At 43.2% G+C, this 57671-nt stretch carries 49 protein-coding genes and 1 pseudogene (2 of these 50 only partly in view); 11 read left to right on the top strand and 39 right to left on the bottom strand.

Annotated features, from left to right (window positions below; genetic code table 11):
• The 16 genes from MHI48_RS05385 to MHI48_RS05310 form a co-directional block, all read right to left on the bottom strand.
• On the bottom strand, nt 1–587 hold the 5' portion of the coding sequence (locus tag MHI48_RS05385; protein WP_405143309.1) for a cysteine protease StiP family protein. The gene continues 565 nt to the left of window position 1, outside the view; only the first 587 of its 1152 coding nucleotides appear in the window; the start codon lies at nt 585–587; its stop codon lies beyond the left edge, outside the window.
• Nucleotides 584–1879 carry a phosphoribosyltransferase family protein gene (locus MHI48_RS05380; protein ID WP_405144588.1) on the bottom strand — a complete coding sequence of 432 codons (1296 nt, stop codon included), beginning with the start codon at nt 1877–1879 and terminating at the stop codon, nt 584–586. Before MHI48_RS05380 ends, MHI48_RS05385 begins: the two co-directional genes overlap by 4 nt.
• A gap of 67 nt (nt 1880–1946) precedes the next feature.
• A complete protein-coding gene (locus MHI48_RS05375) occupies nt 1947–3149 on the bottom strand; it encodes an HpcH/HpaI aldolase/citrate lyase family protein (protein ID WP_051446978.1) in 1203 nt (400 codons plus the stop codon).
• A gap of 209 nt (nt 3150–3358) precedes the next feature.
• On the bottom strand, nt 3359–4615 hold the full coding sequence (locus MHI48_RS05370) for a TerD family protein (protein ID WP_405143307.1): 1257 nt from the start codon (nt 4613–4615) through the stop codon (nt 3359–3361).
• A gap of 30 nt (nt 4616–4645) precedes the next feature.
• Nucleotides 4646–5227: a TerD family protein gene (locus MHI48_RS05365; protein ID WP_036606267.1), complete on the bottom strand. Its 582-nt coding sequence runs from the start codon at nt 5225–5227 to the stop codon at nt 4646–4648.
• Between the two features lie 93 nt (nt 5228–5320).
• Nucleotides 5321–5896, bottom strand: coding sequence for a TerD family protein (locus MHI48_RS05360; protein ID WP_036606264.1), 576 nt, complete (start codon nt 5894–5896; stop codon nt 5321–5323).
• Nucleotides 5897–5986: 90 nt separating this feature from the next.
• On the bottom strand, nt 5987–6580 hold the full coding sequence (locus tag MHI48_RS05355; RefSeq protein ID WP_036672556.1) for a TerD family protein: 594 nt from the start codon (nt 6578–6580) through the stop codon (nt 5987–5989).
• A gap of 35 nt (nt 6581–6615) precedes the next feature.
• Nucleotides 6616–7062 carry a tellurite resistance TerB family protein gene (locus MHI48_RS05350; RefSeq protein ID WP_036606259.1) on the bottom strand — a complete coding sequence of 149 codons (447 nt, stop codon included), beginning with the start codon at nt 7060–7062 and terminating at the stop codon, nt 6616–6618.
• A gap of 343 nt (nt 7063–7405) precedes the next feature.
• Nucleotides 7406–9061 (bottom strand): extracellular solute-binding protein, encoded by a 1656-nt coding sequence (locus MHI48_RS05345; RefSeq protein WP_405143304.1) that lies wholly within the window; start codon nt 9059–9061, stop codon nt 7406–7408.
• A 60-nt stretch (nt 9062–9121) separates the two neighbouring features.
• The gene (locus MHI48_RS05340) at nt 9122–9991 is read right to left on the bottom strand and encodes a carbohydrate ABC transporter permease (protein WP_036606256.1); all 870 of its coding nucleotides are present in this window, start codon (nt 9989–9991) and stop codon (nt 9122–9124) included.
• A gap of 14 nt (nt 9992–10005) precedes the next feature.
• Entirely contained in the window at nt 10006–10923 is a 918-nt protein-coding gene (locus tag MHI48_RS05335; protein ID WP_051446994.1) for a sugar ABC transporter permease, read from the bottom strand.
• A 272-nt stretch (nt 10924–11195) separates the two neighbouring features.
• Nucleotides 11196–12260: a response regulator gene (locus tag MHI48_RS05330; RefSeq protein WP_340389235.1), complete on the bottom strand. Its 1065-nt coding sequence runs from the start codon at nt 12258–12260 to the stop codon at nt 11196–11198.
• A complete protein-coding gene (locus MHI48_RS05325; RefSeq protein WP_405143301.1) occupies nt 12257–14032 on the bottom strand; it encodes a sensor histidine kinase in 1776 nt (591 codons plus the stop codon). Before MHI48_RS05325 ends, MHI48_RS05330 begins: the two co-directional genes overlap by 4 nt.
• 227 nt (nt 14033–14259) lie before the next feature.
• Nucleotides 14260–15150 (bottom strand): hypothetical protein, encoded by an 891-nt coding sequence (locus MHI48_RS05320; protein ID WP_405143299.1) that lies wholly within the window; start codon nt 15148–15150, stop codon nt 14260–14262.
• Nucleotides 15151–15416: 266 nt separating this feature from the next.
• On the bottom strand, nt 15417–16148 hold the full coding sequence (locus MHI48_RS05315) for a nuclease-related domain-containing protein (protein ID WP_076319386.1): 732 nt from the start codon (nt 16146–16148) through the stop codon (nt 15417–15419).
• Nucleotides 16149–16426: 278 nt separating this feature from the next.
• Entirely contained in the window at nt 16427–17320 is an 894-nt protein-coding gene (locus MHI48_RS05310) for an NAD(P)-dependent oxidoreductase (RefSeq protein ID WP_405143297.1), read from the bottom strand.
• Nucleotides 17321–17515: 195 nt separating this feature from the next.
• On the opposite strand from MHI48_RS05310, the gene MHI48_RS05305 reads away from it, so the two are divergent.
• From MHI48_RS05305 to MHI48_RS05295, 3 genes are read left to right on the top strand one after another with little or no spacing between them, the layout of a single operon-like run.
• The gene (locus tag MHI48_RS05305) at nt 17516–18637 is read left to right on the top strand and encodes an endospore germination permease (protein ID WP_405143295.1); all 1122 of its coding nucleotides are present in this window, start codon (nt 17516–17518) and stop codon (nt 18635–18637) included.
• Nucleotides 18609–20111 (top strand): spore germination protein, encoded by a 1503-nt coding sequence (locus tag MHI48_RS05300; RefSeq protein WP_405143293.1) that lies wholly within the window; start codon nt 18609–18611, stop codon nt 20109–20111. Before MHI48_RS05305 ends, MHI48_RS05300 begins: the two co-directional genes overlap by 29 nt.
• Nucleotides 20108–21271, top strand: a complete 1164-nt coding sequence (locus tag MHI48_RS05295; RefSeq protein ID WP_405143291.1) for a Ger(x)C family spore germination protein — start codon at nt 20108–20110, stop codon at nt 21269–21271. The genes MHI48_RS05300 and MHI48_RS05295 overlap by 4 nt, the downstream gene beginning before the upstream one ends.
• An 84-nt stretch (nt 21272–21355) precedes the next feature.
• On the opposite strand, the gene MHI48_RS05290 is transcribed toward MHI48_RS05295, so the two are convergent.
• From MHI48_RS05290 to MHI48_RS05280, 3 genes are all read right to left on the bottom strand, one after another.
• Nucleotides 21356–21859 carry a hypothetical protein gene (locus tag MHI48_RS05290; protein WP_405143289.1) on the bottom strand — a complete coding sequence of 168 codons (504 nt, stop codon included), beginning with the start codon at nt 21857–21859 and terminating at the stop codon, nt 21356–21358.
• Nucleotides 21860–21862: 3 nt separating this feature from the next.
• Nucleotides 21863–22444: a hypothetical protein gene (locus tag MHI48_RS05285; RefSeq protein ID WP_405143287.1), complete on the bottom strand. Its 582-nt coding sequence runs from the start codon at nt 22442–22444 to the stop codon at nt 21863–21865.
• Between the two features lie 263 nt (nt 22445–22707).
• A complete protein-coding gene (locus MHI48_RS05280) occupies nt 22708–23070 on the bottom strand; it encodes a hypothetical protein (RefSeq protein WP_405143285.1) in 363 nt (120 codons plus the stop codon).
• A 139-nt stretch (nt 23071–23209) separates the two neighbouring features.
• On the opposite strand from MHI48_RS05280, the gene MHI48_RS05275 reads away from it, so the two are divergent.
• The gene (locus MHI48_RS05275) at nt 23210–23746 is read left to right on the top strand and encodes a hypothetical protein (RefSeq protein ID WP_405143283.1); all 537 of its coding nucleotides are present in this window, start codon (nt 23210–23212) and stop codon (nt 23744–23746) included.
• A 103-nt stretch (nt 23747–23849) separates the two neighbouring features.
• Here MHI48_RS05275 and MHI48_RS05270 read toward each other — a convergent pair whose 3' ends face one another.
• Nucleotides 23850–24131, bottom strand: coding sequence for a hypothetical protein (locus MHI48_RS05270; RefSeq protein WP_405143281.1), 282 nt, complete (start codon nt 24129–24131; stop codon nt 23850–23852).
• A 167-nt stretch (nt 24132–24298) separates the two neighbouring features.
• Nucleotides 24299–25597: a galactokinase gene (locus MHI48_RS05265; protein ID WP_405143279.1), complete on the bottom strand. Its 1299-nt coding sequence runs from the start codon at nt 25595–25597 to the stop codon at nt 24299–24301.
• Nucleotides 25598–25872: 275 nt separating this feature from the next.
• On the opposite strand from MHI48_RS05265, the gene MHI48_RS05260 reads away from it, so the two are divergent.
• The 3 genes from MHI48_RS05260 to MHI48_RS05250 are packed head-to-tail and all read left to right on the top strand — an operon-like array spanning nt 25873 to nt 28851.
• On the top strand, nt 25873–27129 hold the full coding sequence (locus MHI48_RS05260) for an MFS transporter (RefSeq protein ID WP_405143278.1): 1257 nt from the start codon (nt 25873–25875) through the stop codon (nt 27127–27129).
• A gap of 59 nt (nt 27130–27188) precedes the next feature.
• Complete coding sequence (locus tag MHI48_RS05255) at nt 27189–28115, top strand: DUF2268 domain-containing protein (protein WP_405143276.1); 927 nt, start codon at nt 27189–27191, stop codon at nt 28113–28115.
• The gene (locus MHI48_RS05250) at nt 28090–28851 is read left to right on the top strand and encodes a MerR family transcriptional regulator (RefSeq protein WP_405143274.1); all 762 of its coding nucleotides are present in this window, start codon (nt 28090–28092) and stop codon (nt 28849–28851) included. The genes MHI48_RS05255 and MHI48_RS05250 overlap by 26 nt, the downstream gene beginning before the upstream one ends.
• Nucleotides 28852–29369: 518 nt before the next feature.
• Here the strand turns inward: MHI48_RS05250 and MHI48_RS05245 are convergent.
• From MHI48_RS05245 to MHI48_RS05220, 6 genes are all read right to left on the bottom strand, one after another.
• Entirely contained in the window at nt 29370–30260 is an 891-nt protein-coding gene (locus MHI48_RS05245; RefSeq protein WP_405143272.1) for a phospholipase D-like domain-containing protein, read from the bottom strand.
• Nucleotides 30261–30356: 96 nt separating this feature from the next.
• On the bottom strand, nt 30357–32174 hold the full coding sequence (locus MHI48_RS05240; protein ID WP_405143270.1) for an ATP-binding protein: 1818 nt from the start codon (nt 32172–32174) through the stop codon (nt 30357–30359).
• The gene (locus MHI48_RS05235) at nt 32171–33790 is read right to left on the bottom strand and encodes a DEAD/DEAH box helicase (protein WP_405143268.1); all 1620 of its coding nucleotides are present in this window, start codon (nt 33788–33790) and stop codon (nt 32171–32173) included. Before MHI48_RS05235 ends, MHI48_RS05240 begins: the two co-directional genes overlap by 4 nt.
• A 780-nt stretch (nt 33791–34570) precedes the next feature.
• On the bottom strand, nt 34571–35446 hold the full coding sequence (locus MHI48_RS05230) for a hypothetical protein (protein ID WP_405143266.1): 876 nt from the start codon (nt 35444–35446) through the stop codon (nt 34571–34573).
• A 4-nt stretch (nt 35447–35450) separates the two neighbouring features.
• Complete coding sequence (locus MHI48_RS05225) at nt 35451–38924, bottom strand: hypothetical protein (protein WP_405143264.1); 3474 nt, start codon at nt 38922–38924, stop codon at nt 35451–35453.
• Nucleotides 38925–38926: 2 nt separating this feature from the next.
• The gene (locus MHI48_RS05220) at nt 38927–39814 is read right to left on the bottom strand and encodes a DUF4007 family protein (protein ID WP_405143262.1); all 888 of its coding nucleotides are present in this window, start codon (nt 39812–39814) and stop codon (nt 38927–38929) included.
• A 285-nt stretch (nt 39815–40099) separates the two neighbouring features.
• On the opposite strand from MHI48_RS05220, the gene MHI48_RS05215 reads away from it, so the two are divergent.
• Entirely contained in the window at nt 40100–40357 is a 258-nt protein-coding gene (locus MHI48_RS05215; RefSeq protein WP_405143260.1) for a helix-turn-helix domain-containing protein, read from the top strand.
• 30 nt (nt 40358–40387) lie between these two features.
• Here the strand turns inward: MHI48_RS05215 and MHI48_RS05210 are convergent, their stop codons facing one another.
• From MHI48_RS05210 to MHI48_RS05170, 9 genes and pseudogenes are all read right to left on the bottom strand, one after another.
• The gene (locus MHI48_RS05210; RefSeq protein ID WP_405143258.1) at nt 40388–41635 is read right to left on the bottom strand and encodes a DGQHR domain-containing protein; all 1248 of its coding nucleotides are present in this window, start codon (nt 41633–41635) and stop codon (nt 40388–40390) included.
• A 16-nt stretch (nt 41636–41651) separates the two neighbouring features.
• Nucleotides 41652–42152, bottom strand: a complete 501-nt coding sequence (locus tag MHI48_RS05205) for a hypothetical protein (protein WP_405143256.1) — start codon at nt 42150–42152, stop codon at nt 41652–41654.
• A gap of 161 nt (nt 42153–42313) precedes the next feature.
• A pseudogene (locus tag MHI48_RS05200) lies at nt 42314–45262 on the bottom strand (DUF3427 domain-containing protein); the annotation flags it as partial.
• A gap of 494 nt (nt 45263–45756) precedes the next feature.
• On the bottom strand, nt 45757–46419 hold the full coding sequence (locus tag MHI48_RS05195; RefSeq protein ID WP_340902369.1) for a hypothetical protein: 663 nt from the start codon (nt 46417–46419) through the stop codon (nt 45757–45759).
• Nucleotides 46420–46521: 102 nt separating this feature from the next.
• Nucleotides 46522–46995, bottom strand: coding sequence for a hypothetical protein (locus MHI48_RS05190; protein WP_405143253.1), 474 nt, complete (start codon nt 46993–46995; stop codon nt 46522–46524).
• Nucleotides 46996–46998: 3 nt separating this feature from the next.
• Nucleotides 46999–48150, bottom strand: a complete 1152-nt coding sequence (locus MHI48_RS05185; RefSeq protein ID WP_405143251.1) for a WXG100 family type VII secretion target — start codon at nt 48148–48150, stop codon at nt 46999–47001.
• Nucleotides 48151–48406: 256 nt separating this feature from the next.
• Nucleotides 48407–48691, bottom strand: coding sequence for a DUF4183 domain-containing protein (locus MHI48_RS05180; protein ID WP_036606220.1), 285 nt, complete (start codon nt 48689–48691; stop codon nt 48407–48409).
• A gap of 82 nt (nt 48692–48773) precedes the next feature.
• Entirely contained in the window at nt 48774–49655 is an 882-nt protein-coding gene (locus MHI48_RS05175) for a DUF4183 domain-containing protein (protein WP_405143249.1), read from the bottom strand.
• Nucleotides 49656–50053: 398 nt separating this feature from the next.
• Nucleotides 50054–50434, bottom strand: coding sequence for a hypothetical protein (locus MHI48_RS05170; protein WP_076329394.1), 381 nt, complete (start codon nt 50432–50434; stop codon nt 50054–50056).
• Nucleotides 50435–50523: 89 nt separating this feature from the next.
• On the opposite strand from MHI48_RS05170, the gene MHI48_RS05165 reads away from it, so the two are divergent.
• Complete coding sequence (locus MHI48_RS05165) at nt 50524–50700, top strand: hypothetical protein (protein ID WP_405143247.1); 177 nt, start codon at nt 50524–50526, stop codon at nt 50698–50700.
• 175 nt (nt 50701–50875) lie between these two features.
• Here MHI48_RS05165 and MHI48_RS05160 read toward each other — a convergent pair whose 3' ends face one another.
• Nucleotides 50876–51349 carry a DUF4362 domain-containing protein gene (locus tag MHI48_RS05160; RefSeq protein WP_339197308.1) on the bottom strand — a complete coding sequence of 158 codons (474 nt, stop codon included), beginning with the start codon at nt 51347–51349 and terminating at the stop codon, nt 50876–50878.
• Between the two features lie 172 nt (nt 51350–51521).
• On the opposite strand from MHI48_RS05160, the gene MHI48_RS05155 reads away from it, so the two are divergent.
• A complete protein-coding gene (locus MHI48_RS05155) occupies nt 51522–51971 on the top strand; it encodes a hypothetical protein (RefSeq protein WP_339197305.1) in 450 nt (149 codons plus the stop codon).
• Nucleotides 51972–52079: 108 nt separating this feature from the next.
• On the opposite strand, the gene MHI48_RS05150 is transcribed toward MHI48_RS05155, so the two are convergent.
• Nucleotides 52080–55562 (bottom strand): glycoside hydrolase family 2 TIM barrel-domain containing protein, encoded by a 3483-nt coding sequence (locus MHI48_RS05150; protein WP_405143244.1) that lies wholly within the window; start codon nt 55560–55562, stop codon nt 52080–52082.
• 451 nt (nt 55563–56013) lie between these two features.
• Here MHI48_RS05150 and MHI48_RS05145 point away from each other — a divergent pair, with 451 nt between their 5' ends.
• Complete coding sequence (locus MHI48_RS05145) at nt 56014–56418, top strand: hypothetical protein (protein ID WP_339197299.1); 405 nt, start codon at nt 56014–56016, stop codon at nt 56416–56418.
• Nucleotides 56419–56624: 206 nt separating this feature from the next.
• On the opposite strand, the gene MHI48_RS05140 is transcribed toward MHI48_RS05145, so the two are convergent.
• Nucleotides 56625–57671, bottom strand: the 3' portion of a protein-coding gene (locus MHI48_RS05140) for an IucA/IucC family protein (protein ID WP_405143241.1). It continues 801 nt past the right edge of the window; 1047 of the gene's 1848 nt are visible here — the last part of the coding sequence; its start codon lies beyond the right edge, outside the window — the gene reads right to left on this strand; its stop codon occupies nt 56625–56627.

The following is a 57671-nucleotide window of genomic DNA, read 5'->3' as shown; positions in this document are numbered from 1 at the left end:
TCGAGGCTCATGCCATAAGTCCGTTCCATTTGGTCACAGGACTCTTTCAGCACTTTGCGAATAGCCCCTTTTCCTGTCCAACCATCTACAAACTGAATGGCTGTTTCCAGACCATGCTGCTGTAAAATATATAAAATTGCGTTCTCGTCCATACCCTTGCCACGAATAATTGAAATGCTATAATGCGGAATCGTCACCTTGTATTTCAATTCAATATAACGTTTGATCAGGATGCCCACAGGTGTTCCGGCTCGAGCCAGAGATACCAGCACCAGATTCAGTCCCCTGCGCTCTACAATCTTCTCAGCCACAATGGCGGTATGACGCGCGATTCTTGCAGCGGATTGTTCCAGCGTCTGATGGAACAGCTCAATGTATTCTGCTGTGGGCTGGTATTCCACGGGCAGCATCTCCGAATAATGAACCCCGGATTGGATCGCCTGCTCCCGTTCACCCGTTCCCTTTTCCAGATCAACATGGCTGATATCCTTCAGTAGGAAAACAACGTCCGATGCAACATAACTGCCCATCGGTTCGGGAGACGGAATCTCACGTTGTCTGATTAGCTCCAGTGTAGTTAAGTTCATTGCTCGTTGTCCCCTGTCTTCTCTGGCAAGCCGCAATATACGATATGAATGTGTCCACACCCCAACTGCTCCAGTACCTTCAACATCGGTTCCATTCGTTCTTCGGACATCTGTCTCTCCAGCAGAACAAAAATCTCATCATATTGTCCCGGAGCGATGTTATAGATAAAGTTACGAACAGATGCGTCTTCCGGTGAGGCATATCCGGCACCACTACGAACAGCATATCCTGGAGCCGGATGTGTATGGATTGGACTGCGGGTAGTGGATTGATACAACACGCCTTCTCCCATCTCGGCAGCAATACGCATCGGAATGTACATGAACTCCCCTGTTCCCATCACCAAAGTCCGTTCTCCCGTACGCTGCGTCCGAAGCCGTTCTGCAATCCGGCTAATCTCCTGGCGCAATTCGCCATTATGACGGGATTGCATACCAAACCTGCCCGTATGCTGGACGTAGCTCGCTGTGCTACGTTTACCTTCACCATCCTCCGAAGTAGCGTGCAGCTGATCGAAGGCATCGGCAACGGTAGAGGTTTGAAGCGTTACGGCAGGACGGGATAGCTGCTCATCTTGCTGTGTTGGTTCCAACTGTGGAGTACCCACTACTTCAATACGGCCCTTCAACAGGCTTAACGGTGTAATGGTAATTCCCAATTCAGCTTCCAGTTCGGCAAACCGATTCTCGTCCGCTTCCGTACGCCAGTCCAACAGCGAAGCAATCACATATTGCTTCCTAGGATATCTGGCCTGAATATCCCGAATGATATTCAACGTCGTTTTGCCCGTCGTAATCTCGTCGTCCACCAGAACAATCGGACCCTCTCCTGCAAAGGCTTCATGATCCAACGCATAACAACGATGAGCCATCGCGTGGGAGTGTTCTTCTTCAAATTGAATATCCGGATGCATCGCTGGAACATATTCGCGAGTGGTGTGAATATAGGAAGCTTGATCAGCAAACATCTCGTACATGCTGTGACCCAGCGCTGTAGCGGTCTCGGCAAAACCAACAAAACGAATCGTTTCCGGTAAACTCAAGCTTTCTTGCAACAGCATGTTGTACACTTGCCGGGCTTGTTGGGGATCAATCAGTCCCTCGACCATTTCCCGTTTCCACTCGGTGATCTGAACTTTCGTCTCTTCCGTCTTTTCAGTCAGGTGCTCATATAACAGAACAGCCAATGCCGCGCCACTCAGAAGCGAGGTATACGGATTAACCGGGATGTGCTTGCCCAGCAGTTTGCTTACAAACAGAAATGAACGTTTCTTATTGATGCGTGCAGCCATGGAAAATAGAGATTCTAGTGGAAGTTGCAGCGGGTTATGTGTAACCTGAACGTTCAGACTGAATTGATCAAGAATTGGGAACGTAGTTATGTTGTTGTTCGTGCTTGGGCAAGAGCCCGACAAAATGCTGCTGTTCATGTAACACCCCATATATTTGTGATCGGATTAGAATTCGATTCGCCCAGCTCAAGTGTGGTTTAATCTCATTCATTTTGTTATAGTAATTACTTTTGAACACACCCAGGCTACCGTCATTACGGGCGATGATGTCTTGGGCATCGGAATATTCCTCATGTGTAACAACGTACATGGCTTGTACGGGCTTAATATGAGAAGGATGAATGATCGTTTTGCCTACAATTCCATTTTCCTTGTCCATCATGACTTCACGCATCAATCCATCCATTGTGTTCGTAATATATTTCATTCTCAGATGCAGCCCTGACTTGCCAAGGGTTTCTTCGAATGGAGTCTGTCGTAATTGAGGTTTGAACACGCGCTCCCGCTGACTGAAATATTCCCAGACAGGACCCGAGATCACATACGGCTTGTCCATTCGTCCAAACAGATTGATAATATCCGAGATGCAGTCACGGATCGTGGCGATATCGTATATAGTCAATTCCGGGCTTCGGCGTAGTCCAAACAGGCTGGAGAAATCGGTCGCACCAATGCGTACATTGAGCACATATTCAACATTTTCATCGAGGATGTTACGAAGGCCCAGTAAGGTCTCCCAACGTGTCTCCCGATATATAATTGAAGCCGTTTCCAATATAGGCATTCCATAGAGAACGGGATAATGATCCGGTTTCCGTTGATTATAACTGCGGATCTGGTCGAAATAGGCTCTTCCATTGCCCACACAAAACTTGGGCAATGCCACGCCTGTCAGCATGGACACCAATTCTCCCAACGTATCAATGAGACGTTCCAACTGTTGTGGTGAACGTACACGAGCAAACAGAAGAGGCATTTGATCCTGACTCAGCATGCCTGTCTCCATATAAGTCATCAATTGAGTTAGATGCTGTACCAGACACTGCTCGGCAAACTCTACTTGGTCGTCACCCACAGCGTCCTCCAGATCAATAATAATGGTCGTCAGACCTTCATGTTTACCATTCATAATGTCGTCCGCGATATGAGTGCGCGTCGCGGGCATATATAAAGCAGCCCCAACAGCATATGCCAGTAGATCTTTGGAAGTCCGGTGATTGAACGAGACGGGTGAAGAGAAAAATAAAGTATCTTCTTCTTCCAGACTCAAAAAGTTAAAATATTTCAGGGTTGTCTCCTCCTCGCACCTTTGGCAATAGCCAATCTGCAATAGTTGATTCCAGCTGTCGGGGCATAAAAACCAATCCCTCCTTAGTCTGGAGGGATTGATGGTCTATTATCGAGGATAACGTTGGTCAACAGTATCCTTGCAATGGTGCTGACCGATACAGCGTTTGTATATTGAATAAATTCAAATGATTACTTTCTTCCCGCAACCCACTGCATTCCCCAATCATGAGCCTCGTCCAACGCCTGATGGCCATTATAGAACTGCACGATTCGTTCAATACTGAATGTCTCATTGTTCACATTGCGTAACATCGCGATGCCACACATGCCAAGCGGGCTCCCGTATTCATTCATTCGGACAATGATATCCGGGCCATCCTTCTGCTGGATAGTTACCACACCGTCTACTTGAGACCAGTTGGCCACACCACCATAAATATAGGTGAATACCAAGATGCGCTCAATTTCCGAGATACGGGCACCATTAATCCGCAGATTCTCTCCCGTCTTAACCGATCCCGTCCGGTCATCCCCATCCAGTGCAATATAAGGGAAACGGTTGAGTGAACCAAACGTTTGTCCCAATGCCTGAATTACATCTCGTGTACCATCCTTCATCTCGAACAGACAGCCCAAGTCCAGATCCACACTCTTGCTGCGACCAAATAACCCTTTGCTACCCTGTTGATTCCAGTTGAGGTTAATCAGGATTTCACCAAGTCCCCCCGCATTTTTCTTGAGGTTAATGGTGTCGCCCTTCTTCTTCAATTCAATTTTGCTGAAATTGATCGAATTCACAGGGGAAGGCGTCGGTTCTGGTGCGGGCACCGGGGGTAGTGGAGTAGGTACATCTGTCGGTGGAACGGTTGAAGTCGTTGGTGCAGGTTCTGATCCACCATCTACATCCACACCAAAGTTAGCGCAGAGTGCATTCAAACCACCTGCAAAACCCGACCCTATTGCATTGAACTTCCATTCTCCGTTATGGCGATACAATTCACCGATGACAATCGCGGTCTCCACTGTAAAACCGCTTCCCAGATCATATCTCATTACTTCCTGACCTGTAGCTGCATTGGCAAACCGTAGAAAACCATGCTGAACCTGTCCAAAATGATGGCGTCGTGCTTCACCGTCATGAATCGTCAGGCTGAAGGCGATTTTCTCAATTCGGGCAGGGATTTTGCCAAGATCAATGGCGAATTGTTTCTTCTCGCCACCAACCTGTCCACCATCCATATACGTGATGAACGAGGTAGAGGGCTGATTATAAAAGATAAAATCTTCATCTCCAACCACTTTATTGTCTGAACCCAGAAGGAATGCTGATGTGTCCAGCTCTACACCCGAGGCTGCCTCCCAACCAATGCCTACCGTTAGACGGGACAAGCCCGGATTGGTTTTGGTCAGATCACTCTTCTGGCCTTTCACGACAGAAATCGCCATAGCAGATTCACCTTTCTATGCCAAGTTATGTTATTGTGCATCCAGCCCGTAATTTTTGCATAAAGCAGATAGTCCACCTGTGAAGCCACTGCCTACCGCCTGGAATTTCCAGTCTGCACCTGCACGGTAAAACTCACAGAACACTACAGCTGTTTCGGTAGAGTAGTCTTCTCCGAGGTCGAAACGAAGCACTTCCCGATCACTTGCAGCATCTACAACACGAACAAAAGCATTGGAGACTTGTCCAAAATTCTGCCCTCGTCCATCTCCATCATAGATGGTTACGGTAATACCGATCCGGTGAATGTGCGCAGGGATTTTGCTGAAGTCAACGACAACTTGCTCATCATCGCCGTCACCCTCACCCGTACGATTGTCACCGGTATGTGTCACTGAACCCGCACCGCCGCTTGGATTGTTGTAAAAAACAAAGTCATCCGTACCTTTGGCTTTTCCATCTTCGTACAACAAAAAAGCCGAGGCGTCCAGGTCAAAGTCGACTCCACCACTATATTTGTTTGTATCCCAACCCAAACCAACCACCACACGGGTAAGGCCCGGATTCGTCTTAGTCAGGTCAATACGTTGTCCTTTGGCAAGACTGATCGTCATTTGTTTTTCCACCTTTCCAAAATATGTGATTAAATGAAAAGGAGAACCGTCCAGGAGACGGTTCTTCCCATCCTGTAAGTCGTACTGTACGTCCTATTGCAAACCGTAGTCGCGTGTCAATCCAACCAATCCATCTTGGTAACCACTACCGATGGCACTGAACTTCCACTCGCCGCTATGACGATACAATTCACCAACAACTACACCTGTTTCGATGGAGAAGTCTTCTCCCAGGTCGAAACGAATCAGTTCTTCGCTGTTTGCTTCGTTGACGATTCGCACATAAGCACGGGAGACTTGTCCGAAGTTCTGGCTACGTTCTGTAGCTTCGTAGATTGTAATGGAGAATGCAATTTTCTCTACATTCGCGGGTACGTTAGGCAGGTCGATATTGATCTGCTCATCATCACCATCGCCATCTCCTGTACGGTTGTCACCGGTGTGAACAACAGAACCATTTTCATTTTGTGGATTGTTGAAGAAGATGAAGTTTTTCTCGCCTTCTACTTTACCGTTTGCATTGGCACAGAATACCGATACATCCAGGTCAAAGTCTTTTCCGCCATCATACTTATTGGTATCCCAGCCCAAGCCTACTGTGATTTTTGTCAAACCTGGGTTTGTTTTAGTCAGATCGATTTTTTGACCTTTAGAGAGATTAATTGCCATCGTATGATCATCCTCGCTTATTTAAGTGTATTGTAGTTATCGTGACATATGAATATCAGAATTATTGTCGATTTAGGTTAAATCTTGTACTTAGGAGTACCTGCGAGCGAGTTCGTTGATATGTACCGCATGGGAACCCTCTCCAATTGCTGAGAATTTCCATTCGCCTCCATGACGATACAATTCACCACAGATCAACGCCGTTGAACCTGTGTAGTTTTCGGATAGATTGAACTTCACGAGCTCACTGGAATTTTTACCATCCAGAATACGAATATAAGCCTTCTCAATCATGCCAAAATCTTGCTTGCGATTGACACAATCGTAGATATTAACAACGATTAATACTTTATGAACATCAGCAGGAATACGGGACAGATCCATTTTGATCTGTTCGTCGTCACCGTCTCCCTGTCCTGTTAGATTGTCACCTGAATGGATAACCGAACGACATGCACTTTGCTTGTTGTGGAAGCAAACCAGGTTGGAATCCTTGACCAACTTGCCTTCCTCATTCAACATGATCGCCGATGCATCACAATCGATATCCGCTTGTTTTTTTCTTCCAAAGAAACCTTTGGCAGTTACCGGGTCCCAACCGAGACCAGCAATCACCTCAGTAAGTCCTGCATTGCCTTTGGTTAAATCAATTTTCTGTCCTTTGACCAAATTAATGCTTGCCACTGATTTTCACCTCCCTTCATATGTAAAATAGCTACTTAGAGATTGAATTCACTCGGGTTCAGTCCAAGTACGATGCATATCTCGGCAACGACTCTTTTCTCCTGATCATCAAAGTTGCCGTCAGCTGAACCAATCGCACTGCATACACCCACAATAACGCGTCCTACATCCGGCTTGGCTTTGAATTTCCCAATAGCTTTCAGCGCTTCCTGCTTCCCGATCTCTGGAGAGAACTCAAAGTTCGCGACATAATGATTAAATCGTGTAATCACTTCAGCCATATCAAATACTTTCAATTCCTGACTCAGGTTGATATAACCGGCCATCTTGTTCTTTTCTGCTTCGTCAATGGAACCATCTGCAAAAGCAACCAGTGCACAACCTGCAACCACGGCATCCATAAAATCTTTATTTTTAAACTTTTTGACTTGCTCTTCAAGTCCTTGTTTTGTTGAATTTAACCAGCTTTTAAATGAACTCATACTCAACCTCCAATAGTTTCAACCTGGTGTTCCGTACATTCTTTTCAAGATTTTTCAGTAAATTTCATGTCTACATCATGTTGAATATAAGTTAAATTATTCCTTAACTATACTCTGAAATACGGCAATTTTCTACATTAAAAAACAATTAATACCTTATGATACGCATCGTTCTGGATATAGTTTCAAGCAAGATACGAGAACTTTCTATTCACTTCATTTTCCAGGTAAAAATCCCCCTATTTGAAGCCCAAACATAAAAAGGCTCTGATCAGGGGATCAGAGCGCTTATTTCTACCAACACCAAAATTATAAATCTTATGAATGATTTGAATCCATGAATTTATTCCGATTTTTCAAAATCAGCCTGTTGTTGTTCATAGATTTCATAGAAGTCGTCCCAGACTAGTACATTATCCTTTTCCTTGCTCCACCAGTCTTTGTACCATGCTTCAATCTCCGGGCCCCCGCCTTGCTCCCACTTCTGCTGTGCTTCCGTTGCAGCCTGTTCGACTGTATATTTGCTTCCGCCAATGATGGAACGGGTAAAGATATCGTTGATCGCTGTTGTCACATTGGTCAACTTCACCTGAAGCTCCTTGGGTAGCTGCGGCATATGTTCTGAATGGGTAACACCCTCTCCTACCGGAAGATCCGTCATGTATACCTCACGCGCTTCCTTGAATAGTCGAAGTCCTTCCTTCTGCGACGGGATCTCTTCGCTGAATAGCATTTCTGTGTACCCGCATTTGCCTTCCTCCAGACGGCTGTACAACATGGCGTAATCGCCTGCCCAGCTGATCTCCTGCTTATATTTCTCCTGATCCGAGATGCGCGGACAGCCTTGATCGTTCAGCGTATAATGCGTGTTTTCAAATCCATTTTTGAAGGTTCGACCTGACTCTATTTTGGTCAGAAAATCGATATATTGTATAACTGCTTCCGGATTTTTGGCTCGTGCATTCACAGCTGCAGTCATCTGAACCGGGTTATTCCACACCATCGTGTGCTGTCCTACGGACGTGGTTGGCAGAGCGATGACCTTTAATTTGGCTTCAGGAACATTCTGCATCAGTGTATCCAGTTCCTTCGCTGCAAACCCGGTATAATCCGAAGTCATGGCTGCGTACATACCGATTTTGCCATTCAGGAAATCCTGCTTCGCCTTGGCCCCATCCTTGTCGGTCAATAAGTCCTTATCCACCACTCCTGCTTCATATAATGCACGTTTGAATGCCGTGGCTTCTTTCATGTTGTTGGGACCAACCACCATCTCCCCGTCCTCCACATTCACCCAGTTGGCGTTGTACATATAGCGGAACAGACCCGCTGTATCACCGAACTGGAATCCACCGATGCCGTATGTATCCTTAGCTCCGTTTCCATCGGGATCATTCTCCGTGAAGGCCTTGGCTACCGCCAGCATCTCTTCCTCATTGGTCGGTACCTCCAGATTCAACTTTTCCAGCCAGTCTTCCCGAATGAAAAAGCTCGTTAGTGGAAACACCTCGTTCATACGTCCCACTTCATAGAGCTTACCATCGCTTTTGATGCCGGCCTTCTTGAGCTGGGGATATTTCTCCATCAAGGCTTTGTATTCCACACTCGAGTTCTCGATTAACTCATCCAGTGGCATCAGCTGTTTTTGATTAAACAGAGTGTTACGGATGGGCGTACCGAATTCAAAAATGATATCCGGTGCACTGCCAGAAGCGAATAATACGTTAAGTTTCGACTGAGATTCCCAGCGGGGAACTGCTGTATATTTTACATTAGCCGGGCCATTCTCGTTAATCCACTTGGACCACATATTATCTTCGATCGTACCCATGCCGCTTGGGACCGCGCCCCGATCATAGATCGTTGACGTAATGTTCCCCCTGTTGCCTTCGCCTTCCGCCTGTTCGCTACCGTTACCTCCTGTACATCCCGCCAGCAAACCACCGATCAAGCCCAGAACGAGACCCGACTTCATCCATGCCTTCATCGTTAACGCCATAGATAAGACCCTCTTTCTCTCCTGTAATATGAACCCATGCGGGTTAACCCACAGCCTGCTTTAACCTTTAATTGATCCAAGCATGACCCCTTTAACGAAGTACTTCTGCAAGAACGGATACACTGCCAAAATGGGTATGACCATCACAATGACAGCTGCTGCCCGGATGCCTTCCGGGGTCAGATTCGATATCATCGTTGGATCGGTAAAATCCTGTACATTCAGATTGGACATAATCATATTTTGGACAAGCACGGTCATGTTGTATTTGGACGTATCATTGATATAAATCATCACACTCATGAACGAATTCCAGTAACCCACGCCGTAAAAGAGAGCAATAGTCGCCAGCAAAGGTTTGGATAATGGCAACACGATTCGGAACAAAAGCCCCAGTTCACCACAACCATCGATGCGCGCAGCCTCATCCACTTCCCCCGGCAGATTTTCAAAATAAGATCGCATAATCAGCATGTTGTACGTGCTCACCAGACCCGGTAGCCAAAGCGCGCCGTAACTGTTCACAAGACCGAGATTTTGCACGACCAAATAAGTCGGGATGAGTCCACCGTTGAAAATCATCGTGAACACCATCGCCATCGTAAAGAAGCGCCGGTGATAAAAATGTCTGCGTGACAGCGGATATGCCGCCATAATTGTCACCGCCATGCTGAGCCCTGTACCGATCAATGTGATCTCCACACTGTTCCAGAATGCATTCAGAATCGGCGTCCCCGTAATTAGGCTGTGATAGGAGAACCAGGTGAAATCGACGGGCCATAACCCCACTTGACCTGAAACTACCGCTCTCGCATCACTAAATGACAAGGCAACAATGTTCAGTAAGGGCAGGATACAGCTGACGGCAACCAATGACAACAATACATAATTGATTAGATAAAAGACTTTTTCTCCCTTGGTTTTTCTCATGCTGTTCTCCCTCCCTACCACAAACCTTCGTTGAATCGACGCGCGATATAATTTGCACTGAAAATGAGGATAAATGCAACCAGTGATTCGAACAATCCCATCGCCGTTGTCAGGCTGAACTGTGCTCCCTGAAGACCGGTGCGGTAGATATAGGTACTGATTACATCTGCTATCTCATTGACATTGGAATTCTGAAGCATATACACCTGGTCGAATCCGACCTCCATCACCCGCCCCATCGACAGAATCAGCAGGAGAATAATGGTGGAGCGTATACCCGGAAGGGTGACATGCCAGATCTGGCGCATTTTGCTGGCCCCATCCATCTGTGCAGCCTCGTATTGACTCGGATCAATGGTCGTTAGTGCCGCGAGAAAAATGATGGCATTAAAGCCCATGTCCTTCCAGATCCCTGAGCCAACAAACACCGCTACCCACGAACCCTTGTTGTACATGAACGGATAAGGTGCTCCCGTCCAGGCCTCGACCCAGCGGTTGACGATCCCATTTTCCAAAGAGAAAACCGTCATGATCATCATCGCAATGATGACCCAGGAAAAGAAGTGTGGCATATAGACCACCGTCTGCACCGTTCGCTTAAAGGCCATGTTTCGCACTTCATTCAGCATAATGGCCAGAATGATCGGAATGGGAAACCCGATAATGATGCTTAACAGACTGAGGAACAAGGTGTTACGAATAATCTCCACCGTGCGCGGATCACTGAACAGCGTCTGAAAATGCTGAAAGCCCACCCATGGACTGTTCCACAGCCCATCATAGAAGTTGTAGTCCTTGAAGGCCATGACCAGCCCTCCGATGGGTGCATAACGAAAGGTAAGGTAGAACATAATCACCGGAACAAACATCAAGATTAACGGAATATTCATCTTGAATCGTCGAAGCCGCTGCTGCCGAAGCCGCTGCTTCATCTCACTGTCCGGCGGTTGTAATCCAGACGGCGGACCTGCGGTCAGTTCTCCCTTCACATCCATCACTCCTCTCTGCTGTTGATGTACTATAGTTGTATTTTAGATAAAAATGTAAGCGTAAACATTTGTTATTTAACGATCCTTTTATAATTTTCTACGCAAAAATAACCCCACATGGTGGGGTTGACCTTGGAAACGAACAGATATTAAGAGAAGGCTTCTCTTTAATTTGAGACCCTGCAGCAGTTCGAGGGGGATTGCTACCGGGCACTTCACTTGGCTACTTGCTTGCGATATTCGCGGGGTGATACCCCCGTCATCTGTTTGAATACGGTTGTAAAATAACTGGAGTTATCGAACCCGGTCAGTTCCGCGATATCTGCCATACTCTGCCGAGTGCTGTGCAGCAGCAGCTTCGCCTTATCAATTCGGCGCTTGCTGACATATTGGCTGAAGCCTTGTCCTGTCTCTTTTTTGAACAAATGGCTTAAGTAGTTGGGAGTCACATGAACATGGGCAGCCACGGCCTGCAACGTACATGTGCTGGAATAGTTCATTTCAATATACTGTATAACTCGTGTAACGACATGATCCTGCTGTTCCTGAGTTAGCCGCATTATCATATCCACCCACTCTTCGCTCTTGCATCTGGCCCAAGCGATGACTTCAGGTATGGTATGAATCCAGAGTAGTGGATCTGGGGCAGTTGAGTCCATACCACTGGATTCCTGAGGCTGAAGCTGTTGTACCCGTAAGTCCGTCATGACCTTCATAAGCATATGAATCTCCGCTTTGCCTTGTGACAAGCTCATCCCGGACGCTTCTTCTAGCAACATCTCGATCCGATTCATTATCGATCCGAATTGATGGTGGAGCAGCAACAAAGTCAGTTCCTCTCGCAGTCTCTCGGTACGGTCCACCTGGCTGTATTGTTCCCTGATCCGAATGTCGGACTGTTTTCGGCGATATCGTTCATGTGCCTTTTGTAACACCTGGCATGCTTCATCGAGCGAGAACGGCTTTAACAAAAATTCAATTGCTCCATATCGGATGGCACGCTGTGCATATTCGAACTCTCGATAACCTGTCAAAATGATAATCATAATGTCCAGTCCACTCTCGTGTATGCGTTCAGCCAAATCTAGACCATCCATCACAGGCATGTTGATGTCCGTAATGATTAGATCAGGTGTGCAGCTGTGTACAGCCTGTATCGCTTCTTCTCCATCGGCCGCTTCCCCAACAACCTCCCAACCGAGGGGGTTATTGCGAACCAGATGAATCAGACCCTGACGAAATAATGCTTCATCATCCACTACAAGCATACGTCCATTCAACAGAACCTACTCCTCTCAGTCACCTGAATTTCCCGGCATAAGTCCTCACCGATCTGATAAGGCAAACAAAGACGTACTAGCGTACCCTCTCCCACAGTCGACTCGATCTGTACACCGTAGGGTTCACCGTGAATCAACTCAATTCTTCGAAGTACACTCCGCATGCCAATGTGCTGACGTTCCTCATCGGCATGTGCCACTGGCTTCATAATGCGTTCAATGACCGATGCGTGCATGCCGCAGCCGTTATCTGAAATTTCGATGATGAGCAGATCCGGCTCTCCTTCATGCCCGTTTTGCCGCGAGCCACGAATCTCCAGATGGCGGTTGTTCCTTTTGTCCGAGAAGGCATGAACAAAAACATTCTCCACGATGGGCTGAAGCAACAGCCGGATCACCTGACAGCGAAGCAATTCAGCAGGAACGGCAATTTCAATCGACAAGGCTTCCTGATACCGGGCCTGCTGAATCTGCAGGTAGTGATCTATTTGCTTCATCTCATCCTGAACGGTCGTCAGTTGCTGCACGGGTTCCAGCGTATACTGCAGCATCTCGGACAAGGCAGTGACCAGGCGAGCCGATTTCTCATCACCAAGCATATAGAACTTCCAGAAAAACATGCTCAGCGTGTTATACAGAAAATGGGGATTCAGCTGGGCCTGAATAGCTTTGAGTTCAGCCTCTTTTTCACTGAGTTCGCGCTCGTACACTTCATGTATAAGCGTATCAATCCGGGAAGCCATTGCATTGAATCGTTCACCGATGAAACCGAGCTCATCCCGTGTCTCGATCCGTACCCGTGTATCGAACTGTCCATCACGCACTCTTTTCATCGCGTTGACTAGACTCGCAAGTGGACGCAACAGTCTGCCGCTAATTACGGTAATGATAAACCAGGAGCATAATATGCTGGCTACCGCAGAGAACACAGCAACTTTTACAATAATCTTTCCCTTGTTCTGAATCTGAGCCAGTGAGACCTTGCTGACCAGGGTGAAGCCCGCTTTGTCTGACGTTTGCTTCGTATACAATTGGGTTGTTCCCTGCTCGTCCCTGATCTCCGTCGCCCCTAGGCTTAGCTCGGTAAGTGGTGGTGGATCCGCATCCTGATTATGAAAGGCATATAGAAGCTCACCATCTGCGTCAAACAAGTAGACAGCAACTTCCTCATTCAGTCGCAGATCTTTGAGATACGATTCGAACAACGAGGTGTTAAACAGAATTAGCATGACGCCATAGGTCTCCAGATCAACAGACCGCATTAATCGTCCCGCCAGAATCCAATTGGATTGTTCCTCCTGCAAGAAGGCATCCGGCCCCAAACGATTCCAACCATATTCGCCGCCCGTTCCTTCCAGTCTATGAACCATCTCTGCCAGATAGGAAGGATCCATCTGTTGAAATGAGCCAGCAAAGGCGCCGAGATTAAATATGTTATCCTTCAGGTCATATATGCGGAGCCCCATGATCTCCGGTGCATCCAGCCTTACCTGATACAACTGATCATCCAGTTCATCTTCCAGCTTCATCTGATCATAGGACGAGATGCCAGAGGTCTGTGCTTTGATGGCATTTTTTACGGAGGGATTCAGTGTGATATAATCGGTGACTTTATACATGTCGTGTACCCTGGAATCCAGACGTGCAAGAATCTGCTCTGCGGTAAGACTATACTGGCGACTGACCTCTTCATTGAACAGGTCGATATGGATGCGATAGGTGATCAACCCTGTGATTCCGGAGATTAAGACCGTTGCGGTAGATAAAAACAAGATAAGCTTCGTTTTAAATTTAAAGCGTTTACAAAAGTTCATCCACCACATCTTTCACACACCTCACCTATATTCCGTACATGTCTGACTCCTAAAAACATATCATACACCTATTGGAAAATACCAGAAAAACCCTGACCCCGCTTCAAGCGGTAGTCAGAGTTTGAAGGCATGTGATCCAGACATGTTACCGGGATGATCCAGATTAACTCTGGATCACGGCATTTTTATTCCCCGTAAATCTCTTTGATCCGTTCTTCCTCATTGGTAGACAACAGAACATTAAGCAACCCTATGGCATTATTGGCATCGGTTCTCGTCGTCTTATACATCTCGGCAAACGCCGCTTCATCCTGCTCCGGGTCCATCGCAGCAAGCTTGCCCCACGACGTGCGGGCTTTGTCGTATAGCGTACTCAACGTGATGTCACGCGGATGCTGTGCAACAGGTGCCATGGATTCAAATTTCGCTGTGACCCTGAAGAAATCCATCGAATCCTGGAATGATGTACTGCTATAATCCTTATTTTTCATCGCATCCTCAGTAATTAGCAGACCTTCACGGGCGATAAACAGTGTTTTCACCATGGCACGCTCCAGATTGGTTGCTTCTTCCCAAGTTATATAAGATTCATCAGGTGCTTGTACGGTTGTGAAAAATGGAAAGGCATCATCAATTAACCGCTGCGAATCGGAATGAATTGGAACCTCTGCATTCATGTCCACAACGGCATCACTATAGTTGGCCACATTAATATTTTTGGAACCTTCCTCACTAACCCGACGCACCGGATGATCATTCAGGGGAATACGGATATAACCGAGTTTATCCGCATACTGCTGCTTCAACTCTTCCAATGTGGAGTCCTTTCCAATCTTACCGTCGTCCGTTGAAGAAGATTCGTCTGTAGTTGAACCTGTCTCCTCACTCTCATTCGAACCGGTTGCTGCGGTTTCTGTTACAGCAGCATTTGAGCTGCTTGTTTCTGATGAAGCAACTTCTGTACCGGAAGCAGACTCCGGCAATGACGTCTCTTTCGCTCCGCCACCACAAGCTGTCAGAATCGCTGCCAAACCAAGCATAACTGTGAACGTCTTTATCGTATAATTCCATTTCATCGTATAATCTTCCCCTATCGTATGTATATTCCTGAGAACCATTAACCTCTGGCTCCAAGACTTGAACACCTACTTACAAAAATATCCTTTCATATAACATGCTTGATTCACACAATTGGACATGGTCTACATTCTATCATAAGTTAAAAACCGGTTGTATACGACGATATACCTGTGTCTAAAGCCTTTTACTAGGCGCGCATTAACTACCACCGCAACGCAAAAACACTGCCGCCCGTATGGACAACAGTGTTCGTAAAGCGTAATTATTTGATCCCTTTAGCCTTCTCCATATGCTCTGACCGAATCTGAGGATCCGTGGAATTAACCGATGATAACAGAGCGTAGATCGCCTGAATATCTTTCTCTTGAAATACGGTTTCGGGAACCTCACTCTCAAGTCGTTCCGTCTTCCGCTGAATCGTTTCCACCAACTCATGATCGTAGATGATCAGTTCATCCGAATTCACATACCTCACAGCAGGATCAACACTGATGCGGCAACGGTTGGTGAAGGTCACCATGGAGACAAGACGTACTCTTTTGTAGTCTCCGAGGTGTGCATGAATGGCTTCCACATGTGCACGATGCTGCATAAGTGGATTGTACATTTTGACCCGGCTGCTGCTGACCGACCAATTGGCCTCTCTTCTTCCGCCGCGAATCTCACCTGTCGTCAGATTTCGGGTTTCGATCACAAAGATTGCCCGAGGACCGATCACGACATGATCAATCTGCGAATAACCGGAGCGTGACTTCGGATTGGTAACGAGCAGGTCGTTCAGCACTTTATATTGACTTGGAAGACCTATCAGCTGATCTGCTGTACTAGGCTCCTCCGGCTGGCGTATCCAATCCCCTTCCGCCTTTTTCTTGCGCTTACTACGGACCATACGCGGGGGAATGGTTGTCGTTGATGGCAACGCTGAAGCGGAGGCTGTAATCTGGTTCGCAAGCTCTGGTTGTGTCTTGAACAGAGACAGGATTTTCTTGAACATGGGCAAGCTCCGTTCTATTATAGTGTGGGTTACGGGTGACCATTACAGGAGGAATAACATCCTTTGACACATTCATTATGTAAACTTCTATTACTTATGTCGGATAAAGCGGGGTAAAAATAAAGGGAAAACGATCAAAATCTCTCCAATACGCAAAGTACATATGAACATTTAACCAATTTCGTGACTTTAGACGCATAAACAAACCGCAAAATTGAAAAAAAACAGCGCAACCCTTTCCTGAATAGAAAAAGAATACGCTGCTGTTCTCTTGGTTGTTAAGCCTGAAGATAATAGGTGTAGAGCACCTGAGTACCCTTCTCTTCCAGCCCATTATTCGCTATTTCCTGATACAGGGATTCGGCCAGGGCCAACCCAGGCGTTTTCATGCCCATCGATTTTGCAGACTCCAGTGCAATTCCCATGTCTTTGATAAAATGTTTCACATAGAATCCAGGCTCATAATCGCCTGCGATCATGCGCGGACCGAGATTGCTGAGCGACCAGCTTCCGGCTGCACCGGTAGCAATGCTCTTCAGCACGGTCTCCGCGTCCAGACCAGACGTCTTGGCATAGGCAAGTGCTTCGCATACACCCATCATGCCAGAGGCAATGGCAATCTGGTTGCACATTTTGGTATGCTGTCCGGCTCCCGCCTTGCCTTGCAACACAATGTTGGTGCCCATCTGCTCAAACAGCGGACACACGGCTTCAAAGGCCTCCGAACTACCACCAACCATAATGGACAATTTCGCGTTCTGCGCTCCGATATCACCGCCCGACACAGGCGCGTCCAGTGCATGCAGTCCTTTGGCTTCCGCAGCTTCAAAGATTCGTGCAGCCAGTAACGGACTGGATGTTGTCATATCAATCAGATATGAACCCGGTTTGGCATTCGCTACGAGTCCATCCTCACCGAGATAGATCTCCTCCACATCCTTCGGATACCCTACCATCGTGATGATGACATCACACGCAGCAGCCAGTTTGCCTGGTGTGTCATGCCATACGGCACCCTCATTCACCAACGCTTCCGCTTTGGCAGCAGTTCGCGTGTACACATGCAGCTGATATCCCGCTTGCTGGATGTGCCCAGCCATGCTTTTACCCATCACGCCTGTACCAATAAATCCAACTTTTGTCTCTCCAGGTGCCTTCGTTGTATTTGTCATCGCAGGTTTCCTCCCTATTTCTCTATGCTTCGCTCAGTGCTTGTCTTCGACATTGCTATATCTGTATGTTAAAGCTTTCTGCGTAGTCCGTCCATATCGCTTGCAGCTTTCTGTGAAAAAATCTGAAAAAGGAATCAACTTCCTGTATGCTGTACAACCTAACGGAAACTTCCTTCATTGGAAAGGAGGATTCGCATGAGTCGTGAAAAAGGTCAAATTACCATTTGGTTGTCCTTTTCCATCATTTTATTAAGTGCCGGACTGGTCTGCCATGTCTTGTCCATTCCAGGAATTCTCGAAGCAGCAGGCAGAGATGGATGGTTGTCTGTCGTGGTGGCAGGACCTTTGTTCATGTTGTTTCTATGTATGATGTACATCATTATTCGCCGTGTACGTGGACAGCGATTAACAGATTGGATTACCCGAGAATTCGGACCGGTCCCTTCCTGGATCTTCCGGATCTCCGCTTCTATTCTGCTGTTTACGCTTGGCACGCATACGCTGTATGAAACAACCAACTGGACCGTATCCACGTATCTTCAATTCACACCTCCCTATGTTCTGGCAGGTGGCGGAGCACTGGTTGCTGCGTGGGCAGCGGCTAAAGGCATACGCTCCATCGCGATGACTTCCAGTCTGCTGCTGCCCTTTGTCATTTTGCTTGGTTATTTTGTAATGTCCGCCAATATGAAATATAAAGACTACAGTCTATTGTTCCCGATTATGGAGAACGGTATGGGTCCCGTGTGGCGGGGCATGATCTACTCTCTTGCCGGGCTTATGGAAATCTGGATTCTTATGTTGTTCCAACATGAAGTCAAAGGCAAAATTCGTTGGTGGCATGTTCTGATCCTTGGCGTGTTTATGCTCAGTATGGCGATCGGTCCCACGATCGGAGCCATCGTGGAGTTTGGTCCTGAAGAAGCAGCCAAACAACGGAACAGTCCCTATGAGCAATGGAAACTTGTGAATATCGGCAAGCTGCTGCAACACGTTGATTTTCTGTCCATCTATCAGTGGCTCAGTGGTTCCTTCGCAAGGGTCGCCATATCCATGTATCTCATCGTGGATCTGCTGAATTTCCGCAGACCGAAGAAACGATATATCGCGATTCTCACCATTACCGTCATCATGAGCTTCATGGCGATGCAATGGTGGCGCATTGATTACGTGGATTATTATGTGGACCATATTCAGTTCCCGGTCATGCTCGCTTATGTATCCATCGTTACCGTAATATTAACCATTGCCGCATTAATCCACAAAAAGGACAAGGAGGCTCCCGAACGTGCCGATCTCAACCCAACCCAAGAATAATCCTGACGTTGAACCGTTCCGAATGAACGAGCATAACCTGAATACCTTTTTTGCCGGATCTGATGATGTCATCATCAATAGTCATATGATCGGAGAACCTCCGATGCAACTCCTTATGACCTATTGCAGCGGTATGGTAGATAGTGAAGCGATCTACGATATTATTCTCCCTGAACTCAGACGAACATATGAAAATACACACTTTATCCGTACATCCGATATTGAAAAGTGCATCAGCCTAGATTGGACCCGAATGGATCTGCAAGATCCGGCATTTGGAACTGAACTGATGTCTCTCCGTGTTTTTGAAGGCCATATGTTGATCTGTATTCCTTCCCTGCAAACCATGTGGAGTATTGATATATCTAACATCCCTACTCGGACACCGGAGGAATCGACCACCGAAGTTTCGATCCGCGGGGCAAGAGATGGGTTCATTGAACCCCTTGCCGTCAATGTTGCCTTAATACGCACCCGTCTGCGTACGAACCAACTGGCTTGCAATATCGAACTGATCGGTACACGTTCTGCAACCAAGGTGGCATTGATGTATATCAAGAATATCGCCAATCCGGAGCTGATCGAAGACGTCCAGGATCGGTTGCGTAAGATTGAGACCGAACGCATCTTGACCGCCAATGAACTGGAAGAATTGCTGTCACCTTCGAAGATTACTTTGTTTCCCGTCACCCATTATACGGGCAGGCCTGACTTTGCTGCAGAATGTCTTCTCAACGGACGTTTTATCCTCATTGTAGACGGCAATCCCAGCGCCATTATTGGGCCCGTCAATCTGTTTCTTTTGCTCAAATCACCGGAGGATGCCAGCTTCCCCTTCTTGGCTGTGAACGTAGGACGGATGCTGCGCTTTCTTGGCCTGATGATCACCGTGTTCCTGCCTGGCTTTTATATTGCGCTGACATCCTTTCATATGGATCAGATCCCCTTTCCTCTAGTCGCAACGATATCGGTTGGACGCATGGGACTTCCGATGGAATCGGGAATGGAGATGTTTCTCATTATGCTGCTGATGGAGCTGTTCCGTGAGGCAGGGGTGCGTTTGCCAAGTGCCATCGGCCAGACGCTAACTGTCGTTGGAGGTCTGATTATCGGAGATTCCGCCATTCGAGCTGGCATGGTCTCTCCCCTCATGATTGTCATCATCGCAGTTACCGTCGTAGCTGGAGCAACCATTGTGAATCAGGTCATGACCAGTTCTGTGCTGATCCTGCGGTTCCTTTGTTTTGTCCTGGGGGCATCCCTCGGTATCTATGGGTTCATCCTGTCGTTGATTATGTTCCTCATCTACCTGACCGATCTCAAATCATTTGGCATTCCGTATCTCACGCCGTTAACACCGCTTCATTTCAAACAAGCGATAGCTTCATTATTCAAACTGCCAAAGGGGCTAGGTAAACGAAGACCCGTCTATCTCGAGACCCAGGAGCCCCGCAAGAAAGGGAACGAACGATGAAGCGTTTGTTGCGGCGATATATGCTAGGTCTGTTAAGCCTATCGATGTGCGTGATGACAAGTGGGTGCTGGAGTGCCTTTGAGATTCAACAGGTAGACTACGCCAAAGCCTTTGGGATTGATTATAAGGACGGCATGTACCACCTGTATGTACAAACGCTGGATTTTGCCAGTGTCGCCAAAAGTGAAAGTTCAACCAAAAGTGCAGATACACCGCCTGTATGGGTCGGACATGCCGAAGGGAAAACCATGAGTCTGGCGCTGAACGAACTGTTCCGTACGGCTCAATTACACATGGCTTGGGGGCATGTGACAGCCATCGTTATGGCGGAAGGTGTGCTGACCAGCAAACATATCAAAGAAGTGTTCGACATGCTGGGACGATTTCCAGAATCCCGTTATACAACATGGGTGTATGGAACACGAGAGCCTCTGGAGAAAATCCTAAGTGCAACGTCCATCTATAATATGTCGCCACTGGACAGCATTCTTCACAACCCGCTCCCCACTTATATGGAAGAATCGTTGTACCCGCCTGTGCTTAGCTTTAAGCTCATTGCAACACATAATGATCCCGCTACCACGACGTATCTGCCGAGTCTTGCATTGAACAATACCCAGTGGGCTGAGAATGAGAAGAAACATGATTTGTTTCTGGTGGAAGGGGCCTTTTTCGAAAAGACTGGTTATGACTTTGAATACTTTCCACGCAGTCAGCTTCCCGGTTATCACTGGCTAATCAAAGACATGCGACGGGCCCCTCTACTTGTCCAGAAGGATGGAACGATCTACGGGGCGCTCAGTGTAGGATTACCAAAGATCAAAATTAAACCTGTCATTCAGGGTGAAGACGTTACGTTCAACATTGATGCCCACTACCTCACCGCCCTGTACGAATACCTGGTGCCCACCTCGTATGAAGAGATGATCCAGATTAGTGAAGTGAAGTTGCGGGAGCAGATCATGCAGACCTATCGTCACGGCCTTGAGCGTGGTGTGGATATTTACGGTCTTCAGGAGAAGCTGTATCGCAAAAATCCGAAACTCTGGCGTAAGTTATCCAACAACGGGAGCAAGATGATGCTTACCGAAGACTCGATTAAAGATCTGAAAATCCATCTCACCATCCCATATACAGGGAAATATAAAAGGAAAGTGTAGCCAGAACGCGAAACACCCCTTGTCCGGTATGCAGCCGGATAAGGGGGGTTTGTGTAGATGGATGTCGTTCGTTTGCAATTCGAATCATGCGGATCTATGACTGCGAAGTTTCCATTCCATCAGCCAGCCTGTCAGCATTGAGAGAGACAGGCCGAACAGCAGGATCGGCACGTTGTAAAATAGTGTGTTCGTGTATTGGTTCAGCCAACCAAAACGGTATACTGCCGAATTCGGATCATTCGTAAATCCATTGAGTTGCATACGTAAGTCATCGATGATACGTAACTCCAGAAAGACTGACAACACACACAGTAGTAGAGCAATCAAGGGTACACAGACATGCACCTTTCCTCCCCAGCGCTGACGCTGATCGTACAACCACCATTTGGACAAAGTTGTCGTCCAGATACATAGAATCAGGAAGGTCAGAAGAGATGGGAATAACACCAGAAGTCCCAGGTTACCGTTACCAGACACTCCTCTACCAGGCTCATGCTGGAAGGTTAATCCACGAACAGCGCCGATCATGAGTACATTCCATATGAGGAAGATGAAGTATGGCTTGTTGATTCTTTTTAAACGACTCATATGTTACCTCCTAACCTCACTATCGAGAGATGAGTAGATGACGTGACCTTCGTCGTTCAACCCTTTTATGTCCCATATCATCTCGTGAATCGGCTGCTGGATTACCGCATACCACAACCTCCCGTTGGATTGATCGGAAGATGATTCCACGATTTCCGCTTCCAACCGTGAAGAGGCCAGATTTGGTTCGTAGCGAATATGCACCTGGGTAATGTCAGCATCGTGGAGATACCCGTATATAATATAGATCATTTTGCCTTTAGACTCCTCGTATCCTGATATATGAGAAGAAAGCGGCTCGACCGGATTATCCTGCAGACCACCGCCTATTCTGGCCAGTTCGGAGAACCACATCTTTTGCTGAATCAAAGCAGGAGTCAGGTTATTCGTAGTGAGATCTTGATATAATACCATTTGTGTTCGCGTTTCAATAGTTGTAACTAGCTTTACCTGTTCTGGGGGAATACCTTCTTCGCTTAAGATTGTGTCGATGTCCTGCGGACCACAAGAGCGTATCAAAAACAGAGCCACCAATACAAAGAACAACACGTACGCTACCCGTCGACGGTTGCTTGTCTTGGGCATAGATTAACCTCTCCTTAAAATTGAATCTCTATAAACAATTAATTATCGTAGAAATGGTATGTCAGATAGTGCTGCCCCGAAGTAATCTACCAGCATCCATGCAGCAATCCATAACAATGGAAACTGCATGATCCAGTAAGGAAAGAGGTATCTTTTCGTTCTCCTTTACTTCTTGTTATATCTTTGCTTAACAATCGAACTCTCCCCCATGCGTTCATTTCATTTAAAAAGACGACCAACGGCCGCCTACTCTCATCTAACTTTCACTTCTTATAATAATGCATTACCCGCAACCGAGTAGTCAGGATTAAGGTCTGAGGAATGAGCACAAAGACAATATACATAAGTACAATTAACCATAGATGTGCGGCAAAATGTTCTGCACCGAATGATGGTTTAGGACGCTCAATCCAATACCACCAACACGGAATGGCAATAAACCATGTCAATCCTGTCGAGAGGAATAAGTCTTTCACATCGCTCCACAGAAAGCAGAAAACCGCGACGAACAAAATAGGACCTGTCCAAGAATCCACTATCGGTCCCCAGCTCTGAAATACAAAGATAATGGCAGGATACAGGAGGTTAATGGTCCAGCGGCATATGTTATTAGTATAAAGATTCATAAAGATTCACCTCACTACATAACGTTGCAATTGTAACTTCACTTATTGGGGTCATTTGCTACATTTATCACAAGATGAAGCATGATTTTGGATATTATTGCTCATACTACCTTCAGGAAATTATCGAAGGAGTGACAGCATGAGGTTAAAAAGTATCATCGCCGTTGGAGCCGTGTTAACCTGCTCAACTCTGTTATGGGGCTGTGGTAATGGCACTGCGAATAATGCATCCCAGCAACAGAATGACACCGTTCGATCAGAGAGTTGGAGCGATCCCAAACGACTGGAAGCTTCCCATCTGGAGGCGCTTGAACGTATGGAGAAAGACCATATTCACCGAATGGTCTCGCTTAGCGCAAGTACAGATGGAGACAAAGTGATGACCACACTTGAACGGTCGAGCCAAAAGTTGGAGGAAATGCGCCCGCTCGCCGAAATGCTCCAACATGAAGGACATCCGGCATTATTACAGCGAATTCAAGACATGTCCGGTGATATCCAAGGTTCCAAATCCGTCATTGCTGAGATGAAAAAATTGCCTCAGGACGGTAAAATTAAGATTCAGTCCGAAAATTCCGATTCCTTGCATCACATCAGCAGCTTCCGCGATTACCACCAATATATTCAGGGACAAGTGCAATCTTTAGACGATAAATCTACGCAAATGTCCCACTAAGCCTAAAGATAGTTCAGAGAATCGTTACAGTCGGAATACGATAATCCGATGGTTAACGGTTCTTTTTATTAACTTCATATTGTTATCCCTCTTCTCTACAGCTTCATTCCACCCACAACGATACCCAGATGAACATGCTAAACAGCAAGACTGGTGCAAGTGCGCCTGTGGCTAATATGATCCAAAGTGTCGCGGGCTTGATCTTTTGACAGTATGCATCGACTTTGCGCATCCGGTCTTTGCGCCACTTGGCGAACCTGAGCTGTTTGATCATCCGATTGAGAACTATTTGCCGCTGCTCGCCCTCTTCGAATTCATCGATCGCACGCCGCAACTCCTCGTATAATTGAGCCTCTTCCTGCCCAGCCACTGTAGGTGTACTCATCTGACACTTCCTCCCATGAGAACATTATTGAGATATAGCCACTACTTAAATAACACATTACAGACCTTCAAGGTTTGAAGTTTTTTCAAAAAAATGAACAACCCAAAAAGCCCGGGCATAGCCCGGACTTCGTTGAATTATGTTAGAACTATTTATCTGAGTGCTATTTAGCTCGCGTTAGCGATCAATGCATTCAAGCATACCGCACCCTGTGCACGCACATTAACGACGATAATCGGCGTATCCAACATGTCGTGCATCCAAGACATATACTCTTCTACTTTTTCGTTTGGAAGGATCGTCAGAATTACCCCTGCGAATCCACCACCATGAATACGACAAGCGCCATCACCCAGGTTTTGCAGATAATTCTCGGTCAGTGCCAGCGCGATGCCAATCTCCTGTTCCTTCACAGCACCACTCTGATATACATTCTGCAGCCACTTCCATGATGAGTTACCGGACGCCGTAATCAGTTTCAAGAAATCAGCAAAACGTCCATCACGCAACGCCTGAACCTGACCATCGACACGATTGTTTTCCTCCAGGAAATGAAGCGCACGCAGCACGGCACGATCCCCAGCCGCTTCACGAACCTTCTTGAGGTTGGCGTAGATTGCGTCAGCTGTAATTTCCCGAACATACTCACTGCCGAGCGCCTGAGCAACCGCTCTCATCTCATATGGCACAGCAGCGTAATCTTCTGTCAGATCGGCGTGGTTACCGCCCGTATTCACAATGACCAATGAGTAACCGTTTTGTTGGAAATCCCACTGAACAGGCTCGATGACTGGCTGTGCAGGATTTTCAAAATCAATAGCAATGAGTCCGCCGTACGCACAAGCCATCTGATCCAGCAGACCCGAAGGTTTGTTCCAATAGTGATTCTCCGCATACTGACCGATTTTGGCCAAAGTCACAACATCCAGTGCTCCATCGTTATAGAAATGATTCAAAATCGTACAGATCAGCATCTCAAATGAAGCCGAGGAACTCACCCCAGATGCTGAGAACACATTACTTGAGAGGTACGCCTGGAAGCCGCCTATTTTATATCCAAACTCTCCGAATCCCGCAGCCATACCGCGAATCAATGCTGTTGTGCCATCGTCTTCCGTATTTGGCGTGAGATCCGTGAGATCGATTACATATTTCTTGTCGTAGCCTTCCGAATAAAAAGTAATAACCGATTCTGCCGTTGGCGCAGCCACCGCAAGTGTATCCAGCGTGATGCTGCCCGCCAGCACTTTACCATGGTTATGATCCGTATGATTGCCGCCAATCTCGCTGCGTCCTGCTGCGCTGAACAACTTGCTTCCCTCTTGCGGGCCGAAGTACTCTTCGAACGTTGCGTTCAGCTTTGTGTAACGTGCAGTCTGTTCTTCTACTTGTGATTGTCCATACATTTGGGCAAGCAACGCTTGGCCCTCCGTGGATTGGATCAGATTCAATGGTTGTGTCGTCATTAATAATCCTCCTATGGATATGCAGCTTTATTTTTAGACTGTTGGTGAACATGGTTGTTGTGTCTGTTTCATGCCTTATTCCTCTCCCATTATCTCAGCTTCGTAGCGGAAAAGGTAGGGTAGAATTGAAAGTTTGTAAGCGTTTTGTGAAGTTATTTGTTGTAAAAATAGGATTGAAAACCATTTTAGAATAACTTAAATTTGGTTTAAGTGAAAACACATTATTTTCCAACCTCAAAGTTGCTATGCTTAACATCTTATTGATGGAGGGAACGATGAAAATCAAGTCGAACTATACCAAGTTATTTGGTGCATTTTCGCTTACTTTCTTGGGTGATGGACTTACACTTGCTGCGGTTCCATGGCTCATATCAACACTTACGAGCGATACGCTGTATGCCTCCATCACCATGACGGCACTTCGTTTACCCTGGCTACTATTCAGTCTGCCAGTAGGTGTCCTCATCGACCGTTACTCACGCAAACATATGCTTGTTGGCGCAGGCTTTACTCGAATGATCCTTCTCCTTGTCCTGACGTTATGTATCTGGGGAGGATGGGTGAGCATTCCGATTCTGGCCCTGTTCATGTTTGGGATTGGTCTTAGCCGAGTCGTATTTGACAGTACGGTGCAGACGATCATCCCACAACTGGTAGATGAGAGTAAGTTGGAAAAAGCCAATGGGCAATTCACCGCGGGACAGTTAATCACAAGTGATATTCTGGGCGTTGCTCTGGGAGGGTTCATTATAACCCTGCATATTGTTTTTCCTTTTGCCATAGACGCTGTAACGGCTGTTATTGCTCTGCTCTTTTTGATCAGTTTGAAGGGAAACTTCTACCCAGGGGATACGGAAACAACCAAGAAGGAAACTCGCCCGATGAAGAATTGGAAACGAGAGATGTGGTCCGGTATTCGATATGTCTATCGTGATCGTTTTCTCCGCGGACTAGTCATTCTGTCTGTCACCATTACGCTGATGTATTCGATCATTCTGGCTACTCAGATCTTTTTTGTACGCGATGTGCTTCAGTTGGATGCTTTTGCATTCGGTATTCTCATCTCCATTGCAACGATCGGCAGCATTGTAGGGAGCCAGGCTGTGGCTTATATGCGTAAGAGATGGAGTACAAAACAATTGATTATCTCCTCCATTTTGTGCATGGGAATCATCTACGGTGTGGTGGGGTTAACCACGAATGCTTATATGGTAGGTGGACTGTACTTCTGTGCTGCATTTTTCATTATTGTCTACAATGTTACCCGTTCCTCCATCCTGCAACGTTCCGTTCCTAATGAGCTGCTTGGCCGGGTCGGAAGTGTGTTTCGCTTTCTATCCTTTGGCATTAGTGCCATTGGTACGCTTCTCGGCGGATTATTGGTGCGGGTTAGTGAAACGACTTTTGATCGCGTATTCTCGCTGCAACTCCCTTATCTCTTGTTAAGCCTGATCTATATCCTGTCTGGTCTGATATTCGCAATGAAGATGAAGAATCACTCAGAGAGCCAGCAGCGTAACATCAACGCTTGACTGTTACGTTAGGTCATACTTGATAATGATCTCAAGCTTACATGAAGGAGAGATTAAGGATGAAGATTACCGCGTTACGTTCAGATAAAATCTATGAGGAGATCATCCAGGCTGCACCCGATGAGAAATTGGAGTTATACCGCGAGCGAATGATGAGTCCCTTCATGAACAAATGGAACATACAACAGATCCCGTTTCGCTCTCAAGAGCCTCACGGCTTCGATGTGATCATGATGAATAACTTTATGAATATCGCTCCAGCAGATATTACACCTGAGATTAACAAATCGTTAGCAGCGATTTCGTCCGAAGCATTTTGGCAACAGTGTCATGAAGCTGTTTGTACGAGTCTATCCACCTTTACAGATCACGGGATTGAGCTATCGGTCTCCGAGTATCTATATACGATTTTATTAGGCGATAAGAACAGTCCATCACTCACCATGAACGAAGGCATCAGCGGAGATGGTGGAATCCCGGGTTATATTATTGCGAACCTGATCCCCAATGGGTATACTCTACCTCGTATGCAATCCGTGTTAGCCCATGAATGCAATCATAATGTGAGATATCAATATATCCAGTGGAGTCCGCAGATTACGCTTGGCGAGATGGTTGTTAGCGAGGGGTTGGCTGAGAGCTTTGCGACATCCCTGTATGGAGAAGAGTTGTTAGGACCCTGGGTAGCCAAGACGGATATGGAAACTTTGAATAACGTTATCAAGCCAAAAATGAAAGATCAGCTGTATGTCACCGGTTTTGACCAAATTAATCCGTATCTGTACGGCGATGAACTTGCCATCATGCAAAACTTCACGCCCGTAGGTATGCCCTATGCGGCTGGCTATTCTTGCGGTTATCACTTAATTAAATATTATCTGAACAAAACAGGTACACCGATCACCGAAGCAACCATCACTCCGGCAAGTGTCATTCTTGCTGAAACAAAGGATTTTTGGAATGAAGACACCCTATTTCACCGTTAAAGATATCATTCAGATCACTGGCATCACCAAACGTGCATTACATTATTATGATAAAACAGATCTATTAAAACCGAGCAAAGTCGAAGACAATGGCTATCGGTATTACGATCAAGAGGCACTGGGGAATCTGCAGATGATTCTGTTGTTCAAAGAAATGAATTTCTCATTAAAAGACATTGCGGCCATGATGCAACTTTCCAAAGAAGAACAAAAAGATATCCTAAGAGAGCACCGTAGCACACTCGTTCAACGCAAACAAAAGCTCGAAACCATCATCGACCAGTTGGATGAGTATGTAGATGGGACGGATATCTCTCATCTTAATCTATTTGACAACTCTTCCATTCTGCCCATCCAAGAACAATATGAATCCGAGGCGAAGTTTGTATATGGAGATACCGAGAAATATCAGGAATTCGAAGCTAATGTGAGCCAGCTGTCTGTGGAAGAGCAAGAACAAGCTTACCAGCAGTTCTCGGTCAACATGGAGCAAGTATTTCGGGAGTTGGCGAAACATCAGGATCTGTCCCCTGCTTCTGGTGAGGTGCAAGCGTTAGTGCGTGAATGGAAAAGTTGTCTGGAACAGTTTATGGTCTGTGATGATGAGATTCTGAGGTGTATTGCAGAAGCCTATGCGACGGATCGCCGTTATGCGGGTTATTTTGGTCAGTTTGGCAATGAGGATTTTTTGAGGTTTTTGTATGAAGCTATTATGGTTTATGTGGAGGGTGAGTAGTTGTGTGGTAGGAGAATTTACTATAAAAGAGTATGAAAAACGTATTTACTTCAAAAATGGTATTAAGGATGAGCTTTTCGTTTATTCAATTGCTCACACTTCCGTTTCAAATTAGAAGTAGTTACACCTTCCTTACAGCCTTAACCATCTACTCATTCGTTGCTGCTCCACCTCATCCAAATATCCGGTTGCTCTAAGCGATGTAATTCTTCTTTTGGATACCATCTCATCCACGTTTCTAATTGCGTCTCATTTCGTATTCCGAGCTTATCTATAACCTTCACAGGTACCTCTGCCAATCTCATTTCTAGGGCTTTCATTTTGATGAGGCTAATCAGATAGTTTACGTTTTTCTACAGAAAGGTAACCGTTATATCCCCAAAATTTCTCCCTAGATTCATTCTTACATTTAATACGAGTTCACAGTATCAATATAAGTTTATGAACTATCTAATTAGTTAACTGAAGGTGTTCGTCTCATTCACTTTGTGCCGTGCAGGAGATATCATCAAAACTATTCAGTACACACGGCGTATTTTTTGAGAGTAGCCTGGCTTACTCACTTCAAACTCTTCAATTTCTAGTTCAATAACCCAGTTTAGTAAATGGTCTAACAGTATTTTCAACTCTCTCCGAGTAGGTTTAGGATTATCTAATAATGAATTATGGAGATTTTGACTAAGCTCACCGAAAAATGTTTCATCTAACACAGTGTATTTTAGCCATATATAAGGTTTTGATTGTAAAAATTGATTTCTAATATTAATTAAATTATAATCGAAATTCAATTTGAGTATATCTACATCACGTTGACACAATTCAGTAGGTGAATGACTAAAAAACATATCTTTAATCCACAAATAATTATTTTTATAAAAAGCCTTAATATTAAAGCTCCAATTATAATCAATCTCTTTATCAGATATATTAGAATTCTTATAATCTATCATCATAAGGTTATATAGCTCTTCACTTAATTCCATAGATATTCTAAATAGATCGATAATATTATCCATTTCATCCTTGTTTATATCAATTAAAGCCATTGATTCAATATTATATTTTTCTCCTAAACCTATCCCCCGAACTGTTGCATTAGCGCTCCCTATCATTATGCGTTTTTGATCAAATACATATATTTTAGAATGAAGTTCATTATTCACATAAAGATTCCATCCATTTTCTTTACAGTAGCTGTAAAGTTCAATATCTGTAACACCTAATATAAGATCAGCCAATTTAAATCTTACTAAGATACTTTTTTTTATATAATTGTTAGATAACACGCTGTCAATATATTTGACCACATCTAACTTTACAAAAGCAGATATTATCAAGATTTCACTATGTGTATTTAGTAGTTCCATATTTAGTCGCTGTTTAATATTAGAATGAATGAGCCTATCCATTGTCCACCCTCACTTTTATTGATCTTATGTCTCAGAATAGTAGCATAGTAAGAGATTTAACTCACTGATCACAATAAAAAGACCCTTAAAAAGGGCCTAAGTATTTGAATTTGCTAAGAACCTCTTGGCAACTCTCCCCCAATCCGTTCTAGCCTCTTGTGCTTTTTCTTTAAGAGGTCCATCTAATAATTCATCTTCATATCTTGCCCAAGCCATTAGTAAAAGTTTTAATCCATTGGAGGCAATCTCAAGGCGGTCTGTAAGTTCATTTATATTATTCTCGTGGCTATCTCTTTCAAGAACTTCTAGAAAATTATCATATGCTGGATGCCTTGTGTTCAATATTATATTTATTGATCCTCCTTTAGGACGCACTGCAAAAAAAGCATCAGTTTCTAAAGAAGCTTCTGAAAAGGAGTATTTTAAATTGTTTTTTATGGTTTTCGCAGCGAGTTCTTCTGCTTGCTCCTCAACAACCCCCGTATCAATAAGTTCTTTTTTTAAATCTTCTTCTTTAATTTCAGGCGTATTCTTCTCATCTTCATCGCTTGTTCCCACAAAACCCTCATCTTTACGTTTTTGAGTTAATTCTGTTGCCATTTTTTCAGGAGTATTCTCATACCGTTTACTATTAGATCCTCCTCTACCCTTGCCCTGAGCTTTTATTAATTCCCTCATCACTTTTAATTGTCTCTTGATAAAGAGTGATACTTCAATTAATGGAGCACGAGGATCCCCGTCTTCTTCCAATTCAGATTTTATCAAATCCAGAGATTTTCCACTCTTCAACAAATCTTCGATATCAAAATTTAAAATATCCGCAAAATTTCTTGCTGCTTGTTTATTGTTAGTTACTCCCATAAGTTCATCAAGTGAAGGTGGAAATTCAACTTCTATCCCCCACCATCTTTCTCGTGTATCACTCTGTAAAACTTGGCTTTGATCTAGGTCCAACTCACGTCTTGCCCTCACTACAGATATACCAATATTCTTTTGAGCATGCCTACCATAAGCTGTAGAACCACCAATGCTGTCATTGTAACGTGCTTCATGTTTAGCCATAGATAACCTTATAGTCACCTCATGACTTTGCCCCTGGAAGTCAATAGTATAACGAACTTCGTAATTTTCCCCGAATGGCTCAAAGAGAGGAACAGCATCAAATGGAGCCGGACAACTTGTAAGTTTCATTAGATAGCCTGGATCATTAGGGCGTGCATCCCGATCAATTGTCAATTCTTCCGGTTTATTTATTGAAAATGCTTTTAGCGATATAATCTTATCTCCATCGTTTAAGAATTCTCTATAAATTCTCCCTATGAGGTTTTCAGAGTTTTCTATTATGGTCTTAGCCTTACTCCATATTAGTCTATCAAGTTTTGACCAAACAATCAGTGTTCCTGTTTGCCCTACATTTGCTGCCGCCTTTAACCACACATTTGGAATTTCTTTCCTTTCCGGATCTGGAACAATAGTTCGTTTTCTATCCTTTATTTCTTGAATATCAAGATAAGTATGTATGGCATTCTCATGCCCATTCTGCCAACTCCAAACATCTACCCTTTTACATTGTGATATAGAGGATGCAGGCAATCCCATCCCAAACTTTCCAATTCCATCTCTGTTAGAGTCCTCTAATCTAGTACCATTTCCGAATTGCAAAGCAATTTTTAATACATCTTTCTCCATTCCTACACCATTATCTAGAACAGCTATCTTATATATTCTTTTTGTTTTTCTAGAGGCAAATTCATCCTCTTTTTCTGCACATAGGAGTTGTACATGATCAGCCTCAGCTTGAAGAGAATTGTCAATTAACTCACAAACTGCATAAGCTGTATTTTTATATCCATTATCTCTCATTGCTTCAATTGCTAAATGCGCTGGCACATAAGATTGTAGTTCATCATTCATTCCCAAACATCCTCCCAATTTACAAATGATTCTGAAACAGACCTAAAACCCGGTAAATTTGTATCAATTACTGTAACTATCTCTGCTTCTAAGTTGCCTCCAACCCTTCTTCCACGTATTGCACGTCCTATCATCTGACTGTACAAAACAAGCGATAATGTCGGTCTAGCAATAACTGCCGCACTTGTATTTGGGGCATCAAACCCGGTAGTTAAAACACCATAATTACATATAATTCTAGGTTCTTTTGAATTATGCTTATACTCTTTTATGATCTCTCGTCTCATATTTGGCGTTGTGTGACTCGTTACTGAATGCGCTATATGACCACGTGCTTGTAATATACAAGCAAGCAAATTCGAATTTTCTACTGAAGGAGCAAATATTAACACTCTCTTATGTTTTAATATCAAATTTTCAACGGTTTCAATAATCATTAAATTTCTTTGATCATCTTTGCCTAGTTTTTTCAATACATTTAAGGGAATATCAATAGATGCAGATATTGATTTGAGATCACTGACTGAAACTACACCACGATCATACGTTAAATCTCTGTATTTGACCTTAGCAAGATAGCCTTCATCAACTAGATAATCAATAGGGTTAGCATATCCCTGGACATCTAATCTAACCTTTTGTTTGGAAAAAAAATTGGATAATTCTTCATCTGCGTTCACATCATTCCATGTGCGACCAGGAGTAGCGCTCAATCCTAGCAATCTATTTGGATTGCCTATATAAAACAAAGAATCAATTACTGTTTTAAAAGTTGGTGCAACCGCTTGATGTGCTTCATCCATTACAATCAGCGATGTTTTATTTGCCAACAAGGTGATCAATGAAATTCCTTTAGAATCTTTCAGAGCACTTGTGATTTTTGGTAAACCAACCACGATAAATCCATCATAAATATTATTGATCTCTATTTTATTATTTCCCCAATATTTATATACATTCAAATCTCTATTCCCCAAAAAACTCCAGGATTTCTCAAATTCATCAGTAGCTTGACTACATAATTCCTCACTTCCAGCAAGCCAAACGACTACAGTAGGTTCATTATTTCTTAAATGTTCAGCTATAATATTCATTGCCGTGCGAGTCTTTCCTGAACCAGTCGGCATATGCAACAAAACCCGAAAAGGTTCATTATATAATAATTTCTTGACTTTTGTAACAGCCTCTCTCTGATGTGGAAATAAAGTATATTTCCCCTCCACTAAAGTTTCCACTTGAACATTTTCTATTTCTTCAATTAAAGGTGGCACTAAATCAAAAAAACGAAATAGCTTTTCTTCGTCCATTGAGCCACGATTGAAATTATGTTTTTTTAATTTGGAGTATAACTCCAGATCTGAATATTCAGGAGAAGTGTATAAGAGTCCCACTAATTCTTTAGCTTCACTTTCTCTTAATAGGTCTAATATTAACATTCGTTTTTTCTTGTCTAACAATAAACCCTCTTTACCAAATAAATTAATAACCAGTTCTTTTATGTACTTATTATATGCCTGAGTTTCATCTAGAATAGTTAACACTCTGATAGTATTTGCCCCTAAAATTTCTTGAAGAGTTTGTTCATCCGCTCGTGAAAGAATATCGTCGAATCTCAATTCATCATTCCCTTTTCTATACGGATTTTCGCTTAGTTTTTCTAATAATATACTTACTCTATAGTAGCTGCATCTTATAGAATATAGCACAATTAAAGTTTTATATAATGCGTTCTATAACTTATATACAATATAATTTGAAATTTATCAACTAAATTACAGTTCTAATCTCAACTTATTATCTTCGATCAATAATAATACTACACGTTCTTATCAGTATTTTCTAAACTAAAGTGTGCACACGAATACTATTAATTATGTAGAACCAACCTTGGCATCTGAATCTTCCTAGAACGAATTTAACTCTTCGGATACGCTCAGAGCATTGGTTAATAGCCCATCTTTTCAATACGATCATGAGTTTGGTAGTAGTTCAGTCATTTTCTAGTAAGTTTGTGATTGGTTTAGGCAAATATATCTTTCATTGACTTATCAAGGCTTTAAGAAGCGCTTTGACAAGTAAATGTAGAATTTTCGCTGACTTTTGGTACCTGCTGCGTGTGGATTAAATTCAAAATCATAGAGTTGGAGAGCCCCTCGAATAAAAGATCCCACAGATGAGTTCCCCAAGACGCAGCTTCAGGAATTTAGTTAGTAAGCTGGGATCGATAATTGGAGACTATATCTATTTTAGTTGCTCCAACAAATCGATATCAAAAGGGTCATACCTGCATTTGATCTTAGTATAAAAAATAGACAACCCTCTCTAAAAAATCAAGAAGATTGTCTTTAGGCGTTTTTTCAATGGACTCGTACAATTCATGGGCTGATTATCGGCATTTATGAAAATGAACAAACACAAGGAATATCAGCATCCTCTTGAAATAGATACTTCTCAAATCCCTCTGATTCTAACTTTTCCCTGAACTCTTTTAATGTGTAGGGACCAGCGTTTTTCTTGAGAATTGACACATTTTTCTTGAAGGAATCTCTAAAACGTTCTTCCATCTCTTCCTGTTCTTTAAAACGTTCAGGCCAGATAGCATAAAGTATAGCATAATGCTGGAAACCACCTCTAACGCATTTCCCTGCACAATTTGCATGAGAAAAACCTTTAATATTGTGTTTAAGCAAAATCTTAGCATTCTCATTGTTTTCTTCAGCTAACTGTTCAGCAATAGTATACATTCTTGGGAGTTTAATTCCCCACTCTTCTTGAATAATACCTTTCGCATCAAGATCTTCTCTAAATAGTTCTATCAAAGGAAATCTAGTTTCTATATGCTCCAAGGGAAAGTGGCTATAAAATTCCTTTAAATTGTCAGCTCGATGACTTTCGTGAGGGCCTATGCCAAAATAAAGAATAGGCTCTACATCTTGTTCATTTCTAAGTTCATCTTCTAAAAATATTATCGTTTGTCTTACTTTTAGTTCTTCAGAACATTTTGCTAGTCTTGCATTTCCTAGGAATCGAGTTTCATGAAACACCTCTTCTGGTGTTCTGCCATCAACTCTCTGGGTAATTTCTATCCCTATATAATCAGCTACCTCTTCCATAAATCGATAGTTGTCTTCATCTTCCCATAAAGTGTTTGTAAAAAACAAAACACAATTTTCTTTGCCATAAGTTTGAACCATATGATGCGCTACGTACGCACTTCCTGCTCCACCACTGAACATAGCCACATGGACTTTTCTTTTTTTATTTTCGTCCATTTCCTCACTCCATGTCACTTACATATTTTTCAAATATTTTGTAAACTACGAATTCTAATTCTTGCCGAGAAACACTCTTTTTTGTAGCACTAATTAGCCTATCTAAATTATCATACATCACTTTAGATTTAACAGATAAGTCTACTTCATTTATTATTTTTTTACTATGACCAATCTGTACTGGAATTCCTTCATCCGTTTTTATTATATCTTCTTGGGAATCATGTGCTAAAATATCCTGATTCAATTGATTAATAAGAATATCATATGTGGCATCAGACCAATCTTCAAGGCGTACACCTACATACATTTCTACGAAACGTATTAACCATCCAGATTCGAGATCGCTTTCGTTGTGTAGGAGGGCTCTGTTTAAAGAATTTAATAGATTGTTTCTTGGATTTTTATTCAAACCGTGTTTACCAAGCCACTCAGAGAGCTCATTAAAATTGTTTACTCCGATAATAGAAAAAATATTATCTTCGATTTGCTTTCCTATTACATTAATGTGGTTCTCTCCATAAGCTTTTAAAGCAACCATATTATCGAAGTTATCATAGAATTTTTCAAACAGCATTTTCATACTTTCTTGTGGACTAATTTCCGAGCGACGGATACACTCTCTAAACCAACTAAATAGATCGTCGATACTGTTTGATAGCTGCGTATACCTCGGTAAACCCCTATACCACTTTAGTAATGTTCCAGCGATAAATATAGTCCGAGATTTATTAACAAGTCTTTCCTCTGTAGAATTGGAAAACTCCACTTCGATTTTCCTGTAGAAATCAATATACTTGTCATCAATTCTTTCATACTTATACTGATATTGACCTGCTCCTATTTCTACGATGATTTCAAAAAGTTTATTTCCATTAAGCCCTGGTACAAACATTTCATTGCTGTACAACATAAATTCACTTAGCCTATCACTTAACATCGCCACTAATATAACTGGTACAACTGGTTTTCTGATCCCAAAAGGCGAGTCTGTAAACAAATTAATAATATCTTTAAAATCACCATACGGCTTATGATCCAATAATTCTATTAAACGCTGTCTTAGAACAGCATAGGGCTCGTATTTAATATTTTGAAACTCTGCATTGTTTATATTCAAATCAAACAGCCCATTATTTTTAAACACTGACGCGTATATACTATACTCAGGGCCATTACCCTCAATACCAAACTTTTCAACACGGGGGTTCTCCATTATTAAATCAATTAATTTAATAGCGCCGTTTTTCTGGGGGGCAGATATGACAGTCCTGTTAAACGAATCATTAAGAATGACCGGTGTATATCTAAATAATTCATGACATTTTTCTGACAGGAAATTACCCAACTCCACATCGTTTATAAAGCTCAACTTTTCACCGTTGTAGTACCATGAATCTTTTGAAAAAGTATCTATTTCATTCAAGTAATCGGAAACTATAAATTTTGATTCATTGAGCAGAAGAATTATCTCTTCTTTGATACCTTTGTCTTCTTCAATAAATGCTTTATTTTTCAAAAGTTGCTCTAACGCATAAATATTTTTTAGTTCGTCTTGAATAACCACTAAGGGCTTAGAATGTAAATATAAAAGGGTACCCTTTTCTTTACTTATCTCCAGAATCTCTTCATATTTTTCATTGTTATGATAATCAGAACCTAGCAATAGATAATGAATAGTAAGGTCAGCTGTTTGTTGTCCAATTATACTCTTGTAATCTGGAATATCTAAGTCACATACAAACTGTACTGAAGCAAATCGTGTCATACCTTTAATATCATTATATTGTTGAGGAAAATAATATTTTTTGCTTAAATTTCTGAACAATATTTCTTTTTGTATTTTTTCATTAATTTGCAAAGAGGCTTTGTCTGACTCTATTCTTTCCTGTAGGTTAACGGAATTACCTGCAAACAACTCCCAGTAATTACTCACTCTATTGTATCTGAGTATTTTATTATCACTTAATATTTGAATAACTGATTCTAAGTCTGCATGATTTCCATTAAATACAAATGACATAAACTCATCCGTCAATCTTACTTCAGACTGTAATCCACAGATATTCCAAAGTGATACGAACTTTATTAAATTTATAGCTAACTCCTGTTGTAGAAGATCACTTGGGATTCTCGCGATAGCCTTTTTCAACAGTAAAAAGTGTCCAGCTAATTCCTCGGAAGTTATATCTCTCGAATCAGGGAAAAAGTAATCAAATAGCTGATGCGGCAAATAATAGTTATCCGTTTTATTTATGTGATTATGGAACCCACCACTATCTCGACTTTCCAAGAAAGTAAATAATGTCCTCTCGTTTTGTCCAAAAACGCTCGTTAACTGCGGTAACATAAATAGAGAGACTGGATGTAATGGATACATCCCCTTCAAGATCAATTTTTCCTTTTCTGTCTGGTTTAAGCTTGGGAATAAAGTATATTCCCTTAATTTGTCGCGGCTATATTTAAACAACTCATTACTAATTTCAGGCTTATTCTCTAAATTCTCAGATATAACAATTTCAGCTAAACGAAGAAACGTAGCTTGATCGTTCTTAATAAGGTATTGTCTAAACCTCTTCTCAATGCGCTGAAATTCACTAATTGCTTCTTCGCCTAAACCACTAAAATACTGACGAAGACCTTTATGTGTAACAAGCAATAGATGTATTAACTCATTACGGTTAGCAATCTCGGCGAGGTCTTGAATATCTTGCATGGCTTCATTAAATTTTGAATCATTTAGTCCTTGTAAGAATCGTGCAAACTCATCATATACAATGAAAACACCTATATTATTCTGGTGTAGTACTTTTAAAACATATTCTATTTGAGTTATAAAACTTTGATTGTAATCAATGTCAAAAGAAGCACCAGAAGTCAATTGAGAGTATAATTCAGAAAAGTAAGAGATCTCTTTGTCATTTTGTTTATTTATTTCTGTAATCCATGGTTCAATTTCTTTACCTTCCGATAGTAATCTGGTGTGGAACAAACTATATGTCTCAGGAAAACTTTGCTTCCAACTAGTAATCGTTTCAATTACCTTTGAACTTACTCCTGGTAAGGTTACATGTATGTTTTCTTCATGTAGCTTTTTTAGTAGATTTGAAAGTATGGATTGTCTAAACCGTCCTTCGTCCCCACTCAGTATAATAGGAAGATAGCGACGCTCTAATTGAGATACCTCACTTATATGATGAGCTGTACTATCATCTACTTGTATGAATTTATTAACAAGTGAATTGACATCCTCTGAAGATACTGATTTAGAAACCATACTTGCAATTATATTTGCTAATAAAGATTTCCCTGTCCCGTACGGGCCAACCAAAATATGCGCTCGATTTGCATCTTCTTTAGTAAAACCTTCAATAATCCCATTAATAGCCTCTGCATGAGACGGGGTAGATATATATCTCTTAATGAATTCAGTATTGCCTATATCAAATTTAATGTTAACACTAGTTTTAAAAGTCATATTTACAACACCACTCTCTTGCCAAGTTCATCATTCAAAAAATCCATTGGCTCTATCTGAGCAACTTTTATATAATCCAAATTGTTAGTTCGAACGTATTGTATCGGATACTTGTCATGGTTAGTTAACACATTTAAAGCCTCTATAATTTTGTTCCGAGACAAATTATATGTAGTACCCCACAAATACTTCTCGTTGACAATCTCATTTATGCTCACTAATTCGATCTTGTTTTTATTACAGTAATCAAGAAGCACAAAGTACAGAGCATTAACACCTATAGTTTCAATATCAGGAGAAATTTTTTTTATGGTTTCTCTTTCACTAACTGAAGGTTCAATTTTTAACAGTTGTAATTTCGAAAACGGGCTGAACGTAACATCCTCAGGATCAAGTTCATTGGGCTGCTTTGTATAAAATTGAACCAAACAATCAATATCTCTTTTTAATGATTTATCAGAAATCTCTTTAGACTCATTCAAAGAAACCCAAGTTTCGAACGAAGAATTCAAGTCCACTTTTTTAAAAGCGGTTTCCTTATAGGTATTAAAAAACCAATCAAATACTGTAGATTGATCATTATCATTACAAATTAATTTATAATGTAAGATTGATAAAGTAACATTATGTTGCAAAACTCTATCGAACTGAAAGATCAATTGCCCTAAATTTGTAAGAGAATGTACTTTCAGACCATCTTCGATTTTCTCTTCTATAACCCCAAAAGCAAAAAGCCAATATTTTAAGGCTTCAACCATATTTTTACCAAGGCCAATTTTTTCAAAAGAATCATCATTGTAAAAGAAACGACTATTATCTTCTACTGATTTCAAACCCTTACTAAGCCATTTATCTCTCAAGTAGAAACTTTGATGCCTTGCATATGCCATGCATGATACTTCCTTTCAAATAGGATTCATCCCTGGTTAATACCTTCCAGGGATGATTATACACTAGTTCAACCTACATAGACAACATTTAATAGGAACATACATTCTTTAAACGAATGATTTGTAATTTCTTTTGGAAAGCATCTTATCCCCCTTCCTAATATTGTAGGCTATAGGCATCAAAATTATATCATTTTCTAATACTGTAGGCTATAGCCTGTTGACATTATTTTCGTAAAATTTTTATGATAAGTTCAATATTAATCAAATTAAGGGGCTGTGCTCTTGGAAATTGAACAAGTCATCTTTGGAGAAATAATCAGAAATAGACGGTTGGAACTTAATATCAGCCAAGAAAATCTGGCTTTGAAAGCTGATATGGACAGATCGTATGTAAGCGAAATAGAGCGAGGACATAAAAACCCTTCTTTATCTAAAATTCTGGCTCTAGCAACAGCTCTACAACTTAAACCCCATGAATTATTTTACTTATTTGAAGAATTGTCTTACAAAAAACAAAAAAACAACCATCAATCTATGTGATGGTTGTTAAACATATTATCATTTAGAAAGTTAGATATGATAAGATTTCTCTCTCAACTCATTAAGAATTCCCTCTGCTTCCTTAACATCACCTAATTTACCTTTATACTTAGAATCCAATTTCTTAAATTCATTTTCTTTTAAGATATCAGGCTTATACATAAACATTAATAATAATTTAACCAATTGATTGTCACCAGCAATAACTTTCTTTTCATGGTCATTCCACAAAAATTTTATCCATGGCTGTTCATTGAGGAATAGATCAATTTTATCAAATTCTTGAAAAATTGTCTCAATAGTGATTTCTGTATTTCTTCTCTTTAATTCTATACTAGCTGTTACAAAAGGAAGTAAACCTATCGGACGAAACAAAAGATGACCGCCATTATTTCTATTTCTAAATTTTTCTGCTGGTGAATCTTCATTAGTATTTAAAAATTTTTGTATAACATCAATCTTCATAAATGAATCCCAATAATTGAATACAAATACCTTAAAATCTTCAATGTCCGTATCCGAAGGTCGGAGTCTTAAATAGTCATTAATGCGAGTCTTATCATTTCGAATAACTTTGAAATACTTCAGTAACTCCTTATTACAATCATACAATGTGATAACTGAAGTTACTGCTCTTTTGTTAGCTTCTGGAATTGGTTTGCCTTTAGAATCTAATACCCGATCATTCTTAAATAGTTGATGATCAACTAATAATTCTCTTGTTATTACAGCTACAATGTCATCTTCATCTAATGCAATTATATCTCTCATACTTACTGGCTTAGCATAGCGATTTAGTGTACTGAACAACCTACGGGTTCTTTCCATACCTCTATCATCAGTGCTATGTCCAATAAAAATTACTGGTACAGATTGAGATGATAAACTCAAATCTTCCTCCAAAGCCCTTTTTATACCTTCTGCGCGATGCTGACCATCAACCGGAAAAATTTTCTCTTCCCCATTCAACTTCAAAAAACCCATATTGAAAAATTCTTCTCCATCGTCATAATCTATTTCAACTTCCACCCATTGAGGATTGCCGGCATATACAGCAAGGACAAGTGAATTAAAAAAGCGTTCATCCTGATTCAATATATATTTCTTAATATTTTTGTAATTATTTGTAATACTCCTCTGAATCATTTCGCTAAGAGTAGTCGATTTATGTAACTCATCATTTATCTCTTTTACATACTTAGAAATATCACTGAAACTCATAGTTGAAACGTAATAAGTCCATACTCCTATATTTCCTCGAATAGCAGGCAATTTCAATTTATACACATCCTTATCAAAAAGCATTAACAGCTCTTTTTATAATTTTATTTGGAATTTCATCATTAAAAGGTGGAAGAAATGAATTAATCAATTTTTTTTCAAGATCATTTATAGTGTTATTGTCCTTTAGCTCAATATATTTTATGTATAAATATGGTCCCCATTCCCTAATCATTGAATTTATTTTAGGGCGCTCTTGAGGATATTTTTGAAAATAACTTCGACAACGTTTTTTTAAGTTTTGAGCCGTAGTCGATTGAGCACGTCCAATATAAACAAGATATTCTGTATTAGGAAGTATACCCGGTCTTATATAAAAAAAGTATATCCCGCCTGTATTATTAGGCAAATCATCCATCTCTGCATGCATTTCTTTACCATTAGAGTCTAGGAATTTTGTTTCATGAAATGTCACATTAGCCCAATCAAAATCCTGCAGGTTCCACAGATCTGGACATAATTTAAACCTCACTTCTGTATTACGTATTTTTTGTATAAGGTCTACTTCTTCCATATTAAGATCACCTGGCCAATTAATTTATTTAACAGTTAATTGCTTACTATATTCTCCCTTCTCTATTAATTAAAGCAAATTAAATTGAATTCCAACCCAAGAATACATTATAACTGTTTGAATATCCAGACTTACTTCTTATGATGAGCTTGGTTTGTTTCTCATACAATACACTTATTCGCCACCGCCACCATCTTCGCAGGCATCTCTTCCCGCAGTCGCCATACAAAGCTCATCGGTTTGTTCCCCTCATGACTCACATAATCTGCTTCGCCCAGGAAAACAAATGGAGAGGTATAGTTATGCTCCTCCTTATACTCCCGCACGAACAGCACGATCCGGTGGCCTGTCTGGCGGTGATGAATATACCGCTGCGCGGTAGCTGTATGCTCCGACACCCTGCTCTGTGTCTGCCAGTGGAATAGACGCTCGTTAATCGCATAATCCTCGTACAATGTGGAGGGTGAGAAATCTTTGTCCGATTTGTTCAACGTAATGAAGAAAATATCGGTCTGTTCATCTGCAAAATACTTCACGCCTTCACGGAAGGCAGGTGATTGCTGGGCATTCCAGTAACCGAAGGCGGCAAGTACTTGGTCAATAGAGTACAGACAGTGGATATCCAGTGGACAAGTGTACGGGAACGAATTGCTTTTATCCACAAATCGCAGATGAGCCAGATTATATTTAAAAATATCCACAAGTTCTGCTCGGTATGCTTCACAAGACAGCACACGCTGCACACCCTCTTCGATGCTGGTCAGTCCTAGCTTCTCGGGCGCAGCTCGATGGAAGGTGTAATAGAACATAATCAACATGCGCCGTTCATCGGCGGTGGTTGCTTCTTTGCCTTTTTCAATAAAGTCGATCAGGAACGTCAGCCAGCTTCGGGAGTTAATCGTAAGCACAGACGGCAGTCTGCGGATGTACTCCTCGTATTCATCTTCGATGGGTGCTGTTAATCCGGCTTCGGCCAACATGCCGCGGAAATACCTTTTGCCCGTACGTCCACCATACAATTCAACTAGTGTCATCCCGTGATGTTCAACAAAATGAGCCAAGGTCAGCGGTAGTCCGGTGTCTTGCTGGAACGTTTGCAGCTTCTGGATCAACGCTCTGCGATTACGACTCATCTGCTTGAGGTTGCGCATGACGTATTCCTTCGCTTGTTTTTCCAATTGAATGAACGTGCCGCGAGGCAGGTTCGAAAAGCCGTTCTCGACGTAGTACGAGATGGAATGTTTGGTAGCGCCAATCAGGGCGCGGAATTTATCCTGGAACCTGTACTCCTGATGCGCTTGCCCGATGAAGTCGAGCACGGTCAGGCACTCTTTACCATCCGCCATCCGTAGTCCACGTCCCAACTGTTGCAGGAATACGGTCAGACTCTCGGTAGGACGCAGGAACAGGATGGTGTTCACCTCAGGGATATCCACGCCCTCATTGTACAGATCAACGACAAAGATCATGCGCAGTTCCCCGTTCACCAGCTGTCCTTTCGCAGAATGACGTTCCTGTTCGCTCGACCCGCCATGCAGGGCCATGGATGGAATGCCGGCTTCGTTAAATATTTTTGCCATATACATTGCATGATCCACCCCTACGCAGAAACCAAGCCCCTTCACATCGTCCAGATCGGTTACGTATTTGTTCAGACTTTGGATGATCTGGTTGGCACGGATTTTGTTATGAGTGTAGAGCTTCTCCAGTTCGTTCAGATCGTAGCCTTTACGCGACCACTTCACCTGAGATAGATCGACAGTATCGGTGACGCCAAAATATTGAAAAGGGCTCAGGAGCTTGCGGTCAATTGCATCGGTTAGACGGATCTCGGCGGCAATCGTATGATCGAAGTAGGCGGTAATGTCTTTGCCATCCATCCGTTCAGGCGTCGCGGTGAGTCCCAGCAAAATCTTCGGTTCGTAATGGGACAACAGCTTCTGGTATGAAGGTGCAGCCGCATGATGGAATTCATCCACAATGATGTAATCGTAATAGTCTGGGCTAGTGATCTCCGTCAGCTTCATGGAGTTAAGACTCTGAATACTAACAAACAAGTGATCCAGCGCCTCTGCTCGGTAATTCCCGACATGCAGCTCACCAAAGTTCATATCCTTCAGGATATACCGGAACGTGTCCCGACTTTGCTTCAAGATTTCTTCCCGATGGGCAACAAAAAGCAGCTTTGCTCCCGTATGGCTTGCCCGGAATCGCTTGTAGTCGAAGGCAGAGATGACCGTTTTGCCAACGCCTGTGGCGGCGACGATCAGGTTGCGGGTTCGTCCATACAACGTACGCTCGGCGTTCAGCTGTTCCAGCACTTCTTTTTGGTAATCGTAAGGCTGGATGTCGAGGTGAAAGTGGTTGGACTGATCTTTTTTACGATTCAGAGCCGCCTTCAACTGTGCCTCATGCCCTTCATCCTCAGCTACATATCGCGTGAATTCACGGTCATTCCAGTAACTCTCGAAGGTCGCTTCAATCTTGCGCAGCACATCGAGTGAATCTTTCTCCGTCACCTTGAGGTTCCACTCCATACCACTGGTCAGCGCTGGGTTGGATAGGTTAGAGGAGCCGACATAGGCTGTTGTGAACCCGGTATCGCGGTGGAAAATATACGTTTTGGCGTGCAGCCGGGTCACTTTGGTATCATACGAAATCTGGATCTCTGTGTTAGGTAATTTGCTGAGTTCAGTGATGGCCTTTAGGTCGGTTGCCTCCATATAGGTGGTCGTGATGATCCGCAGCTTCCCGCCACTAGCCGTGAACTGTTGAAGCTGTTCCAGCAGCAGGCGAAGTCCGCTGAATTTGATAAACGAAACCAGCCAATCGATCCGATCGGCGGTCACGATCTCCTTTTGCAGCTCCAGTAACATACTCGGCTCGGACTTCGCACCTGTGAACAAAGAGCTTTGGGAGATAGGCGTATCTGGACGAACGATTTTGGTATCCCGGACCGCACGAATGCTGTTCAACTTGGAATACACATGGGTCAGTACTTCTCCCTGCTCGTCCAGTTGCAATTCGTTGTACTCTTCTTCCCCCAGTGTGCCTTTCAGGGTAGCAATAATCTCATTACACGTTCGAATCTGCGCCAACACTGCTGTCTGGTGATGGTGTTGATAAGCTGTTCATATATACCTTGTTTCATGAATATACCTCTTGTGGGTGTAGGATGGTTGTGGATATGTAAGGGATTCAGCTAATGATTTGGAATAGGTAGAATGTTCTCTAATCTATTATCGTCCAGTATGGGGATATTTTCATTAGTTGTTCGAATATAAGAGAAAGGAGCACTCTCTATTGCCTCTGAACGGCGGGAGTACTCCACTTTTAATAGAGCTATTATGAAATTAACATGATCAATCGGCTTCCTGCCCAAAGTAAGTACCCAACTTGAATCGTGACGTACATGATGTATTCTATAACCGTTAGTTTCCTTTGCCTTTTGATTTTACGTAACTCTAGAAAGTAAAAGAAGGTACCAATGAGTAAAAGAACCACTGCTAATTCATTAAATATTTCTAGGATGGCTATGCTCCTCATCTCCTTTCATACCAAAGAACCTCTTAAATTTATTAGACATCAATCACACTCATAATTATCATTGGTACCTTGGATTTAATGCGTCTCTCCAAACGTCATCACCAACAAAATCCACATTAATCTCTTGAAAATAATTTCGGGTCTCTAACTCCAAATCATTCAAGATTTGGGGCCAATCCTTCTCGTTAGTTTCCTTGGATTCAAAATCCCCAACAATGTTGAGCCATCGATGATTTAACTGCTGATACTCCTCGACCCTGGCTTTAAGTTCAGCTGTTACAGGATAACTGGTTAAGTCCAGTCTCTCGAACGTCTTTCGCATGCGGTAAAGTGTAGGTGGCATTACATCCTCTTGACCTAGATCGTTTGTGAAAAAAGATGCGGGTTTTACCAGCCAGTTAGCTTCTTCACTGAAATTTAGATTCATCAAGTTATACTTATCTATAATCTGCGTCATATTTGTAAAGTTGTAATAGAGCTGGCTTGCTTGTTCTCCATCCTCAACCATCTCGTTTGTTATTTTCTCATTCTTAAGTATTTGGTCAAATAAAATATCATTATTTATAATCGCACTTTTCATATCAACCATATCTTGTCGTACATTCATCGTTAGATACTGTTCATACATTCTTTTTTCTTTATAAAAGCTATAGGTTAGAACAAGTAAAAATACAAAGCCAATGCAGCATCCGATTATTAAAGTTCGTTTTTTTAGTATCATAGCGAACCGTTCTCCTAGGATTTTATAGTAAGAAGCACCTCTACGTTTGCCTGGTAGAAGTGCCTTTGAGTAGTATCATTATTTCATTACCTGCTGCTTTTTTTAACTTGATAACTCCTTTTCAATATAAGGACGGTCAAGTAAAAGAAGAAGGCTTGGAGTTAGGTATTTAGTTTGATATTCATCCAACCGATTATTAACCGCCAACAGACCATTCTCCATTCTAAGTATTTGAGTAGAACCATCTTCTAGGAATAAAAGATTTCCACTAGTATGTTTTATTAGCTTACTAATAATGCTGAAAATATGCTCTATACCTTCAGAAAAAGTACTGCCAAACAATTGAGTTCTAATGCATACATTCACATCTAAGTTATAATGCTGTCGAACAAAAGTGATATCAGAAATATCCTTAATTTCAAGATGCAATGTAAAAAAGCTACTGCCAATTACTATTTCCTCTTCACTACTTTGGAAAGAAGCTTTCTCAACAACCGATTCAGTGACATATTGCTCTATCAGTTTCCCCAAAGAATTACGATCGAGCTTACTTTGTAAAAATAATTCATAGTCCATCTATTAATCCTCCCCAAACACCCGTGTTATGTTACCGTCCTTAACGAATAAAATCTCTTTCAGATTTTTCAAATCTCCGGTTGGATTTGCTTTTCTGTTAATTCCTTGACTAAGTTCATTAACTTTTTCCGTGGGAAATTCATCTAGGTTAACAACGATTCTTTCCGCTTGCGTTTTAGTTTTCGTTGCTATGTTTCGAAGAATATTATCTACGTTTGCATCTTCCTTAGGCGAGTAACAGTCAAAAACCTTACCATGAATTAAAAAGTCAGGATTAGAAGTTGCCTTAATTCCATAGCCATTTCCGCCATTTATTTCGTCTAACATTTTGATTTCATAACCTTGTTCAGCTAAGAAGTCAGCAGTTTCATTTTGTTTCTTTATCCCATGGGAATCACCTACTCCATAATTTCCAGTTGGTTTACTTCCCTTGGGTAGGGTAGGCTCAGTCATATCTCTATTACCTGTCCCGCCTTTTCCTTTCCCCGACTCCGGCTTGCCTCCGCCCGACCCAATATCGTCCTTTGAACGAAAAGCTTTACCAAACAAAACATACGCCAAGGCCTGTCCCGTCATCGCTCCACCGTAATACCCTGCTCCACTCTCATCAATCTGCTTCTTCTGCTCTTCCACAAATTGCTCTATGTCAGACCGCGCCGTTCCCGTGCCCCAAGCGGTATCCCATGCAAACTGAATACCACGCCCAACGTCTACAACTTTGCCCACTGTCATGGCATATGCCACACTGCTTAATGTACTGAATGGGTTCTCAAAGAAAGCTTCTGCCGTCTGACCCATTCCCGTTATTGTTTCTCCTACTGATTTATCAAGCAGCCCTACAGCGAAATTTCGCTTTAGTTCCTCTGGAATGTACAGCGCAACCTCGCCTGAGCCGTCCGTTGTTTTGAAGTTCTTCGCGATAAACGTAAACTCTTTCTGGATTTCGTCCAACAGCCCGATTGTAGTCGGGAACACTTCTTTCACCTGCATAAAATCCCAGAAGAAACGCTCTCCTGTCACACCCGACCACTCGGATTGCAACATATAAATTGATTTCTCCAGTTCCCAGACCATTCGCTCCAGTTCCTGTTTCTTCTGCTGGACCAACCGGGCCTTTTCCTCCAATAGATCGGGATGTACCTCAATTCGCTGCATTTCCTTATCACCCGCCAACCTGACCGTAGTTTATGTACCTAAATTTTAACAAGTGAGAAGGAGGTTTGGAATCAAACGGAAGGATCATTTCCTCAGAGGTTATCCGGTAGTTCGGCAACATCCTTGGGTAACTATTTTTGCACATTAATGCATGGATGAATGCCTTTGAGCCGACTGGGTAACTTGTACAAAAAGAACGACTTCTATCACAGATAGAAGTCGCACAAGATAACAATACAGTAGGATTAAATCTTCTTTAAGACACTACAAATTGAACAACAATTGGAGTTCCATCATTTAATGCATCTCCACCGGGAATTGTAATTGTAGTCGTCGTAGCCGAGGATGTATCTGCTGTTTGCATAAGGCCATTAATATAAAGATTGTAGTAGTTGTAGGTGCCTGGAAATGCGGTTGCAGCTACACCAGCGTCGTTTGTAAAAGCAGTCGCAGCAATGGCAAACGTTGCCCCAGTGCCGGTCCCATCACCAATGGTTGCAACAAATCTTAAACTGTTCTGAAATGGTGTCACAAGTGGCATGTTTCTCACCTCCTACCTAACATAGTATATGTGGTAGGTTTGGGAGTAGTGAAGGCAAAGGAACCAGCAACTAAAACCAATTTTAACCATTTGTGATATTGACTGTTATTATAATTATCTCGATAGTGATAGGTGTCCCTGCAAAGATCACACCGTTTTGTGACGAAAAAAACAACCTCTCCGCACTTACACTGTATGAGTTTCCTGGTTGGACAATCCCGTTTATATAAAGATTGTTGAAACTAGTAAGTCCACCCCCGGAAAATTCGGTTATGCTGTCGCCATCGTCATTCGTGAATTCTGTGGCAGGAATTACAACCGATGCGGACAAATCCAGATCGGTGTCCGGAAAATAGAAGTAACGGTTTGCCGTAGGAATGATTTCAATTCCGGGTACGGTGCCCGGCGGACCTTGCTCGCCTGGGGGACCCGTTGGTCCTTGGACTCCGGGAGTTCCCGGTTGACCTGGCTCACCCTGAGGACCTGCCGGACCCTGCGCTCCGGGAAGTCCTGCTTGACCCGGTTCACCTTGAGGCCCTGCGGGACCTTGCCCGGGAACTCCGGGTTGACCCGATTCACCTTGAGGGCCTGCGGGGCCTTGCGCTCCGGGAACTCCCCGTTGACCCGATTCACCCTGAGGACCTGCCGGACCCTGCGCTCCGGGAACTCCCGGTTGACCCAGCCCGCCGTGAGGACCAACAGGACCCTGCGCTCCGGGAAGCCCCACTTGACCCGGTTCACCTTGAGGGCCAGCTTGGCCTTGCGCTCCCGGAACTCCTGGTTGACCCGGCTCGCCGTGAGATCCGGCGGGGCCTTGGACACCTGCCACACCTTGCGTTCCAGGGAGACTCACAGTCTCCAATTCATGTTGTCTCAACGGAGCGAGCAGGGGGGCGGGCTCACAACATACCGGGTTGCTACCCATCCCTCTCGGTAATGCAATGACTTTTTTGTCACGTACCATTTTCTGTGATCTTAATGGACGCTTCAGTGAGCAGCCTTTTCTCCGATAAGACCTACGGATAATATGGTATTTCTTTCGTTTTCCCAAGTGTTTGTTTCTGCATTTCGACGTAGAACGACTGCGCCTTAATTTGTTGAGGGTGGCTGTCCTCTTGTTCAGATACTTCAAAATGGTCATCTCCTTAGGCCAAGGCACACAGTATATATGCCCTATACTATGTCCTTAGCACATTCGGAGAGTGTGCGAATAACTATTGAAGAAGCCCAATAAAAAAGACAAGAGTCCTGCTATAGTTGTCCTTTGTCTTGCCAGCATGGCTTCATTGTTTCCCCAGTAGGACCTCACTGTATGTTTAACTCAGACGATCCATCGGGATCAAACTTCTTTTTAGTAGACTCTCACCTCTTCTTAAAATGCTGAACGATCGCTTCCGGTTCATGCGTCTCCAGTGTAATCTCGCCTTTCTCGAACAGGATCATGTACGGATATGATTTCAGACCAAAAATCTTCTCATAATTAAACTTATTTTCATCACGGACATTATAAAAGGTTACGTTAGTTATTGGGCCTTCTGCCCTCAAATTCTCGTTATTCACTTCATTTAATTGCGTCTGTAACTCAACAATAAATGGTCGCTCCGAAGGTCGGTCGGTAAATACAATGAGTGATGCATCATTTCTTTGATTTTGCGTTAGATAATCAATGGCTTTCTCTCTATTGTTCTGACCACACCCTGTCACTAAAAGTATCAAAATACATAACACCCAAAGCCTCTTCATTTATATCACCACCCAAAATATGATAGAATTGGTTATTAACCACTAAATTCACTTCATTAAAAATCTATTCGCTGAAAGGAAGATGCACATTGAGCAAAAGGAATATCATCATCGCTATCATTATTGCTCTTATCATATTGATACTTCAACTTGTGCTTTATTTTTCTGTAACTAATAAAGAAGAATCCGAACTTCCCGATTCAAACATCCCACTTCAAACCAAAACCGTAGATGAGCTTACCATCACACTACGTAATGCAACCTAACCTACACAGATCATGAAGTGCACTTGGGTTATGAGATTCAGGGTGGTGGACAGTCAATGCTTTGCTTTGTACAGATAAAATCTCGATTTTTCACCTTTCAAATAGAAACAAAAACCTGCATACCAGCCTCGGCTTCACAGTTTTTATTAAGAATTTGCATGTGGATACATCTCATTTACAACTTAGGCATCCAAAAGGGGTTCTCTTCCTTCTCACACCCGGTTAACACGTAAAAAATATGTCCCTGCTCACTCTTCATTGTCCCGATCCCTTTGCAGGTGTCGGTCTTCATTCCCTGTTTGGAGCCGTAGGCATCCCTTGAGTTATCGTAAGTCGATTGAATAGCTGTACCATCATAGATCAATTCCTGGATAATGGGCCCACCTTCAATGGTATACATCGTTACACGAACCTGGTCCTGCTGTTTTTTCTCCACATTCTTCATAAATGTGTCCCACTTATCTTCGTTCCGTATGCCTCCATGAAGCACAACCACATCCCCGCTTTGCTCCGCTTGCTCTGGATTATGGGGCTCAATAATTTCTGGAAAAGCTTGCGTAATTCCGGAAGCATTCATTGATGGATCATTTGCCTGACAGGCAGTTAACAGCATTAAAGCTAACGATAGGATAAGCATACTTTTTCTCATTCCATCACCTCATGTATGAAACGGTTCAATACTATCCTTTGTTGCATGATTATGCTTAATTTGTAATTTATCTGTAACTCCCTCGTTGTCCTAAACGTTTAGAATCATAGAAATGTATAGTTAACAACAACGGAAATTTTAGTATTTTATCATTCAGCAGGGGGTTAGTTTAATGACATTAAAAACAATGCTCGGTGTAGCACTGGCTCTATCTGTACTCATACCCACCCATTCGGCCAATACAGCGACTCTAGCTTCAACTAACGAACGGCAGTCAACCGGTTTTGCCCATGAAATGGAGCAATCCTTCCCAACATCTACACCTGTTCTGCTCATTGCCCCAACTCAACATGAAGGTCGTTCCGCATACAACGGCAGCTTCACAATGGTTGCTTCGAACGGGACACATGCCAACATATCGATTGAAAACAACAGCAACCACACGGTATATGTGAGAATGTATGTAGATGAAGTAAGTGAACCTATGGAAACATCTATCAACAGAAATAGTGATAAAACGATCAATCTGCTTGCATTACAAGACACGGAGATTAAGTTGTACATTTATAGCAGAATAGGCCATCACTTAGATCTCTCAGTTGAAGCAGAGCAGTTTCATTGATGTTTTCTCTCACACCTACATACAAAAAAAACCCTTCACGCAAGCGATTCAGATCCACGTTCCCATGAACCGATGCCTGCTTGAAGGGGTTTTATATTTCCATCACATTTATTTCTCGAATCGGAACCAGCCAAAGTCAAACTGACTGCCTGGCAGGAAGATAAAGCTTACTTTCTGCACACCTGTCACTTGCTCAAGCTCAAACACCCGTTCCTCATATCCACCCGACTGGGTGAACTCAACCAGCTGGTTGCTCTGTCCGTCCGCACCTGCGAAGCGAATATGAATCGTATTTTTATCAATCGGTGAATGACCATAAATCACGAGCTTCGACGTGCCTTCTGCCGTAAAGTCCATGTTCTCAAACTCCAGCGACACATTGTTCCCGATGCCTTCAACACGGTCACCCTCGATTTTGAACGTATCTCCATAAAGATGGTCACAGGATGCAGCCACATTCTGTTCAAAGGCCCGACTCTGACGTTCGAAGGAGAACCCTTTAATATGAATCTTCTGCTTCAGCACAAAACAGATCGACGTGATCCCGCTAAGGCGTTTGGACAATTGGTACGTCTCTTCCTGATACACATTCCAAATGGACTCTTTGTCATAAACCACATCTGCAATCATCGTACTTCCCTCTTCATCCGGCATACCTTCCCAGATCTGAATGAAGTAGTCCTCAGTGGATAGCGTGAAAATAGGAATCGTTATGGTATCGGAGCCGTACGGTCCGAAGTCAATATTACGGAAACCTACGTGCGTCTCTCCATCCCGACTTGTCGCTACCCCGCGCTCATTACCGTTACCTACCTCACCTTTGGTGTAATCGTACAGTCCACCTGTGATGAAACCGTATGGATCTTTGTAGGCTGTACCGAGACCGTCCGCCTTGAACTCCAGCTGGGAGATGAGTTTCGTTTTATCCGTACCATTGGTACTGGTTGCGCGAAGCCGGAACTCCCCGTCACCTATAGCCGATACCTTCACCGCATGTTGATGCTCACCGTTGTCGCCCGTTTCTGCTTGAACAGCTTCCACTTTGGCAATGTTGGACTCGATCCCCGCATCGTTCACAACGGCCCACTCGATATCGCGATAGGAGGTGTTCTCCGGATACAGCTTGGCGGTTACGACCAGCTCCGGATTGGACGGATTGAGCAACTGTCCTGCTTTACTGATGATCTCGATTTTCCGCAAAGGAATCTCCTGAGCATTTCCCGTAAGCACTGGACGTTCTTCATTGTTCATGAAGACAGGTTGAACTTGCTTCTCATCAACCAGTTCCGCATCCACAATACGCGATTCAAACTCAGCTACAGCCCCTTCCAACCCTTCGGAAGAAACTTCAATCCGTACCGTTCCAGCTTCATTTGTCGCTCCGATGATCGCCATCAGTTTACCGCTGAATAGTCTTCTGCTCAATCCTTTGTATGGATCATAGTCGGTGCTGTCCCCGTTATCCAGACCCAGCAATCGTCCTGCACCACTCACCTGAACTTGCACACGGTTGTTTGCATTGTGAACCGGATTACCCGCTTCATCTTCAACATCAATTTCTACAAAAATAAGGTCCGTTCCACTGGCTTGCAACTGCGCCCGATCCGCTTGCAGACGAATCTTCTTCGCATCCGTATAGGATCTTTGCACATCGGTTGCAATGATCTGCCCGTTCTCATCGTAAGCGATCGCTTTCAGCTCGCCCTCTTCGTACGGCACTTTCCACCAGCCAGACAGCTGTGTTCCATTGGCATGATCGATATCGTACGTACCAATGGTTTTACCATTAAGTTGCAACTCAATCTTCGGCGCGTTGCTGCATACGCGTACATCAATAATCTGACCCGGGCTGAAATCCCAGTAAGGGAACAGGTGAACCATCGGACTTTTCTTATAATCCGTCCAAGCTGCTTGGTAGATGTAATAGGAGTCTTTCGGGAAAGTTGCCGTATCCAATTGTCCAAAATACGAATTCTTCGTATGATACGGTGTCGGCTCTCCGATATAATCGAATCCAGTCCACAGGAACTGACCCAGCGAATACGGTGTATCCCGTTCTGCCAAGATGCAGTATTCTGCCGACTTCGCGCCCCAGCTGGTCGTACTGTTACCCAAAGCCGAGCACTGCTCGTCATCATCTGCCAGAATCGGCTGTTCGAACGGGAAATGATACATGCCACGGCTCTGCACCACCGAAGACGTCTCACTACCATAGATGATCCAGTCCGGATGTTCTTCATGATGTTTGTCGTAATATTTTTCCGCGTAGTTGTAACCTGCCAGCTTCACGATATCCGCGCATTTTTGTGCATTTTCCCATGGCATGTAGTTCGAACCAATCGTCACGCCAGCATTACCTTTTGGATCAAATTCCAGCACATAATCCATCAGCATCCGAGTTACTTCTTGTCCACGCTCATCCGCATGGGTATCGTAAATTTCGTTCCCGATACTCCACATGATCAGACTGGCATGGTTACGGTCGCGCTTCACCCAACTCTTCACATCCGTATGCACCCACTCCGGGAAAAATCTCGCATAATCGTATGGCGTTTTGGCACGTTCCCACATATCAAAGGCTTCAGACACAACCAGCATACCCATCTCATCCGCGAGTTCCATGAACTCTTTGGCAGGCATATTATGCGCGGTACGGATGGCGTTAACGCCCATTTCTTTGAGCAAAACAAATCTTCTACGCAATGCCGTCAGGTTAAACGCAGCTCCCAGCGCCCCAAGATCGTGATGTTCACACACGCCGTTCAGCTTCATCTTGACCCCGTTCAGGTGGAACCCTTCATTGGCATCAAGTTTGATATCCCGGAATCCAATCCGCTGTGATACCGATTCAACTGTCCGATCTTCCTGATCATCCAAGATCAATCGCAGCTCTGTCACCAGTTCATACAGATGCGGTGCATCCGGGCTCCACAAGTTTGGACTCTCCACAATGATCTGTTGGCTATCTTCCGATACGACCGCATTCTCACCCGAAGAAGCCGTAACATTCGCCTTCGTCGATGCCACCACCTGACCTTCATACCGGATCGTATGCACCAGCTCTGCTTGCTGATTCTGTTCCAGGTTCAGTTCCGTATCTACTTCCACCTGCCAGCCATTCGGCTGCTGATTAATGGATACATAGATCCCATCCGTAACAATATGGTTGCGGTCTCTCGTTTTCAGCCACACATGGCGATAGATTCCGGCCCCGGAATACCATCTGCTGTTCGGGCTCTGATGTACTACTTTGACCACAATCTCATTGTCGCCTTCCACCAGTGCATTCGTGATCTCATGTTCAAAAGCAGAATAGCCATACTTCCACTCCCCAACCAGCTGCCCGTTCACATACACCGAAGAGTCCATGTATACGCCATCAAAACAAAGCAGAAGCTGCTGCTCATCCTTCGTGTAATGAAACGTCTTTCGGTACCATCCGATGCTGTCTTCATATAGTTCAAGCGTATTATATATCAGCCAATCATGGGGAAGCTCCACAGGTTCATACACCAGACCCGCAGGTTCCGTAACATCCAGCTTGCTTTTCGCAAATTGCCATCCATCATTAAAAAGTCTCTTCTGATTCATGTTAGTTTCTCACTTTCTTGAAGTAAATTATGATTACGGTTACAACAGTAGATGTCGCTTTCTCCGAAAACCTTTTCGGTAATACACAAGTAAGACTATAACACATATCCCGATTATACCATCAGTCTCTTTCCTGTAACTCCTTTTCATAAGATTTTTTAGCCATAATGATGAACGTTTTATTCCCTCCAAGCATTGTAACTTTCGATGACAACAAACCAAAAAGGCAACCCGTCAAGTAGATAATATAAGCCCGGAATGGTGAACCGCGAAGATACTTATAAGGTATTTCAGGGAATGACGATATCAAATTCATTAAAATCGTAAAGCTGCGAGTGTCCCTTTTTTTGTCCAAATCGCAATTTGTATTCATTTCTCAACAAAAGATACCGATATAAAATGACATGTTACAATTTTTTCAAAAAATTCCATTCGAAGAGGATGTGAAGTCATGCGTATTAACAATTCTAGTCCTAGCATTTATCACATTAACCAACGCAACAATCTAACAAACAACAAAGAGTTGTTTAAATCAACGCTTCTCGTACAAACAGTCGAAAAGAAAGAAGACGAAGAAAAGAAGGACAAATCAGTAGAAAAAAAAGGGCAGCTGGTTACAGCAAGGGAAGGTGCTTATACTAGACAGTATCTTGTTAATTCAGACGGCTCAAAGGTTCTATTGAGTGAAACAAAACATGCTGAAGGAGAAGCAACAAGTACAGAAAACTATTCGCGGTTCCTCTCCAACTCCAATAAGAATCAGAATGACGACGGAATGAGTAATAATTCAAAGGAAATAGTAAGTCTGTTAAATCAACAAATAGGTAATTTTAATCAACCGATAACAACTAATTAGTAAATATAAGTAACAAACACATTGCCATCATAAGAAGGTGAGCCAGTAACACTTATTCATTTATAACATCAGTCCGATTTCTGTACTTGGATTTCATCAGATTCACCTTCAATAATTATGAACATTTATTCCCCCCCTCGCGATTTGAACCTTCATTACCAAAAAAACCGAAAAGGCAACCCGTCAAGCGGGCCACCTTCTGCATTCTATCCCTTGTAAAAAGGGTTCCACCCTATGCCTTTGCCCGATGGCATCGCGCCAGGCACCCCATCCGCTTCAAGCAGCGGACGGACAACTAACTTCACGGGCCACTCCCTACTCTCAAATATCGCATGAGCGAGCGCGGCCCGGTCGGATTCGGGAAGCTGCACATGTTGCAGCGCTTCCCTCCAAGCCTGCTCCGTGATCTCCCATAACTTCGTTTGCGGGATGTGATACACTTCGCTAAGTGCCTCCATGATCGCAGCCAGATTCACCTGCGTCCCCAGAGACTGTACATAGAAGATCAGCTTCTGGATCGTCTCGTTATACAAGCTGTTCGAGTAGCCAGGTCTAATATGATAGGCGGGGTCTGCAATGCCATGTTTGTCCAGATAAGGCTGATGCAAACGCACGGAATCATGATCGCGGAACAATAGACCTTTTACCTGACTATCCCGTAACACCAGACAGCAGTTCTGTCCATGAATCTCAGGTACAACGCCCACCTTGAACAGACGCATCACGATATCATAAAACGTCGTAGCTATACTGGCATAAAAGTCGAGAACATTCGTGTTGCTCAGGTTTTCCCCCAGAATTTCCGTTAATAGATGATGCCCTTCCAGATTCACACCCAGTGCGGCCATTGGGATTACTTTGTAATCTTCACCCAATAACTCAGCCGGATACACACGAATCTGTGCAGCCAGATGGCGTGGATGATCATCGAACAGTCCCATGGATTCTGGCATAAAGCCCCACCAGTTCTGCTCTTCACACATATACACCTTGTCCTTCAACGTCTCGTCACAAGCAACGGCCTGCCTTAACATGCGTTCTCCAGCAAGACCATTCAGAAGTTTGACTACCGGAAGATAACGAGCAGCCCCCAGAGACAGCACACTAACCGGTAGCTTGAGCATTAGGGTGGATTCAATTGACGGAGCCATCGAGCGCAGAGAGGATGTGGCCTGTACGTCGCCCACTTCTATGTCCAATACGACAATGCTACCCTCTTCGATCTCTCCAGTAAAGCGGGGCAGAATCACATG

Source organism: Paenibacillus sp. FSL H7-0942 (genome assembly GCF_045040715.1).
In the GTDB taxonomy this organism is placed as follows: Bacteria; Bacillota; Bacilli; order Paenibacillales; family Paenibacillaceae; genus Paenibacillus; species Paenibacillus amylolyticus.
This window is presented reverse-complemented; position numbering and strand designations above follow the sequence as displayed.

Bases quoted from the DNA above. Each gene is read 5' to 3' on its own strand.
- MHI48_RS05380 (WP_405144588.1), bottom strand. From the start codon at position 1,879: ATGGCTGCACGCATCAATAAGAAACGTTCATTTCTGTTTGTAAGCAAA.
- MHI48_RS05370 (WP_405143307.1), bottom strand. From the start codon at position 4,615: ATGGCGATTTCTGTCGTGAAAGGCCAGAAGAGTGATCTGACCAAAACC.
- MHI48_RS05365 (WP_036606267.1), bottom strand. From the start codon at position 5,227: ATGACGATCAGTCTTGCCAAAGGACAACGTATTGACCTGACTAAGACG.
- MHI48_RS05360 (WP_036606264.1), bottom strand. From the start codon at position 5,896: ATGGCAATTAATCTCTCTAAAGGTCAAAAAATCGATCTGACTAAAACA.
- MHI48_RS05350 (WP_036606259.1), bottom strand. From the start codon at position 7,062: ATGAGTTCATTTAAAAGCTGGTTAAATTCAACAAAACAAGGACTTGAA.
- MHI48_RS05345 (WP_405143304.1), bottom strand. From the start codon at position 9,061: ATGGCGTTAACGATGAAGGCATGGATGAAGTCGGGTCTCGTTCTGGGC.
- MHI48_RS05340 (WP_036606256.1), bottom strand. From the start codon at position 9,991: ATGAGAAAAACCAAGGGAGAAAAAGTCTTTTATCTAATCAATTATGTA.
- MHI48_RS05335 (WP_051446994.1), bottom strand. From the start codon at position 10,923: ATGAAGCAGCGGCTTCGGCAGCAGCGGCTTCGACGATTCAAGATGAAT.
- MHI48_RS05320 (WP_405143299.1), bottom strand. From the start codon at position 15,150: ATGAAATGGAATTATACGATAAAGACGTTCACAGTTATGCTTGGTTTG.
- MHI48_RS05315 (WP_076319386.1), bottom strand. From the start codon at position 16,148: ATGTTCAAGAAAATCCTGTCTCTGTTCAAGACACAACCAGAGCTTGCG.
- MHI48_RS05310 (WP_405143297.1), bottom strand. From the start codon at position 17,320: ATGACAAATACAACGAAGGCACCTGGAGAGACAAAAGTTGGATTTATT.
- MHI48_RS05305 (WP_405143295.1), top strand. From the start codon at position 17,516: ATGAGTCGTGAAAAAGGTCAAATTACCATTTGGTTGTCCTTTTCCATC.
- MHI48_RS05295 (WP_405143291.1), top strand. From the start codon at position 20,108: ATGAAGCGTTTGTTGCGGCGATATATGCTAGGTCTGTTAAGCCTATCG.
- MHI48_RS05290 (WP_405143289.1), bottom strand. From the start codon at position 21,859: ATGAGTCGTTTAAAAAGAATCAACAAGCCATACTTCATCTTCCTCATA.
- MHI48_RS05285 (WP_405143287.1), bottom strand. From the start codon at position 22,444: ATGCCCAAGACAAGCAACCGTCGACGGGTAGCGTACGTGTTGTTCTTT.
- MHI48_RS05280 (WP_405143285.1), bottom strand. From the start codon at position 23,070: ATGAATCTTTATACTAATAACATATGCCGCTGGACCATTAACCTCCTG.
- MHI48_RS05275 (WP_405143283.1), top strand. From the start codon at position 23,210: ATGAGGTTAAAAAGTATCATCGCCGTTGGAGCCGTGTTAACCTGCTCA.
- MHI48_RS05270 (WP_405143281.1), bottom strand. From the start codon at position 24,131: ATGAGTACACCTACAGTGGCTGGGCAGGAAGAGGCTCAATTATACGAG.
- MHI48_RS05265 (WP_405143279.1), bottom strand. From the start codon at position 25,597: ATGACGACACAACCATTGAATCTGATCCAATCCACGGAGGGCCAAGCG.
- MHI48_RS05260 (WP_405143278.1), top strand. From the start codon at position 25,873: ATGAAAATCAAGTCGAACTATACCAAGTTATTTGGTGCATTTTCGCTT.
- MHI48_RS05255 (WP_405143276.1), top strand. From the start codon at position 27,189: ATGAAGATTACCGCGTTACGTTCAGATAAAATCTATGAGGAGATCATC.
- MHI48_RS05250 (WP_405143274.1), top strand. From the start codon at position 28,090: ATGAAGACACCCTATTTCACCGTTAAAGATATCATTCAGATCACTGGC.
- MHI48_RS05245 (WP_405143272.1), bottom strand. From the start codon at position 30,260: ATGGATAGGCTCATTCATTCTAATATTAAACAGCGACTAAATATGGAA.
- MHI48_RS05240 (WP_405143270.1), bottom strand. From the start codon at position 32,174: ATGAATGATGAACTACAATCTTATGTGCCAGCGCATTTAGCAATTGAA.
- MHI48_RS05230 (WP_405143266.1), bottom strand. From the start codon at position 35,446: ATGGACGAAAATAAAAAAAGAAAAGTCCATGTGGCTATGTTCAGTGGT.
- MHI48_RS05225 (WP_405143264.1), bottom strand. From the start codon at position 38,924: ATGACTTTTAAAACTAGTGTTAACATTAAATTTGATATAGGCAATACT.
- MHI48_RS05220 (WP_405143262.1), bottom strand. From the start codon at position 39,814: ATGGCATATGCAAGGCATCAAAGTTTCTACTTGAGAGATAAATGGCTT.
- MHI48_RS05205 (WP_405143256.1), bottom strand. From the start codon at position 42,152: ATGGAAGAAGTAGACCTTATACAAAAAATACGTAATACAGAAGTGAGG.
- MHI48_RS05195 (WP_340902369.1), bottom strand. From the start codon at position 46,419: ATGATACTAAAAAAACGAACTTTAATAATCGGATGCTGCATTGGCTTT.
- MHI48_RS05190 (WP_405143253.1), bottom strand. From the start codon at position 46,995: ATGGACTATGAATTATTTTTACAAAGTAAGCTCGATCGTAATTCTTTG.
- MHI48_RS05185 (WP_405143251.1), bottom strand. From the start codon at position 48,150: ATGCAGCGAATTGAGGTACATCCCGATCTATTGGAGGAAAAGGCCCGG.
- MHI48_RS05180 (WP_036606220.1), bottom strand. From the start codon at position 48,691: ATGCCACTTGTGACACCATTTCAGAACAGTTTAAGATTTGTTGCAACC.
- MHI48_RS05175 (WP_405143249.1), bottom strand. From the start codon at position 49,655: ATGGTACGTGACAAAAAAGTCATTGCATTACCGAGAGGGATGGGTAGC.
- MHI48_RS05170 (WP_076329394.1), bottom strand. From the start codon at position 50,434: ATGAAGAGGCTTTGGGTGTTATGTATTTTGATACTTTTAGTGACAGGG.
- MHI48_RS05160 (WP_339197308.1), bottom strand. From the start codon at position 51,349: ATGAGAAAAAGTATGCTTATCCTATCGTTAGCTTTAATGCTGTTAACT.
- MHI48_RS05155 (WP_339197305.1), top strand. From the start codon at position 51,522: ATGACATTAAAAACAATGCTCGGTGTAGCACTGGCTCTATCTGTACTC.
- MHI48_RS05150 (WP_405143244.1), bottom strand. From the start codon at position 55,562: ATGAATCAGAAGAGACTTTTTAATGATGGATGGCAATTTGCGAAAAGC.
- MHI48_RS05145 (WP_339197299.1), top strand. From the start codon at position 56,014: ATGCGTATTAACAATTCTAGTCCTAGCATTTATCACATTAACCAACGC.